This window comes from Arenibacter troitsensis (genome assembly GCF_900177645.1).
Taxonomy (GTDB): domain Bacteria; phylum Bacteroidota; class Bacteroidia; order Flavobacteriales; family Flavobacteriaceae; genus Arenibacter; species Arenibacter troitsensis.
Genome location: NZ_FXAO01000003.1, coordinates 230,687 through 288,357 on the forward strand (window position 1 = coordinate 230,687; position 57,671 = coordinate 288,357).

Genomic DNA, 57,671 nt, shown 5'->3' on the forward strand with positions numbered 1-57,671 from the left:
AGTGCAATTGGGTAGGAATAGCAATTTAAGTTTCGGTACCAATATCACTTATCTGAATGCGGGAATCGACAAAAACAGGATTATAGCATCGGAAAACGACCCTGAAATATTGGATGCCAGAAAAGAGACTAGATTGGCCCTTCAACCTGGGGTCGTACTCTCCATAGGTCAGTTCGATGTTGGCCTGTATGCCCAAGACCTCATTAGTTACAATCAAACTACCAATAGTGTTATCACGGATTTTAGCGATAAAACGCTAAAAGCCTCGCTTCAATATACCCATGAGCTGGATGCTAGACGTGGATTGTTTACCAACGGCAGGATAATGCCTTTGTTACAAGTCCATAGGGATGACGAGGACAAGTTTTCCATTGCAGGATCTGTATTGTTGGACTTGCCGGATTACGGATGGATACAGTCTACCCTTGACGATAGATACGGCTTGTCTGTTGGACTAGGATTTAATCTTGGTAAAAAGATGACCCTGGGGTACGTATTTGAAAAGAATTTTTTAAAATACGGAGCCAGCCTTGGTTGGAACCATGAACTATCCTTGGCCTACACCTTTAAAAACGACTTTGGGGATACTAGAAGACCCATAGTAAACTCCACCTACAGAAAACCCACCTCAACCAAAAAGAAAAAATCGAATCCCGTAGTAAAGAATTACGAGAAAGAGATTAAGAAATTGAAAGCTGAAATTCAGCGAAGGGACAAAAATATAAAATTAAATAATTCTGAAAACTCAGAAGTTACAGATGACTATTCCGTTAACAAGGGCCCTGGCAATGATATGTTAAGATTGGGGGCTAGTAATGACGATGGCGACAATGGCAATGGCAATAGCAATTGCGAATGCCAAAGTACATTGGCATACCAAAATCACTTGCTCTTAAAGGAGCTGTTAAAAAATCAATACGCCAAAAATGACGACTCAAAAGATCATATCATAAATCTCACAGTGAATACCTCCAATGCCGACAAAGTCGATAAAAATGATGGTTGCCAAAATACTCTTGCCTATGAAAACCGTTTAATACTGGATGGACTAATTCTAAGACAAGACTCCTTGGAATCGGCAAATAAAAGGGAGATCGAAAAGAGATTCAATATGTTGGTGGGAATACTGAAAGACGAGATAAAACGGAGTATGAAAACAGACCTTCGGAAATTAAATAGTGAACAATATGAAACTGCAGTGGCAGATGTCCAAGAAAAAACCATATACCGAATAAATAATGCCGAGAAAAAAGATTACGCCAAATTGCCAATAAGAATGGAGCAGCAATCGGGTATAGCCGGGGTAAAAACAGGTTATTATTTGATAGCCAACGTTTATAAGAATAAAGAAAATGTAGATTCCTTTATAAATGACCTAAAACACAAGGGGATTAGTGCCAAGCAATTTTTCAATAAGGAAAATGGTTTGTACTATGTGTATTTGGCAGATTACAATAAGAAAAACGAAGCGGAAATGGCTTATACAACCGATTTGGACGGCAAATATCTGAGTGAAAAATGGATTATGAAGGTGAATAACAACACGGCTACTGCCGAAAACCTATATGAAGACGGAGATGAATTGATGGATCGGTTTGAATAGCGTAATTGCCTATTGGAAGGACGCTTGTTAGCAAGGGTACAATACTAAAGGGGAAATAGTTTTATTATTTTTTGTGTTGTACCAAAATTTTGATATGTAAAAGGCTAGAAACTTACAGTCAGTGTCCATGTCATCGTGACGAATTTTGAAATATTGAAATTTTCTATTTGAATGTATTATCCTATTAAATTGGTTGTGAGCTACATACAGTTGCAATTATAATAATTCAGTTAAACGGACTAATTTTTATCAATAATTCATAATACTAGTTACAATTTTATTTTGTAGGAAAATACATCTATTTTTTAAGGTGGTTGTTGTTTTTATATCTATATTTGAATTTTATTAACATAATTTTAAGGTTTTAAAACAACAGCGAAAAGACAAAGAGCAACGTTTAAGATTTAAGAAGTATCTCTCGTGTTCCATATGACCCAAATAAAGAGTTTAAGAGCAATATAAATATTAATTACGTCCCACATCAGCAAAGCATGAAAACACACCCTTACCTATTCAAAAAACAAAAGCATTATATGTACTGTAACCAACAAAACAGTTCATTACCAGCTTTTACAACAGTAGTTCTTAAAATGGATCCTATGGTGCTCAGATCCAAGGATAACTTTTGATTTTAACGGTAAAAAAATAGAGAAACCCCCCAAATCCCAAATGATATGAAACCTAACGTACTTAAAATTATTGTAATAGACAATGACATTTCGCTCCACGAGACCTACAAATATTATTTCGAAACTTATGAAGAATATTCATTAGTAGGAATATATGTTTCGGTAAAGGAAGCACTGATGGATTATGACAATGTATTACCAGATATTATTGCTTCTGAAGTCACTATGCCTGATGGCTGCGGCATTGAAGCCATAAGGCTCTTTCGCAAAAAAGACCCTGAAGTTAAAATCGTCATGATCAGTGGCCAAAATGATTTTGAAATCGTAAAAAAAGCCTTTAAAAACATGGCAAATGGTTATGTTTCCAAACCTCTTGGTATCAAGAGTTTGTATCATGCCCTAAATGCCATTAAGTACGAAGGCGCTACGATAAGCAACGATATAGCCAAGAAAATAATTGCTATGTTTCAACCAAAATCTTACGCTTCCTTTTCAGAAAGGGAGAATCAGATTATTGATTATTTATGTCAGGGTGCTACCTATAGGATAATCGCTGATAATTTATTTGTAACCCCGAGTACCGTAAATTTTCATATACAGAATATATATCTAAAATTAAACGTAAACTCTAAATCGGAAGCCTTGTCCAAATTGAGGGAAATGGAATATTCTGCCCATTTAATTTAAGACAAATCATATTCTATACGGTAAGATAACTACTCTAAATCTTATTTTTCAAACTTAATTTCTATAGCCACAGGCATGTTGAAAGGTAATTTTATTACAGACCCAGTCCCTTTGCCGGGGTTCCTATTTTAATATGGGGGCACTTGCAGGGCAGTAGTTAATTCTACTTTGTCAGGTTTAAATATATATTGGTCTTTTTTTAGGGTTTCCACAAAAAATAAAGGTGCCATGAGGCACCTTTTTATGGTATCTTATAAAGACTATTTATTACGAATTCATTGCGGAAATAATAAATTCCTTAAACTCCTTGGAAATAGGAATCAGCGTATTGTTAATTAATATATCCTTGGAATTAATGGCATCGATATGGTCCACATTAACAATATAGGATTTATGTGCCCTGTAAAATTTATGCTGTGGCAGCTTTTCCAAATAATCCTTGAGGGGAGATCGAACCAAAAACTTTTTATCTACTGTGTTTACTTCCAAATAAACATTATCTGCTTTGATGAACTGTATGTCCCCGAATTGGATTCGATAATACAAATGTTGCTTTTTAACGAAAATGGAATCCTTTAATACCTTGTTGGACATTAACCTGTCATCTTCTTCTTCCTGACTTTCCGATGCAACATTGTTTTTAACGGAGGTAAAGTTGGATAAGGCTATTTCAATGGAAGTGTATAAATCCTGTTGTTCAAACGGTTTAACCAAATACCCATTGGGTTTAACGGTCTTGGCATTTTCAACAGTGGCCCGATCGGAGTTGGAGGTTACGAATATAAAAGGGATATTGTAATTTTCCCTTATGTGTTTACCCAAATCAATTCCAGTTTTATCGGAGGCTAGGATAATGTCGATCAACACAAGGTCAACTTCCTTGTTTTTTAGGACTTCAACTGCCTGCTCGTAAACAATTACGTTGTCCACGATTTCGTATCCAATCTCTTCCAACATAGATTGCATGTCATCTGCAATTATTACGTTGTCCTCTACAATAAGAATTCTAATTGGTTGTTCCAAGGTGTATTTTTTTGATTGGTTATTATCTCAAAATTACGAAAAATTATTAAAACTAAAATAAAACAGAATCGACAATAAAAAAGTGCTCAAGGCCAACTTTTTCAATTCTGGATCCAGCAATACCGTATTCTTAAGTTTCCACATTTTGTTCAGATGTATAAATATAGGTACAAATGCCACCAAATGGATAGTATTTTTCCAATTATGGTAATGCATAAAGGTAAAGGCTAAAATGCTTAAAAAACTAATTACAATAAGAAAAACATGGTATATTTTTCCATTCTTAATGCCCATCTTTACTACAAGGGTGTTTTTCTTGGAAATTTTATCGGATTCATAGTCCCTTAAATTGTTTAGATTTAATACTCCCGTACTCAAAAGACCTATTGTTACTGCAGGAAAAATGGCCATTGCATTAAGAGCTTTAGTATACAGAAACATGGAACCCATTACACCCAGCAGACCAAAAAAGAGAAACACGAATATATCCCCAAGCCCTTTATATCCATAGGCCGATGATCCAACCGTATATTTTATGGCTGCCCATATACTTAAAATTCCAAGTGCTCCGAAAATTAGGGTCAATATAAGGTTCTCGGTACCAAATGAAAGATATAGAAGGGCAACTGTAAAAAGAATGCATATAATAATCGAAATAATAATCCCTACTTTAAGTTCCTTTCGGGATAATTGTCCGCTTTGCAGAGCGCGCATTGGTCCTACCCTATTTTCATTGTCGGTACCCTTAACACCATCGCCATAATCATTGGCAAAATTTGAAGTAACCTGGAATCCGACGGTTGTTAAAAGAGCCAATACAAAAATATCCCAACGAAACTGGCTGTACATGCTACCAAGTGCGGTACCTACAATTATTCCGGACAACGAAAGAGGGAGTGTCCTCAAACGGGCCGCGCCAATCCAAACTTTAATTTTAGGCAATTTAATACGGGTCTTCTATTTCTAAACGCTTACCTTCTTTGTAGGAAGCAACGAATGCATCCTCAAAACCCATTTTTACCAATTGAAACCTAAAGGATCTAGCCTCTTCCAAGGTTTCAAAATTTCCCAGAGAGTAAGAATAAAAGGGATTGGTTTTAACAAATATTGTATTGTTGAGCGATTCCGAAGCAAGGGTTATGTTATTATCTACAAAGGATTTAACCTGTACGGAATAAATCTTTTCTTTATCCAAAAACTTTTTAGCCAAATAGAACTCCTTCACCAAACTTAGTTCTTCGTTCTGTTCCTTAAGATTATCTATTCTTGCCTTTATCACTTCCAAACTATCTATAGATACCAAGAGGTTATTGCTCATGTTATTCCTGTTCTCATAATTGGAAGACCTAATAAATCCCGCATTGTAGGAGAAAATGGCCAGTGTGCCAATTAAAAAAAGCACCGTTATACTGCCAAATAAATTTCGCTGTATCTTACTGCGCTTTAATTCCTTGTTCTTATATTTTATCTGATCCAACAGGCGTTCATTGATAATTTGAGCCTTGTCTATATCTTTATGCAATTCCAATAAATCACTTTCCTCAATGAATGGCATAGTATTAATTGTTTAGGGGATGAGTTCTAAATTTAGTAAAAATAAATCGACTATTTATGTTTTTAAACTTGGTTGTTGTAAAAGTAATGGTTTTTGTTGCAAAACGGCAAATAATTAAAACTAAAATGCTTAAATAATTGGACGCCATTAGATTAAAGTATGTTATTTAAAGCTGGTAAATTATAGCAACTTTATACTATCTGGCTTAATTTCTATTTTACGTTCCTTATACAGAGCACCTATTCCCTTTTTAAAAGTCTTCTTGCTCATCTGCATTATTCTTTTTATATCCTCCGGGTCGGATTTGTCGTGTAAATTTAGAACCCCACCATTGGCTACAAGTTTATCATAAATTAGGTTCGCCGCAGGTTCCAAACTTTGATACCCTATAGGTTGTAGGCTAACATCTATTTTGTTGTCCGGTCTTATGTTCTTGATATATCCTTTTAGTTTATCCCCAACGGCCACTTTTTTAAAAATCTCATTGGAGTAGACCAATCCTTTGTGCTTATGGTTAATGATTACCTCCCAGCCTAAATCAGTAAGTCTTGTAACTACAAGATCTACCTCGTCCAAGGCTTGTACTGTTAAGTTATCATTGGACAGAAATTTATCCAGTTTGTTGGAAGCTACCAGCCTATCTGTTTTTTCATCCAAATAGCAATACACAACGTACCATTGGCCTTCTTGCATTTTGTTGCGTTGTTCCCTAAAAGGCACCAACAAATGCTTTTCCAGTCCCCAGTCCATAAACGCGCCGTATTCATTTACTTCTGCAACCTGCAGCAATTGAAACTGGTCTACAGTTACAAAGGGCACCAAGGTGGTAGCCACGATTCTTTCTTCATGGTCCAGATAGCAAAATACATCCAGAAAGTCCCCTATCTCAAATTCTTCCGGCACATACTTATTGGGCAATAATACATCATTGCCTTCATCATCGCCCAAAAAGAGACCCACTGTGGTGTCCCTAAGTATTTCTAAGTTATTGTATTTTCCAAGTGCTATCATTGGGCAAAAATACGTTTAAAAAGAATCTCAATAAAAAAAAGCCACTCTTTTTAAGGGCGGCTTAGCTATATTAACTGCAATTAATGATTATTTATAGACGGACTCCTTTTTAAAGTGTTTCGCCAACATGTAATAAACTACCGCCCTGTGCTTACTCTTCACGGAACTACCGTATTTATCCGTTACGCTTTTGATGGCATCCATTAACTGTGGGCTATCTTTTAATCCAAGTTTTTTAATTAGGAAGTTATTTTTAACCGTCTGCAATTCTTTGTCATCAGACCCAGAAACTTTCGAGGCATCCATGTTGTAGATGGAAGGTCCCAATCCGATAGTAACTTTCTTAAGTAAATCCATATTCGGTGTTTCACCAAATTTGTCCTTTATGTCTGCAGCATATTTTTCGATCAACTCATCTCTTTTGCTCATAATATTAAATATTGTTAATGATTAGATTTATATCCTTCTAAGATATGAAATCAAAGTAACTAAGCAAAATATTGTCATTCAATAATCTCGGGGTCTTTATTTCCAGAATTTTTGGTTTTTCGGACTCTTGATAAAAACTATCCAAGGCCTTGTTTAAGTCGTTTTTGTTTGTGACAGATTCAAATTCAAAACTGTACATCTCAGCTAGGGATTGGATTTTGAGATCTTGCGTTGTTTCAAAGAAGGTATTGAAATTGGCTGTTTCCTCTTTGCCCGGTAAAATCCTAAAAATGCCACCCCCACCGTTATTGATTACCATGATCCTGAAGTTGGGCTTTATGTAATTATTCCATAAACCATTGCTGTCATAAAGAAAACTTAAGTCGCCCGTAAGCAGCAGTGTTGGACTGGACTCATAAATTGAAGCCCCTATGGCCGTTGAAGTACTACCATCTATACCACTGGTGCCTCTATTGCAGAAAACACGTATAGAGGGCTCCAAATCGAATAATTGGGCATATCTAACAGTAGAGCTGTTGGACAATTGTAGTTGATAATTACTTGGAATACTTTTCAGGGTCTTATGGTATACCCACATGTCCGAAAATGGTATTTCCAGTAAGTACTGTTCCCTTCTTAATTTGTAATGTTCTTTCCTTTTTGCCCAATAGTCATAATAATCACTATCTTGGGTAGAGGGTTGTGCCAAAAGGTTTTTAAACACTTCGTTGGGACTAGTTTTAAAATGCTTTGTTAGGCAGAAAAAGGTATTGTAAGCCTTTTTGGGGTTTACATGCCAATGCATTAATGGGGTATAGTCCCTTAAGAAGGCCTTTATTTTTTTAGAAACAATGAGTCCCCCAAAAGTTAGGACAATCTCGGGTCGCAACATTTTAAACAATTCATCCTTTATTGCCGATTTCTCAATCGGGGCAATAATACTGTCAATATTGGGGAAAAAGTTGGGGTGAAACAAGTTGGAGGTACATTCCGTCATTACCAGGACCGTTGGGTCTTTTGCCAGAATTTCCAAATACTTTTGTTCAATCGCGTTGGGGGGATTTACACCTACCAACACCATTTTTCGGGAGGCATTATGCCAGTGATGAACATACTCCTGCCATTCTAAAATATCATTTTGCACTTGGTCCTTCAATAAATTAATTTCTGGCAACAGTGCGGATTCCTCCACGGTTTCGTATAAGGGCTCTTCGAACGGAATATTTATATGAACCGGAGTATTGTCGCCGAAGGCTATATTTAATGCCTTGTTAATTAATTTATCATTATACCTTTGAACCTGAATTTGGCTCAGATCAATACTTTCTTCCGTTAATTGCTCAGGGTCATATTTTATAATTTTTTGGGTTGCATGACAAACATCCTGTTTAAGGTTCGCGGAAAAACCAATATGTTTTTCAAACACATTCTCCTGCCTTATAGTTTGCCCGTCCCCAATATCCACTTTATAGGATGGCCTATCCGCTGATATGACGATGATGGGAAAATCGCTGTAGAATGCTTCTGCTATAGCGGGATAATAATTTAACATAGCGCTACCCGAGGTACACAAAATTACCGTGGGTTGCGTCAGTTGCTGTGATATGCCCAGGGCAAAAAATGCAGCGCAGCGCTCGTCAACAATACTATAACAATTAAAATAAGGGTCCTCCGAAAAACTTATGGTCAAAGGTGCATTTCTTGATCCCGGAGAAATAATTATATTTTTTATGCCCCTTGCTTTGCAATGATGAACAAGTGACTGTGCGGAGGGAATATTGGAATATTTCATTATTGCAAAATTACAACGCAGGTATTTGTTAAACCAATTCCATGTTGCCTTTTTGGTTTACATTAAAATTATATTTAACATGGTCCTACTTTTATGCAGTGTCTCCTGCCATTCCTTTTCGGGGACCGACCTACTGGTTATACCGCCCCCAACATAAACTTTGACCCTATTTTCCAATATCTGCATACATCTTAAATTCACAAACAAGGAGGTTTTGTTCTTTATGGTCCTATAGGCCATATTTTCCTGATTTCTTCTTTTGGACTGCCTCCCGATTTCTTCCTTAAAGTTTAGCTCCCCTAAAAAACCGGTATAGAATTGCCGATCATAGTTCTCATTTGACAGGATAAACGCTTTGGCTGCATTTTTTGGCAATCCACAAACGGCTGGCGTTGGGTGTAGGGCATCTATCAAATCTATAAGTCGGGAATTGTTCATATTTCCGGAAACGGATGATTTAATATGCCAAAGATTCCCCGCTTTAATGGACATGGCATCTGAAACATTTAGGGAAGAAACCTTATCTTCCAGAGAGCTATGGATATATTGGGTAACCATTTCCTGCTCTTCAAGTTCTTTTTCTTTCCAAATTGGTGCTTCGCCAACCTTGTACAATTGGGTACCAGCCAAGGACATGGTCTTGAATTTATTGTTTTCAGTCTCCAAAAATATTTCAGGTGTGGCTCCCAACCACATCCCAATTTTTGGGTGGAACCAGATATAGCAAAAGGCCTTTGGGTATTGGTAGAGCAAATCGCGGAACATTACAAAAGGATTCTTGGAGGTCTCTACTTCTATACTTCTGGATAGCACTACCTTTTTTAAATTTCCAGAATCAATGTTTTTGATTGCCCTTTCTATTATTTCAAGGTAAAAATCTTTATCGGAGTCTTCATCCAATGCAGGGAAAATTGGGTTTTCAGTATCTTTGGATCCCAATTCCAAGACCTCTTCAAATATCTTATCTTTTTTTAATAGCACTGCAGGCATTGCCCCATCGAAGGGGGCAAAAACAAAACCACTCTCGGCATAGTCGGATACATAATGTAGTTCCCTGTCATTTTGAAAAATCACCTTTACTTCAAGCGCGTTGGGCTTTCTATAGGCAACAAAAGGCAGCCCTTTTAGGAACTGTTCTTTTATTAAATCCAAAAAACCTTTCGACATTCTATTTTTTTGATAAGGCAATGGTAGTAAGTTTGCAAATTGAAATTAAGTTTCCATCTTTATCGGTGACTTTAATATCCCAAATCTGTGTGGTACGGCCTTTATGTAACACCTGGGCCCTAGCATAAATATCCCCCTCCCTGATGCTCTTCACATGGTTGGCGGATATTTCCAAACCCCGAACAAAAAAATCTTTGGTATCCAAAAAAATATGGGAAGCCATACTACCTACACTTTCGGCCAGCGCCACCGTTGCCCCTCCGTGCAAAACACCGTCTGGTTGATGAACCTGAGGGGTAACAGGCATTTTTGCCACTAAATAATTCTCCCCTACATCAATATATTCTATATTCAAGGTTTCCATTAAAGTAGCCTTGTTGGACTCATTACAAATTTTTAGAATTTTCTCTTTGTATTCGTTCATGAATTATTTTTTTGTAAAATTAAGCAATAGAAATTCAACAATAGAATTACTTTTTCCCTTATCCCAAAATTTATGGAACCAGAAGAAAAACAAATTTCATATACTTCCACAAACACCTATAGTACCATGAATACGCTAAACACAAGCACCAAGAATGTTTGGATAGTTTTTCATGGGATAGGATTTTTGAGTAGATATTTCATTAAATATTTTAGAGAACTGCCCAAAGAAGAAAATTATATTATCGCACCGCAAGCACCCTCTAAATATTATTTAAACAAGGATTTTAAGCATATAGGTGCTAGTTGGCTTACCAAGGAAAATACGATGTTGGAAACTACTAACGTTCTAAACTATTTGGATAGTCTGTTTGCCACTATAAATATACCGGCCCATTGCCAGCTAATTGTATTGGGGTTTTCCCAAGGGGTGTCCATAGCTACCCGTTGGACAGCGAAAAGCAAAATAAATCTTGACCAATTGATTTTATATGCAGGCGGTATTCCGGAAGAACTGACTCCGGAAGATTTTAAATTTTTGCTTGCCAAAAATGCCAAGGTTAAAATGGTGTTGGGCAATAAGGATGAATTTATAACGGAAGCCCGTCTCCAAAAAGAGGAGAAAAAAATGAATTCCCTTTTTAGCGGAAAGGCCGAATTGATTAAATTTGATGGCGGACATGAAATAAAAAAGGACGTACTAATTGGTCTAATTAAATGAAACGCTTTACTCCTTTACTGGAAAACGACTTGGTGAAACTAGCGCCACTATCCTTAAGCAACTACCATTATTTGCTTCCTATTGCCGGTCAGGAAAAACTGATTGAATATTCCCCATCCGATATCGGTACTGCCGAAGCTCTAAAAAAGTATGTGGAACAGGCGCTGGAGAAAGAAAAGAATTTTTCGGCCATGCCCTTCATTATCTATGACAAAAGAAATGGAAAGTTTGCCGGAAGTACGCGATATATGAATATCGACAAAAAAAATAAGGTTCTTGAAATCGGTTCCACGTGGATAGGAAGGGAATTCCAAGGAACTGGTTTAAACGGTCAGGCAAAACTGCTAATGCTCGATTATGCTTTTAATGAAATGCATTTTGAAAAGATTGAATTTAGGATAGACGAGCGAAATATTCGTTCCCGAAAAGCAGTTGAAAAATTGGGAGCGAAATTGGAAGGCATATTGCGGAAAAACGTATACCTATTGGATGGTTTTAAAAGAAATACCTGTTGCTACGGCCTTCTAAAAGAAGAATGGAGTTAATTTTCTGGAATGAAGTATTTACGATTTTACTTCCTGTACTGCTTCCTTTTCATAATATTTAATCTTTCTGGTCTTATAGGTGTTGTCCGGGGTTATGATCTGTTTTATCCAATTACCGGATTCATGGCTATCGTATTGGTAAATAAATTCTTGAACACTTACAGTATTACCTTTCGCTGTTTTTAATGACATTAGCATTCCCTTGTCATTGTATGTATAGGTCATACTCTCTGTGGGGATAAATGTTTTTTTACCATCGTTGTAAACAAATTTTTTTTCCGACACCAATTTATTATTACTGTCATAAGTCTGTTCCAATGCCTTCTGGGGTAGACCTTCCAGAAATTCCTTGGTCAGAATCAATTTGTGTACCGTATTGTCCTTCCCCTTTATTTTTGAGGTCCTGATAGATTTGAATATGATATCGTTTAAATAATAGGTTTCCGTAACCTCACCTTTATACACTTCATATTTTAGTGCAGTTTCGTCAATACCACTATCATTGATACGTTTTATAGTGGAGAGCTTCCCATCTTCCCCATAGTTATATTCATATTGATCCAAAAACTCCTTGTTATACGATATTATTTTTTCGGTAATCCGTTTACCTTCAATGGTGTCCAATTCATAAAAATTGGCTATAGAGGTGTTTTTTACAAATACGCCATCCCTATAATTCTCTAGTCGTTTTTCCAATAGAACGGATCCTTCCAGTTTATAAATTGTTATGTCGTAATCCGTATCGCTATAACGGGTAACTGCCTTTGTTAAAAGTCCGTCCTCATTAAAAGTGTATTCTTCCTTTCCATAGTCGGTCGAAACCAGGCAAAATTTAACGGGTCCATTTAAATCAAAATCTTTAACGGAAAAAATTTTTATTTCCTGGGCCAACATTGCTATAGGAAAGCTTATGCCCAGTATAAAGGAAATACACAAAACTGAATGGAGTAAGTGGTTCTTCATCATCATATGCCAAAATTAGGCTATAAAAAGTCATAATAAAAACAAATTGGAGCTAAACAATAAAAGCGCATGGAGCTATGGTTTTATTGGGTTCCAAATGTATTATGGTTTCAACGACCAAATGTAGTCACTAAGATAGCAAATTAGAAGTCTCAGTTAAAATTGAAGCTGGTTTGCACCTTGGGAATGACCATTGCATTATATGACTTAGGGGCTGTTTTTTTTCTATGGATTCGGGATTTTGTTGCAATCAATCCAAAACCCAAAAGATTTATAATTTAGTTTTTTTCTTTAATTGAAAATTTGCTAAATTCTCCTGCGCCCTAAATTTTACAATTTTCGTGATCAATGCAAATGGTAAGGGTTGGTTTAATGGAAATTGAACCGAGCCTTTCCCCTGCTTGTAAGGAGCCAATTCTTTTTCAAATTCCTTATGGCCCGTTGGAGTGGCATAGAATCCGATATGATTTTTATAGGCAGCGAAGTATACCAACATGCCATAATACCTAAAGGCCGGCATCTTGTAACTGATCGTTTCTTCTGCCTCTGGGGCCGCATTTAGGATGGTAGTGCGCAATTTTTCCAAAACCTCCTGTACCGATAACGGACAGTTGGCAATGTATGCTGCAACATCTTCGGCTCCACTATTCAATTTACGATTAGGCATAATACTTTAAATTAAATTGAAAAATTACACTAGTAGATTTAATTGATTGATATTTATATATTTAAGAAAAATGGGTGTATATGGTCTTAAACCCATTGGATTTAAATTGATCTTAAAATGTTTTCGTTGAAACTGATCATCCATCGGATACCGACCTTATCAATGAAACTTCCAGAACAATCGTTCCAGATCATATAGGGGAAAGATATTATAAAGATAAATCAAAAATGACTTAATCATATATGGTGTGTCTAAAATTCGTTAGAGGTTGGTTTGGTCTTTTTAATTATACCTTTAAGTTGTAATCAATAATGTCTAAAAAATTGGCAAAATGACCTCTTGACAAATTTTAACAAATAAAATTTTATGGACTATTGTATATCTATGGATAATGCACCGTTTTTTAGGTCAATATTTGTTTTTAAAAGCCATAAAAATCCTTTGTCGGGTTGGGGATATTAAGCCTAAAATGGGCTTAGGCCCTATTCTATTTGGGCTGGGCGATTAATAATAATTTAGATTTACTTTTAATATAACATGCTGTATATTTGTTCCTTATAAAATGCCAAACACTAACCATAGGCATTAAAGTTTTTAATATTCCTGTTGCAAAAGTCAATAGGAAGATTTTGGCTATCCCTTTCTTGTGGATTGTAGCCAACTTTAATATTATATGGTGGTTTGTTTAAATTTCGACCATGAAAAAAACTACATTAAAATGCATTTTAATTGACGACTCTAAGGTACAACGCCGTGCAGTGGCCAAAATAATAAAGGAACACTCCAAGCTTGACCTTATAAATGAATACAATAATGGTATAGATGCCAAGAATGACATCGGCAGCACTATTGTTGATTTAATTTTTTTGGATATTGAAATGCCGGGTTTCAATGGATTCGAATTTCTGGAATCCTTGGAAAATAAGCCACAAGTTATAGTTATTTCCGGCAATCCCAGTTATGCCATGAAGGCCTTTGACTATGACGTTACCGATTATTTACAGAAACCGGTGGATAAAACCCGTTTTGATGTTTCTATAAGAAAGGCGATCAACAAATATGAACTGGAAAATGCGGAAGAGATCGAGCTGGAATATATATATGTAAATAGCAACCTTAAAAAGACTAAATTATTCCTGAACGAGATACTATGGATAGAAGCATATGGGGATTATGTGAAGGTTATTTCCACAGATAAAAAGACTTTAATACTCTCTACCATGAAGGCTTTTGCCAAACAATTGCCCAAGGATAAATTTCTTAGAATCCACAAATCCTATACGGTTAATTTGGAAAAGATTGAAAATTTTAACGGTTCCACAGTAGAAATAAACGAACAGGTAATTCCTTTAAGCAGACATAAAAAAGAGGCTTTGATCAAAGCCTTGGTGGTAATAGAATAAGGATTGCCAAAAAGTTGTTTAAGTGTTCCCAATTGGATGACTTATTTTTTATCTTTACCCGAGAAATGAGCAAATTATTTTCCATAGCGTTGTCTGTTTTATTACTCTTCCAAAGTTTTAATTTGGATATGGTAGATGTTACCCAGATCGATGACTTCCTTACCCATGCCGAGTTTCATAAACAGAAATACGGGGATAATTTGTTTGTTTTTATTTCCAAACATTACGGGGAACTTAAAGCACAACATGATTTGGAACACAGTGAAGAAAAGAAGGATCACGAAGAGTTGCCCTTCAATCATCAAACCTGTTCCCATTTTTCCACTGCTTTTGTAATGAACGGTGCAGATTTTATGGTGCCCAAAACCCCTCAAGTGGCGGATACCACTTCAAATTTTTTTTATCAAGAGTCCTATTGCCAAATAGAGAATTCCGATATTTTCCAACCTCCCAAGGCCGCATAATTCAATACTGATTAAAATCATTAATTAACAAGCTGTTATGCAATAGCTTGCAATCTTTTTATTACATGAATTATGTTATCCAATATTATACAATTCAGTATAAAGAACAAATTAATTGTTTTTTTGCTTACATTATTTATTATAGGTTTTGGACTGTATTCCCTAACCCAGATACCTATTGGAGCTGTTCCTGATGTTACCAACAATCAGGTACAGGTAATTACCACCTCCCAGAATTTGTCCACTCAGGATATGGAGCAATTCATAACCTATCCCGTGGAACTGGAAATGGCCAATTTGCCAGGTGTAGTTGAAATTCGTTCGGTATCAAAATTTGGACTTTCAGTCGTCACAATTGTTTTTGAAGACCATATGGGAACTTTTCTTCCCCGGCAATTAATTTCAGAAAAATTAATCTCGGCCTCAGAGAAAATCCCCGCAGGTTTCGGTACACCCCAAATGGGCCCTGTAACCACTGGTTTAGGAGAAATTTACCAATACATTCTGGACACCAAGCCAGGCTATAAGGATAAGTATTCTATAATGGACCTTCGTACCATTCAGGATTGGGTAGTGAAGAGGCAACTTTCGGGAATTCCCGGTGTTGTGGAAGTGAATACTTGGGGTGGCTATCTAAAGCAATATGAAGTAGCCATAAACACCCAGAAATTGCACGCTATGAATATTACCACTGCCGACATTTTTACGTCCTTGGAAAAGAATAATAGCGTTTCGGGAGGCGGTTATATCGAAAAAGTAAACCAGGCCTACTTTATTCGGGGCGAAGGGCTTATATCTTCACTTGAGGATATTGAAAATATTGTAGTTAAATCAACGGACAATCTGCCCATATACATTAAGGATGTAGCCGAAGTTGGTTTTGGCAGTGCTACCCGATTTGGGGCTATTACGGGAAATGGTGAAGGAGAAAAGGTGTTGGGTCAGGTGATGATGCTCAAGGATGCCAATTCCAAAAAGGTTATTGAAGCTGTTCATGAACGTATAGATGCCATTTCCAAGACCTTGCCCGAAGGCGTTTTTATCAATGGATTTTTGGAACGAAGCGAGCTCATCCAAAAAACAACCTTTACGGTGGCAGAGAACCTAGTCCTTGGTTGTTTGATCGTAATTTTTGTGGTAGTGCTCTTGTTGGGGAATCTTCGTTCCGGTTTGGTTGTGGCGTCCGTTATTCCACTCTGCTTACTTTTTGCTCTTTCCCTAATGTATATTTTTGGGGTAGATGCAAACCTTATGAGCCTCGGGGCCATAGACTTTGGGATCATTATAGATGGCGCGGTCATTATTGTTGAGTTCATAGCCTATCAAATAACCGCTAAGAAAGAAGAATTGCAATTGCTTGGAACAAAGGCCCAACAGCAGCTAAAAAATGAAATCACGTTTAAAGGCGCTTCCAAAATGATGAACTCGGCCATTTTTGGGCAGCTTATCATACTCATCGTATTCATCCCAATCCTTTCCTTAAGTGGGGTTGAGGGGAAAATGTTTAAACCCATGGCGCTCACCTTTAGCTTTGCCTTAATGGGTGCCATGATTTTATGCTTTACCTATGTTCCGGTGGCCGCCTCCATATTCATAAGACCATCAACCAAGTCCCCTAAAAACATTTCGGTTCGTTTGATGGAATTTTTAAATAGATCTTATGATCCCATTATTCGTTGGGCACTTACTAAGAAAAAGTTAGTGTTGGCTATCTCATTCCTGCTATTGGGGGGATCCATATACTTATTTACCACAATGGGCGGAGAATTTGTTCCTACCTTGGACGAAGGGGACTTTGTTATTCAACCCGTTTTAAAAACAGGGACCTCGTTGAGCGAAACTGTCAAAATTACAACCAAGATAGAACGGATACTACTTGACAATTTTCCGGAAGTTAAACAGGTAGTCACTAGGATTGGTGCCGCAGAAGTACCTACAGACCCAATGTCTATGGAGGAGAGTGATGTTATCATTATCTTAAAACCTAAAAAGGAATGGGTGTCTGCAGAGAGCAAGGATGAACTTGCTGACAAATTCAAAGAAGCGCTGGGAGTGATTCCAGGTATGGGAGTAGAATTTACACAGCCTATTGAAATGCGTTTTAACGAGCTTATTACGGGAGTCCGCGCAGATATTGCCATCAAGGTTTTTGGTGAGGATCTGGAAATCCTAAACAAAAAAGGGAATGAAATAAGAAACCTTATTCAGAATGTAGAGGGTGCAGCGGACATATCGTTGGAGAAAATTGCAGGACTTCCGCAAATGAACGTAAAATTCAACAGGGCAAAGATTGCTAGATATGGACTTAATATCGCCGATTTAAACAGCCTTATCTCAATGGGGTTTGCCGGTACCAATTTGGGAAGTGTCTTTGAGGGAGAAAAGCGATTTGACCTAACCTTAAGGTTGGATCAGAAAAGTAGACAGGATATTTCCAATTTAAAAAATTTATATGTGGATACACCTAATGCTGGTAAGATTCCCTTAGAAGAATTGGCTCAAATCTCCTATACCACGGGAGCGGCCAAAATATCAAGGGATGATACAAAACGTAGGATCGTAGTGGGTATCAATGTAAGGAACAGGGACCTTCAATCGGTAGTCGATGACGTTCAAAAGCTTATCGAAACAAATATAAAACTACCTACGGGCTACTCCATCACTTATGGGGGCCAGTTCGAAAATTTGCAAAGTGCCAAAGACCGGCTAAAAATAGCAGTGCCGGTAGCATTGGTGCTCATTCTTATATTACTCTATTTTGCCTTTAATTCCATCAGGGAAGCTTTAATTATCTACTCGGCCATACCCCTGGCAGCCGTTGGCGGTATCCTACTTCTATTTGTTAGGGATATGCCGTTCAGTATCTCTGCTGGAGTTGGTTTTATAGCTCTTTTTGGGATTGCCGTTCTTAACGGAATTGTATTGATAGAACATTTTAAGGAGTTAAAACATTCAGGTATGGAAGATTCGGACGAACTCATTATACAGGGATCAAAAGATAGGCTCAGAGCGGTTTTGCTAACCGCATCCGCTGCGGCGCTTGGATTCCTTCCCATGGCTATTTCCACAAATGTTGGCGCAGAGGTACAGCGACCCCTGGCCACAGTGGTAATCGGCGGGCTTATAACCGCTACGATATTAACATTGGTGGTACTGCCTATTCTCTACTCTATTTTTCATTTGAATAATAAAAATGAGACTTTAAAATTAAATGGCAATTCGAAGCTGCTGAGTTTGGCAATGTTATTCATCGTTGGTGTTAGTGGTGTTCGGGCACAGGAGGTTGGGCTCAATTTTGATGAAATACAGGCCTTGGCCATGAATAACAATTCTGGTTTAAACGCATCCAAACTTAAGGTGGATGAATCCAAGGCGCTTATAGGTAGTGCCTTCAATTTTGATAAGACAGATCTATACTATCATTACGATCAGAATAATATAGCCTTTAATAATGAGCCGTTGGAAGTATTCGGCATACAACAGAACTTCCTGTTTCCAACCGTTTATTTTGCAGAAAAAAGTGTCAACAAGGCCAGCTACTTGATGGAGGAAAGCAATTATGAGCGCAAAAAAAGAATCCTGGAGCAGGAACTGGCCTCCAATTATCACGGATTGCAATATGCCAGGCAAAAGGAAAAGACCTACAGTGAATTAAATGAGCTATATCAGCGCTTTTCCTATTCTGCCCAAAGGAGATTTGAACTTGGCGAAAGTAATTATTTGGAAAAAATTACGGCTCAGGCCAAACAAAGGGAGCTTCAAACACTTTATAAAAAAGCAGTTGAAGACGCCCACTTGGCATATCAAGAACTAATTAAAACGGTGCAGCCAGATTCAACCCTCATTATTAAAACGTTGCCTATGGAAAAACTACGGATTAGGGATGTAAATATTGATAATAACGCCGGGATGTTATTTTTTGAAAATAGAACAAAAATGTTCGATGCCAAAAGTACTCTGGAACAGCAACATTTATTTCCGGATTTGAACTTCAATTATTTTCAGGGAACCAATTCCACTTTGGGAGAGAACCTTTATGGTTTTCAAGTGGGGATTAAGATACCTTTATTTTTTAGCGGTAATGCCTCCAAAATTAAGGCGGCCAAAATTGCAAAGGATGTATCCCGGGCTGAAGCCAAGGATTATACTGTTCAGTTAAGGGCCAAATACCAGGCTCTGATGGGGCAATTGAAAAAGTATGAAGAAGTGCTTTCCTATTACGAATCGGAAGGTCAAGGACTTGCTGATGAAATTATAAAAACAGCGACACTAAGTTATCAAAGTGGGGAAATAGACTTTTTTCAGTATATCCAAAGTATGGAAAATGGCTATAATATTACCCTCGGTTATTTGGAGAATCTAAATGCCTATAATCAAACGGTCATTGCCATCAATTATTTAAACTTATAAAAAAAATACTATGTCACGATTACTATATATACTGCCTGTAACAATCCTCTTCCTCAATCTATCGGCTTGCGGGGATTCAGGCCAAAAAAACAAGGATACCAGCAATAGTGGGGACAATATACCTAATGCAAATAGGATAACCATTTCCAAAACCCAATTTGATGGGGAAAGCATGGAGCTGGGAGGTCTAAGTCTACAAAACTTTCCAGTGGAGGTAGAGGTTACGGGGACCATAGACGTTCCTCCGCAAAACAAGGCAATAGTAAGTGCCTTTATTGGCGGTTATATAAAGAGGACCCCTCTTTTGATAGGTAATAAAGTAAAAAAAGGACAGCCCTTGCTTACTCTGGAAAATCCCGAATTTGTGCAAATGCAACAGGAGTATCAGGAAAGCTTTGAACAGCTTAATTATCTTAAATCCGAATTTGAACGCCAAAAAAGTCTGGTGGCAGAGAAGATAACTTCGCAAAAGAATTTCTTAAAGGCAGAGAGCGAATACAAACGGAATCTTGCTACATACAACGGGTTACGAGAAAAATTAAAAATGTTGAACATCTCTCCCGAAAATGTTCAAAAGGGCATTTTGGTGTCGGAGGCAACCATTTTTGCCCCTATAGATGGCAGTATAACCAAAGTGAATATTAGTAAAGGTATGTATGTATCCCCTGCCGATGATATTATGGAAATCGTAAACACAGATCATATTCATTTGGAATTATCTGTCTTTGAGAAGGATATCATGAAAGTCAAAAAAGGCCAAAAAATACGTTTTAAGATTTCGGAGGCTTCACAGGAGTATTACGAGGCCGAGGTATATTTGGTGGGTACTTCAATTGATTCGGATAGTAGAACGGTAAAAGTCCACGGACATCTGCACGATGATGAAAACCACAATTTTGCTGTTGGTATGTTTGTGGAAGCGGCTATTATTACCTCCAATAAGCGTATTAATGCTTTGCCCAACGAGAGCATTGTAAATCAGGATAATAATCAATACGTTTTATCCTTGATCTCGGAAGGGAATGAAGGGTATATTTTTGAGAGCCAAGTTGTCGGCGTGGGGGATAGTTATAATGGGTTTACGGCCATTACCGAAATGGGCGACTTAAAGCTAAGCGATCGGGTTGTTGTTAAAGGAGGATTTAATTTGCTTAGTGAGACTGGAGGAAGCGACCATTAAATAATTTTAATGTTTGTCAGCGCTGATAGGAGTCCAAAACAATAAATTCCAAATCATGAAAAAGAATATGTATATCTGACTTCATGATTTGGAATTTTGTTTTTGTTCTAAGATCTAGAATCGTCTATTCGGGGAAAATCCAGTGATATCCATAGAAGTTTTTCTTTCCGATAATATTTCCGAAACCAATTTTCCGGTCACCGGTCCAAGACTCCAGCCCATCATGGCATGTCCTGTTGCCACGGTTAAATTTTTTAGGTCGCCAATCCTGCCAATATAGGGTAGCCCGTCTGGCGATACGGGGCGCAGGCCACTTTTGGCATCCGCTTTTTCTGCTTCGCTTATTTTTATTTCCGGATAGAATTCGGTGGCAGCATTTGCTATTGCCTCAACCCTTTGTCTTCTAATAACATCGTTGATTCCCGAAAATTCCATGGTACCTGCAAAACGGGTATATTCCGTCATTGGTGTTACCGCCACCTTGGCCTCCATCAAAATGGCCGGAATGGTGATGCCTGTAGGTCTGGGTACATTTATCCGATAACCTTTACCTGCCTGAATGGGAAGTTTTATATTCATTTTCTTGGATAAATTATCGCTCCAAGAACCTGCTGCCAAAACAACCTCTTCTGGGGAATATTCATTTTTGCTGGTAGTTACCTTGCTTATTTGTCCATTTTCCATGGATAGATCAATAACCTCTTCATTGGTCTTAATAGTTACCCCACTTCTCTTTAAATAATCCAGCATTTTTTTCATGAACTCGGTCGGAGTGGTATGACCGTCACATTCATAATGAACAGCTCCCTTAACGTCCATGGTAATGTTCGGTTGAAGTAAATCCAGCTCTTTTTTATTCAATGAGCTAACCTCCAGGCCTAAGAAAAAAGCCTTTTGGGCAACTTGCATTTCGTGTTCGCCTTCCTTTTCGGTTTTATATAACATTAAAAGGCCCTTACGTTCCAATTGAAAATTACCTAGATCCCCTGAATTCTTAATTGAGGTAAAGAGTTCCCTGCTAATTATATTTATCTCCTTGATCAAGGGTATGGCCAGGGCCACTTTTTCTTTAGTGGAAGATTTATGAAAATACCATGACCATTTAAAAAAATCGGTATCCCATCGGGGTTGCATGTAAAAAGGGCTGGACGAATTGAACATCCATTTTATTCCTTTTGAAATCATTCCCGGAGAGGCCAAGGGAATAATGTGGCTTGGGGTAATATACCCAGCGTTGACAAAAGAAGCACCGGATGTAATATCAGATCGGTCCAATACGGTAACCTTATGTCCTTCTTTCTGTAAATAGTAGGCAGAACAGAGTCCTACAATTCCCCCACCAATGATCAAAACATCTTTTTCCATGATATCAAATTACTTGAAAACCGTGGGCATAGGGATCATCATCATCTATTATGATATTGTTATACCCATAAACCTGTGCCCATCCTTTAATACTGGGGATGATGGCCGTCATCCCGGCCAATGTAGTTTCATCCTCCACTTTTCCAACAAACTGGGATCCAATAAAACTTTCATGGATAAATTCATCCCCTACTTTTAGCTTTCCCTTGGCATGCCATTGTGCCATTCGGGCAGAAGTTCCGGTACCGCAGGGAGACCTATCTATGGCCTTATCCCCATAGAAAACGGCATTTCTTGCCGTAGCCTCCGGTGATATGGTATTGCCGGTCCATTCTATATGGCTGACACTATTGATAGTAGGGTTCTCTGGATGGATAAACTTGTTGGGATATTTAAGATTAATTTTCTCCCTTATTTCTTGACTGTATTGTATCAACTTGCTGGCGGAATAATCCTGAATACCCTTAAAATTCTTTTGGGGGTCAATAATAGCATAATAGTTGCCTCCATAGGCGACATCAAAAACAAGTTCCCCTAAATCTGAGCAATTCACAGTAAGTTCGTATGCGGCCAGGTACGATTTAACATTCGTTAATTTTACCCAATCCACCTTTTTGCCGGTTTGTTGGTATTGAATATTTACCAAGCCGGCTGGGGTTTCCATTCTTATTTTTCCAAGCTCCTTGGGAGAAAGTAGTCCTTCCTCTATCCCTATGGTTATAGCACCTATAGTACCATGCCCACACATGGGGAGGCAGCCGCTGGTTTCTATAAACAGGATACCAAAGTCGTTTGCCGGATCTGAAGGCGGATAAAAAATACTTCCGCTCATCATGTCATGGCCACGTGGTTCGAACATTAATCCTTTACGGATCCAATCGAATTCCTTTAAAAAATGCTGGCGTTTTTCGCTCATGTCCACGCCATAAAGATTAGGTCCACCCCCGGCAACAACTCTAACAGGATTCCCACAGGTATGTGCATCCACACAAAAAAAAGTTTTTCTACCCATTGTGCTAGAGCTGCTTTTTCGTGTGCTCACCGTTCACTAGCCGCATAATGTCTAATGGATTGTTGTTCTTAAGGGCATCCGGTAATATTTCTTCCGGCCAACTTTGGAAAGACACTGGTCTTACCCATCGTCTGATGGCCGAAGTTCCAACAGAGGTAAACCTACTATCCGTAGTGGACGGAAATGGCCCTCCATGCATCATGGATGGACAAACTTCCACACCAGTGGGCACGCCATTGAAGATGATACGCCCTACCCTATTTATCAGAGCGTTTACTACCTCTGGACTCTTTTTTATTTCGGTTTCCGTCCCTAAAATAGTTCCTGTCAACTGTCCTTCCAAATGCTGAATTACGGTAATCAATTGCGCTTTGTCCTGGCATTGTACAACAATCGAAAACGGGCCAAAAACTTCCTTATGTAACACGGGATTGTCTAGAAAATCTTGCGCGGCAACGGTCAATATTTTCTGTTCTCCAAAATTAGGGGCAGTTTCACCTTTAAAAGCAGCCACTTCCGCTGTTTTGGGCTGCGAAGACAATTCCTTTTTACCTTTTTCGTAACCTTCATATATGTTTGGATGCAACATGCACGTAGGCTCCAGTTTTTCTATTTCCTTGCCCAAGTCGACTATAAAGCCATCTAAGGCCTGTCCTTTGATGCCTAAAATAAGCCCTGGATTAGTGCAAAATTGTCCCGCTCCCAACACAATGGAACCTGCGTATTGGGCTGCCCATTCGGCCCCTTTTTGCTCCAAGGCAGAAGGTAGGACCACTACTGGGTTAATACTGCCCATCTCAGCAAAAACCGGGATTGGCTCTTTTCTTTGCGAGGCCAATCTATAAAGAGCCATTCCTCCATTGGTACTACCGGTGAAACCTACGCCTTTTACTTTTGGATGCAGGGTCAATAACTGACCTACCTCAGAATCCCTACTATTTAAGTTGGAAAAAACACCATCCGGCATCCCTGTCTTTTTAGCTGCTTTTGCAATTGCCGAGGCTACCAATTCTCCTGTACCGGCATGCATTGGGTGACTTTTCACAATTACGGGACATCCCGCTGCCAAAGCACTGGCGGTATCTCCTCCTGCCGTAGAAAATGCCAATGGGAAATTACTGGCACCAAATACGGCAATGGGACCAATAGGAAGCAACATTTTTCTAATGTCCGCTTTTGGCAAAGGTTCCCTATTAGGCTGTGCGGTATCTATAGTGGCCTCTACCCAAGATCCCTCCTCCAATAAGGTGGCGAAAGCCCTTAGTTGTCCCATAGTTCTTCCCCGCTCTCCTTTTGCCCTACCTTCCGGTAATCCGGATTCCTGAACGTAAACCGAAATCAATTCATCGCCCAAGGCTTCAATTTCACTGGCAATGGCCTTTAAAAATTCGGCTTTTTTGGCGTCTGGGAATTTGCCATAGGTTTCAAATGCTATTGCTGCCTTTTCCACCGCGGCATTTACCTCTTCCTGTGAAGCCTCATGGAAAACCCATTCCGTAGGTTTATTTAATTTTGGATTGAAAGTTGAATATGTTCTACTGTTCTTGGCAGATGTCTCTACACCAATATAGTTTTTACCTGTTATCATTATGATTTTGTTATAATTATACGCTCAAAACAAGCTTGAATTTCCTTGACTAAAGTAACACTTTAGTAGGTTTTTTATGTTATAATTAGGTTAAACCAATGCTGGTTTACATTCTGGAAGGGTTGGTCTTGTCTTCATCCCTTCTTCAATGATCTTCAAGACCCTTTTTCTTTCGTCACCTTGCAAAGGTAACCTAGGGGCCCTTACTTGCTCAGTTCCAATGCCTGTGGCTACTTCGGCCAATTTTATATTTTGTACCAATTGGGGGTTGATGTCCAATTCCAACAATGGTAAAAACCATCTGTAAATGGCTAGTGCTTCCGGAATTCTCCCAGCTTTGGCCAGGCTATATATGGCTACTGTTTCTTTAGGAAAGGCACAGACCAGTCCAGCAACCCAGCCGTCAGCACCCATAAGAATGCTTTCCAATCCTAAAGTATCTACTCCTGTCAACACCTTTAGGCGGTCGCCGAATCTATTTTTAATCCGTGTAATGTTGGAAATATCGCGGGTAGATTCCTTTACTGCTTGTATGTTGGGCATGGTCAGTAATTCCTCAAACATATCCAAGGTTACCTCTATACCATAATCTACAGGATTGTTGTATATCATTATAGGTAAATCCGTACTCTTGGCAACTTCCTTGAAGTAGGTTACCGTCTCAAAATCATTGGCCTTATAGCGCATGGGAGGAAGCATCATTAATCCACTGGCTCCATATTTTTTGGCTTTATTGGCTGCTTCAATGGCACCCTTTGTGGTCTGTTCAGCAATATTTATGATTACGGGAATCTTACCGCTGACAATTCTCACAGTTTCCTGTATCAATATCTTTTTCTCTTCATCTGTTAGAGTACTGGCTTCCCCAAGTGTACCTCCCAGAATAATAGCGCTGACCCCAGCTTCCAGCTGTGCCTGAATATTGGTTTCGAACATTTCGAGGTCCAAGGTGTCCTCTTTTGTGAATTTGGTGGTAACTGCGGGCATTACGCCTTCCCATTTTATATGCATATGAAAGATTTTTAATATGAATTACAAATTTAATACAACCATAAACCCTAAAATAGAGAAATATTAGCCGAATTTGAGAGAATATTAACTTGTTGGGCCTACTTTTGACAAAAACAGGTTAAAAAACGATGTGGCTTTACCCCGTTGAAAATAAACGGAATTCCAACCGGTCTTGGTCATTATACTATATGTTAGGCATTTAGGCTACTTATGAAATATCAACAATATCAGAGGTAGTACTTTTATAAAAATACTAAGATTCTTTCTTAAAGATTTCCCTATTTTTGAAAAATTCTGAATCAATAAAAATAGCTGAATGAAAAAGATACTGTTTGTTGCGTTAGGACTTTCCTTTGCTTGCAACTCATCGCAAAAAACCATTTCCCAACAAATTGAACCGGTAAATACCAGTGTAGACCCCATGGTTTATGCGCAATCCATAACAGAGGCCGAATTAAAGGAGCACCTCTATACATATGCTTCGGATGAATTTGAAGGAAGGGATACCGGAGAACCGGGACAAAAATTGGCAGTGGAATACCTTAAGGCGGAATATGTTGAGCTTGGCATTCCAGCCGCCCAATCTGATGGAAATTATTTTCAAAATGTTCCGTTGGTCATCAGTAAACTACCTAAGGGATCTGTTTCCATTAATGGAAAGGAATACCAAAATGGAGAAGGGTTGCTGACATTTACAACTGCCACGGGTAGCTTTGATAATATAGTATATGTAAGCTATGGTATAGAAGAAGAGAATTACTCGGATTATACCGGTATAGATGTAAAGGGTAAAATAGTCTTGATAAAGGCAGGGGAACCTATGAACGCTGACGGAACCTATAAGATATCGGGCTCCAATGAGGCATCTGTATGGAGCAATATGTCTGAATCTATTGGAAAAAGAATGGAATTGGCCTCGAGCAAAGGCGCCATTGGGGTAATGTATTTTGATGAGGGCAATTACGGTCGCTTTAAAAATAGGTTTAATTTCATGCAGAGCAAGGATAGCGGTAGTATGGGGTTAAAGGATGAAGTCCAAAATGATTTTTACAGCTTTTTCATAGATGCCGATGTAGCAAATGCCATTCTTCCTAATATTAAATCTGAAAACACTTCCAAAAACGTTTCCACTAAATTGGTCCTGAATATTGAAAGTGATAGTAAAGACGTGGAATCTGAGAATGTAGTAGCTGTAATTAAAGGGTCTGAAAAGCCCGATGAGTATGTTATTATTTCAGCCCATCTTGATCATGTTGGCGTAAACAAGGAGGGGGAGATTTTTAACGGTGCTGACGACGATGGTTCTGGAACCGTTGGTCTTTTGGAGATTGCCGAGGCATTCAAAAAAGCGGCGGATGATGGCAATGGTCCAAAACGTTCCATAGTTTTTCTTCATGTTACCGGAGAGGAAAAAGGTCTTTTGGGATCAAAATATTATGCTGATCACGACCCAATTTTTCCTTTGTCCCAAACGGTGGCCGATTTAAATATTGATATGATAGGGAGAATAGACCCAAACCGCACTGGGGATAGGAATTATATTTATTTAATTGGTTCCGATAAGTTGAGTACCGAACTCCATGAACTATCGGAAGAGGTCAACAAAAAATATATGAATATTGAATTGGATTATACATATAACGATGAAAATGATCCCAACCGTTTCTACTATAGAAGTGATCATTACAATTTTGCAAAAAATAATATTCCTATCATATTCTACTTTAATGGAACCCATGCGGACTATCACCAGCCAGGGGATACTCCTGACAAAATAAATTATGATCTATTGGAAAATAGAACCAGACTGGTTTTTCTTACCGCTTGGGAAATAGCCAATAGGGAGGCCCGTTTAAAGGTGGATAAGGCCACAAAGTAATTTATAAAAAGTAAGCTTTTAAAATAGGTGGATGAATTGGATTTGTCCACCTTTTTTGTTCTCAATAATTAGATACTAGGTTACACTTTGTCCATCCCTAAATTATCGTTTCAATATCTTGTGTAAAAAGCTAAATGCCATATCAAAAAAAGAACAGGTTATATTCTAAACATTCAGCAACTTTTATGTTGAACATCGTAATTATTCCTATATTAATTTCAATGATTTCCAAGATAGTCTTAATTTTGCATGCTAGTAAAAAAGTAGGCAGTTTGCCTCTTAAAGAATATTAAATCTAAGATCATAAATCATAACCCTATAAAATGAAGAAAACGTTATTTGATAAAGTATGGGATTCCCATGTTGTTCATAAGATTGAAAATGGGCCGGATGTCCTGTTCATAGACCGTCACATGGTACATGAAGTGACTAGTCCGGTAGCCTTTCTAGGTTTAAAAAGTAGGGGTATTCCAGTAATGTATCCAGGGCGTACTTTTGCTACTGCAGATCATAACACTCCTACCATTAACCAGCATTTACCGGTTAAGGATCCACTTTCGGCCAATCAGCTTAAAGCATTGGAGGAAAATTCCAAGGCCCACGGTATTTCCTATTGGGGTCTTGGGCATGAAAAAAATGGAATTGTGCACGTAGTAGGTCCGGAATACGGAATTACCCAACCGGGCGCTACCATTGTATGTGGTGATTCGCATACTTCTACCCATGGTGCTTTCGGTGCTATTGCATTTGGTATTGGAACCTCCGAGGTGGAAATGGTATTGGCTACCCAATGCATTATGCAGCAGAAGGCTAAATCCATGCGTATCAATGTAAACGGAAAGTTAAGTAAGGGGGTTACACCAAAAGACGTGGCACTGTATATAATTTCCAAATTAACGACCTCCGGTGCAACCGGATATTTTGTGGAATATGCGGGTGATGTTTTTAGGAACATGACCATGGAAGGTAGAATGACCGTTTGTAACCTTAGTATTGAAATGGGTGCCCGTGGAGGAATGATTGCCCCAGACGAAAAGACCTTCGAGTACATCAAAGGACGGGAGTTTACTCCTGTAGGTGCCGATTGGGACAAGGCCATGGAATATTGGCAAACGCTTAAAACGGATGAGGGTGCCACTTTTGACAAAGAAATCACATTTGATGCCGCCGACATAGAACCTATGATTACCTACGGAACCAATCCAGGAATGGGTATCGGAATTTCCAATGGTATCCCGCAGGCCGAATCTGTTGAAGGTGGTGTTGCCACTTATAAAAAATCACTTCAATATATGGCCTTCAACGAGGGCGACAATATGATTGGAAAGCCAATCGATTTTGTGTTTTTGGGAAGTTGTACCAATGGGCGTATTGAAGACTTTAGAGCCTTCGCCTCTATTGTAAAGGGTAGAAAAAAAGCAGATAATGTAACCGCTTGGTTGGTGCCTGGATCCCATAAAGTGGAATCCGCAATAAAGGAGGAAGGAATTTTGGACATCTTGCACGATGCTGGTTTTGAATTACGAGAGCCTGGATGCTCTGCATGTTTGGCCATGAATGATGACAAGGTTCCCGCAGGGAAATATGCCGTTAGTACCTCCAATAGAAATTTTGAAGGTAGGCAAGGCCCTGGTTCCAGAACCCTTTTGGCAAGTCCGTTGGTAGCAGCAGCTGCGGCAGTGACCGGAATGGTAACGGATCCAAGGGAGTTGATGCAAGAGGAATTGGTCTAACTTTTATTACGATTTAAAGCATTCCGCATAAATTATGGCCTCTTGGAATACTATTTTTTGGAAGCAGTGAGCAGTTTCTGGAGAATATTGAGGAAATCAATAATAATTTGGCAATAAAATAAAGTTTAATTTTTGTTTAGTGCTGGTCGCTAAGCATATAAGTTTAAATAACATGGCATACGATAAGTTTAATATACTTAAAACAACAGCAGTTCCCCTTCCTATTGAAAATGTGGATACGGATCAAATAATTCCGGCCCGTTTTCTTAAAGCCACCGAACGCAAGGGCTTTGGGGACAATTTGTTTAGGGATTGGCGCTACAATCCTGATAATACTCCAAAAGAGGATTTTGTTTTGAACAATCCAACCTTCGGAGGTAAAATATTGGTTGGGGGCAAAAATTTTGGATCAGGTTCTTCTAGGGAACATGCTGCTTGGGCTGTTTACGATTACGGATTCAGATGTGTGGTATCCAGTTTTTTTGCGGATATTTTTAAGAATAACTGTTTAAACATCGGTGTATTGCCAGTTCAGGTAAGTGCCCCGTTCTTGGAAAAAATATTTGAGGCAATCTATGCGGATCCTAAAACAGAATTGGTAGTCAATTTACCCGAACAGACCATTACGTTGACATCAACTGGTGAATCTGAAAGTTTTGACATCAACAATTACAAAAAAGATAATATGCTTAACGGCTTCGATGATATTGATTATCTTTTGAATATAAAGGAGAATATAAGGGAATTTGCCGAAGATACTCCATTGTAAAGTATTGGTTTTCAGTAGATGTGCCACATATTGAGACGAGTTTATGCTTGGTCCTGATTGGTTATAAAAGTATTTACTGATTTTAAGTTATTGGACAATAGAGTCACGGTTACTAGTTCTGCATAAATGAAACGAAGAATAATTGAAATAATGGACACCACCCTTCGGGATGGGGAACAGACCTCAGGGGTGTCATTTTCAGCATCCGAAAAGCTTACCTTGGCTAAGTTATTGTTGGATGAGTTGAATGTAGATAGAATTGAAGTGGCCTCCGCCCGAGTATCGGAGGGAGAACTTTCGGCGGTTCAACAGATTACCGAATGGGCCAATTCAAAGGGGTATATCCACCGTGTTGAGGTATTGACCTTTGTTGATGGAGGTGTTTCCATTGATTGGATGAAAAAATCCGGTGCAAAGGTCCAGAATCTCTTAACCAAAGGTTCTATGAACCACCTAACGCACCAGCTTAAGAAAACGCCGCAACAACATTTTAATGAAATAGAAAAAACAATTGCCGAAGGGGCCAAGGAAGGCATTTCTACCAATGTATATTTGGAAGACTGGAGCAATGGGATGCGAAATTCAAAGGAATACGTATTCCAATTTATAGATTTTTTATCCACGCAGCCAGTTAAAAGGGTTTTATTGCCGGACACTTTGGGCATCCTTACCTATACCGAAACATACAAATTTATATCGGAAATTGTTCAGCGGTACCCTAAAATGCATTTTGATTTTCATGGACATAACGATTATGATTTAAGTGTTTCCAATGTGATGGAGGCAATAAAAGCAGGTTGCCACGGACTTCATTTAACTGTGAACGGAATGGGTGAAAGGGCCGGTAATGCCCCAATGGCAAGCGCTATAGCGGTAATCAACGATTTTATGCCCGAAATAGAGGTGGCCGTTAATGAATCCTCCTTGTATAAGGTGAGCAAGTTGGTATCTGCCTTTACTGGATTTGGAATTCCTGCCAACAAACCAATAGTGGGTGATAATGTTTTTACCCAAACTGCAGGAATCCATGCCGATGGGGATAGTAAAAAAAACTTGTACTTCAACGATTTAATGCCGGAGAGATTTGGTAGGAAACGTAAATATGCCTTGGGCAAAACTTCGGGAAAGGCCAACATTCAAAAAAATCTGCAAGAGCTGGGGCTTACGCTGAATGATGATGAATTAAGAAAGGTTACGGCCCGTATTATTGAATTGGGAGATAAAAAGGAAAAGGTAACCAAGGAGGACCTGCCCTATATTATTTCCGATGTTTTGGATAGCGATACCTATCAGCAAAAAGTTTTTGTTAAATCATACGTACTTACACATTCCAAAGGTTTAAAGCCCTCCACTACCCTAGCCCTCGAAATTAATGGAGAACTTATAGAGGAACATGCTCAGGGAGACGGACAATATGATGCATTTATGAATGCCTTGAGAAAAGTATACAAATCCAAAAAATTGGAATTGCCCACTTTGGTGGATTATGCCGTGCGAATTCCTCCGGGCAGTAATTCCGATGCTCTTTGTGAAACCATTATTACTTGGAAAAGAGGTGATAAGGAATTTATAACCAGGGGGTTGGATTCCGACCAAACTGTCTCGGCCATAAAAGCGACCGAGAAAATGTTGAACATAATATAGGAAAATCACAAACAATTATAACCATGCCGGAAGCACAACGTACGGCAAAAAGCAAAATTAAATGAAATTAAATATTGCCCTTTTAGCAGGAGATGGAATAGGTCCTGAAGTAATTGATCAAGCGGTAAAAGTATCCAATGCCATAGCCAAGAAATACAATCACGAGATAAGCTGGACACCTGCCCTCACCGGTGCAGCTGCAATTGATGCGGTTGGAGAACCTTACCCGGATGAAACCCATGCCGTTTGTGAAGCTGCGGATGCTGTTTTATTTGGGGCCATTGGTCACCCAAGATTCGACAACGATCCATCTGCTAAGGTACGTCCGGAACAGGGATTGTTGAAAATGAGACAAAAATTGGGCTTGTTTGCCAATGTTAGGCCTACTTTTACCTTCCCTTCACTGATAGATAAATCCCCATTGAAGCGTGAGCGTATTGAGGGTACGGATTTAATTATTCTAAGGGAATTAACTGGTGGAGTATATTTTGGCGAAAGGGGACGAAAGGACAATGGAAATACCGCCTTTGACACTATGACCTATACCCGTGCAGAAATTCAGCGATTGGCCAAGAAAGGTTTTGAAATGGCCATGGCCAGATCCAAAAAACTTTGTTGCGTAGACAAGGCCAACGTTTTGGAATCCTCAAGATTGTGGAGAGAGACGGTACAGGCAATGGAAAAGGATTACCCAGAAGTAACTGTTTCCTATGAATTTGTTGATGCTGTGGCCATGAGATTGGTACAATGGCCAAAAGGATATGATGTAATTATAACTGAAAATCTTTTTGGGGATATTTTAACGGATGAGGCTTCGGTAATTTCGGGGTCTATGGGATTAATGCCATCGGCTTCCGTAGGAACCAAAACTAGATTGTATGAACCAATTCACGGATCATATCCACAAGCGGCGGGTAAGGACATTGCAAATCCCTTGGCTACCGTGCTTTCAGCTGCCATGATGTTCGAAGATTTTGACTTGAAGGAAGAGGCGCAGGCCATTCGTGATGTTGTAAACAAATCCCTGGCTGAAGGTGTGGTTTCGGAAGATTTGGCAGAAGGCGGAAAAGCCTATAAGACTAGCGAAATTGGAGATTGGTTGGCTAAAAACATCTAGTACACCTGTCATTCCTATCTACACAGAAATCTATAAAAAGAGGGCGTCCAATTATATTTAGACGCCCTCTTTTATGTTGTAACGGATTATATTATATCCAGCGCTTAAGAATTAAATGCCATTTTTCGTTTCGTGTTAACGGCTCTATTTTTAGAAAACACCAAGATCAATACCGCAATGGTTATCCCAATACCGGCCATTAGGGCTCCTACCAAGCTTGCGGAGGTAAATCCAAATCCCATAGCTATGGGTAAACCTGCAAAGTACGCTCCAGAGGCATTGCCCATGTTAAAGGCACTCTGATTCATGGAAGATCCCAGCATTTCAGATCCTTTGGATGCCCTTATTATAGCCAATTGAATTGGTGTACCTACCATAAAGGAAACGATTCCGATTATGAAGGTTAAGATTAATATGGCTACTGGATTAGCGGCAACCAAGAAGTTGATCAGGAGCACCATTACCATTAATGACAAGCTGATAATAACCGCTTTTAAAGGGCTAAATATCTCAGCCATTTTTGCACCAATAAAATTACCAAAAACCATTCCTACCCCTGCCAAAATCATGGCGTAACTTACCATGCTTTCCGAATGTCCGGATACATTTGTCAACAAAGGGGCAATATAGCTATACCAAGCGAAGAATCCGCCCGTCCCAATAGTGGTCAGCAAAATGAGCAACCAAATTTCCACTCTCTTAAAAACCTTCAAATCTGTAAAGAATCCCTCAGAAGAAGATTTTTCCATTTTGGGCATCCAAAAGTAAATGCTTAGTAGTGCTATGACACCTACAATGCCCACCAATAGAAAAGAGAGGTTCCAATTGTAATAATGGCCTAGATAAGTACCTATGGGTACTCCTATTACATTGGCAATGGTTAGGCCGGCAAACATGGTGGCTATGGCCTGGGCTGCTTTGCCCTCTTTCGCCAACTTTCCTGCAACTACGGCACCAATTCCAAAAAATGCTCCATGTGGCAATCCAGACAGGAATCTAGCAATCATTAAAGTGACATAGTTTGTTGAAAACGCCGATAAGGTATTGAAAACCGTAAACCAGATCATTAGATACAGTAGCACTTTATGCGCCGGCCACTTACCGCTCAGAGCTGTTAAAGTGGGAGCACCAATTACTACGCCCAAAGCATAGGCAGATATGAAATGGCCTGCTTGAGGTATACTTATTTGAAGAGAATTGGCCACGTCTGGCAGAATACCCATTATTACAAACTCGGTCATTCCTATACCAAAGCCTCCTACCCCTAGGGAAAGCAGTGCTTTTTTGTTCGATTTGTCCATACTCATAATGTTATTATTTAAGACATTAATACAGCTACAATATTACTACAAGGTATTTTCGTACAGCTATGGATAATTATCCAATTTATATGCATTTATATCCTGTAAAAAAGCGGCAAAAGTAATACTCTTCGTTGAGATAGTAGGTATTTACGGGAGTTTTCGCGTTTTATTGGGAAATTTTTATGACTACATGGGGTAGACTGGCGAATGTTTTTTTCATGCCTATGTTGGTCCATAATTACCAAAGGGACCTTTGCACTAAAAGAAGGGCTAAGTGAATTTAAGGCATGTATATTTAACTTGTCATGGACTAAATCGTGTGCCCAAAAAAATTAGATCTATACGATTTGGAAATATTAAACGTTGATACCATATACGAAGAAGATTTTTCTTACAAATATTTCATCATGAAAATTTATCAGCATAAAATACTTCAATTAGAAGACCTTAACCATTTGGATTTGGATTTTGTTCCTGATGTATTTTTTCTTTTCGCTTCGCCCACCTTTATCAATACGGAAGAATTTGTAAACCAATTGGCACATAAATATGAAAATACAAAGCTAATAGGATGTTCCACTGCGGGAGAAATATTGGGAAATGAAGTTTTGGACTCTACGATAGCCCTAACGGCGGTTAAGTTTGAAAAGACAAAACTGAAAATAGAGGAGGTAGATCTATTATCCTGCAACATAGATAGTTTTGAAGCAGGGAAAACTATTAGTGGCAAATTACACGGGCCGGATTTGAGGCATATTTTCGTACTCAGTGACGGACTCATTGTAAATGGGGCCGAATTGGTAAAGGGATTGCATGCCGATTTGGACAAGTCTGTGAGTATCACAGGTGGTATGGCCGGGGATTGTTCAAATTTCGAGAATACCTTTGTGATATCGGGGAACCAAGTGGCTTCCAAAAAGATTGTTGCCGTAGGTTTATATGGCCCCGAACTAAGTATAGGATTTGCATCCAAGGGAGGTTGGGACAGTTTTGGTATTGAAAGACTGGTAACCAAATCTACCAATAACATACTTTATGAATTGGATGGGCAACCTGCATTGGAGCTATATAAATCATTTCTGGGAGACATGGCAAAAGATTTGCCCGGTTCAGGCCTTTTATTTCCTCTGAGCATGAGGGATGAGGATAATCAAATACCAGTGGTAAGGACTATTTTATCCATTGATGAAAAAAATGGAAGTCTCACTTTTGCGGGAAACATACCCCAAGGTTCCTATGTTAGATTAATGAAGGCAAATATTGATAGAATTATTGGAGGAGCCGAACAATCTGCCTTGACTGCCAAGGGTAGTACGGATGAGCCCCATCAGTTGGCATTCTTGATAAGTTGTGTAGGCCGTAGATTGGTAATGAAACAGTTGGTGGAAGAAGAAGTAGAAGCAGTAAATGAAGTATTTGGCAATAACATTTATACCACGGGCTTCTATTCTTACGGGGAAATTGCTCCCTTTGATAAATTCTCGCCATGTACACTCCATAACCAAACAATGACGATAACTACTTTTTCTGAATGAGCAATAATTACCATAGACTACTCAAAAGACAGTTAAGAAAGATAGATTTGGATGGCGACACTCTAGATCTTATCGCTCCCTTTTTGCATCAAGTAGACGAGGCATACAAGGCCTTTGATTCTGATTTGCAACAGGTAGAGAATGTATTGGAGAAAAGTTCACAAGAATTGTTTCAGGCCAACCAACAGTTAAAAAATAGTGTGGAATCTATTACAGGGCAATTGTCCAAAGTTGCCGGAAACATCAAGGATGTTATTTTTGAGATGGACCTAAATGGTAATTGGTCCTATCTAAACCCCGCCTGGCGAAAGCTAACAGGCTATAAGGTTAACGATTGTTTAGGAAAACCCTACTACCAATTCTTAAAAGATGACCAAGGAAACGCTTTCAAAAGTCTTATCGATCTTAAGAAGCCCAATTTTAAGACGATAAGTAAATCGTTTAGGTCCCAAATTATTACAGGAGAGTATAAATGGTTGGATTTTTCCATCAAGGTCATAATGACAGAAGAAGGACATATTGAGGGATATATTGGTACCATTGTGGATATTACCAAAATTAAGGAAACGGAACTGGCATTAATAAATGCCAAGGAAAAGGAGTCTATGGCCAATAAGGCCAAAGATGAGTTCTTGACCACCATGTCCCATGAGATTAGGACACCCTTAAATGCAGTTATAGGTATTAGCCACCTGCTTCTGTTGGAAAATCCTAAAACGGAGCAGTTAGAGAATCTAAGTACTTTAAAACATTCCTCGGAACATTTACTGTGTTTGGTAAATGATATTTTAGACTTTAATAAAATTGCTTCAGGACAGTTGGAATTGGAAGAAAGGGATTTTAGTTTAAATCAGGTGCTGAACGGTTTGCGGAGTATATTCCATAATACGGCAAAAGAAAAGGATATTAGGTTACTGATCAAAAAAGACACCTCCCTTCCCAAAACATTTATCGGGGATAGTACTAGATTGTCACAAATCCTGACTAACCTGGTTAGTAACGCCATTAAGTTTACAGAAGAGGGCAAGGTTATGGTGGATATAGAAGTGCTAAAAGTAGAAGCGGATTTCTACGTTTTGGAATTTGTAATATCCGATACGGGAATCGGTATTCCTGAAGACAAAAAGGATAAAATATTCCTATCATTCGCCCAGGCCAATTCGGATACCACAAGAAAGTATGGTGGTACCGGCTTGGGTCTGGCCATCTGTAAGCGATTGTTGGAAATTATGGATAGCGATCTTGAACTGGAGAGCGAGGTTGGCAAAGGATCTACCTTTAGTTTTAAGTTGAAACTGCAAAAGAGCGGCATGACAGATTATCAAGAGGATAACAATGCCTTTGATGCCAGGTCTATACATGACCAGGATAATCTTAAAGGAGCAAGAATTTTAGTGGCCGAGGATAATAAGGTGAACATAATGGTGATTGAAAAATTTCTCTCCAAATGGCAGGTAGATTTTGATATTGCCGAAAACGGTCTAATAGCACTGAATAAGGCTTTGGAAAACACCTATGATATGATTTTAATGGACCTTCAGATGCCGGTAATGAATGGGTTTGAAGCCAGCAAGGCCATTAGGGAATCCAATAACCCGCTTAATAAGGTCATGCCCATCTACGCGCTATCGGCATCCACGGGAATGGATATAAAGGACCAGTTAGGGGAATATGGAATAGATGGTCTAATATGCAAGCCTTTCAATCCTACGGAATTATTCAAAACATTGACATCTATCCTGCAGCAAAAGTATATTCAGTAATAAATAATTTTAAAAGTTAGGTGATAATCGTTTTAGAGCGGAAACACTTGTCTTTTAAATCAAAACAATTGAACAAAAAAAAGCCCATCAGTGTTGATGGGCTTTTCATTAAACATGGAAGTATATATTATATAACTTGTACGTTTACTGCGTTTAATCCTTTGTTACCTTCTTTAAGGTCAAAAGATACTTCATCGCCTTCGCGAATTTCATCGATTAAACCTGAAATGTGTACAAAATGATCCTTTTCAACTCCTTCTTCAGTGATAAAACCAAAACCTTTTGTGTCGTTGAAAAATTTTACTGTTCCTTTACTACTCATCGTAATGTAATTAAATTTATTATAATATTATCTTGCAAAGATGGTGCTAATAATTTAAAAAACAGCTATTTACTTCATTTATATTTAAAAACCCATATTTTTCGGGCCTTAATTTTCACATTTCCATTGGATTTGCCCCCTAAATCATAAGACCGATATCCTTACTTTTTTCTTCTTTAAACGGGAATTGTTCAATTTATGCACCAAGTCTTCCGCTATTTCCAGAGGTACGGCAACAAAGGCACAGTCTTGTTTTAACTCTATCTCCCCCAATTGATCTTGATCCATATTTCCCTGTTTAAAAAACAGGCCGGCAATATCCCCTTTGGATATTTTGTCCTTTCTGCCTCCAGAAATAAACAAAGTTTCCCAAAATTGAGGTTTTCGAACCGTCCGCTTTGAAATATCCACTAACTCTGTATCCTTTATAAATATAGGAAGGCTTTCTTTTTCCCATTGTAACACATAGGCGGTACCCTTGGCATTTACCCTTGCGGTTCGCCCATTTCTATGGGTAAACTCTTCCAAGGAATGTGGAAGTTCATAATGAACTATATATTTTAATTCAGGGATATCTATTCCCCGTGCTGCCAGATCCGTAGCTATCAAGATCTGGCTCGTTCCATTTCTAAACTTAATAAGGGAACGCTCCCTATCCTTTTGTTCCATTACCCCTGAAAAACAACTATGGGGAATCCTGTTTTTCTTTAAAAAAATACTCACTTCCTCTATACTGTCCCTAAAATTGCAGAAGATTATTCCTGGATCGTTTCCCAGATGCAATAACAAATCCAATAGACTTGGCAACTTATCCCTGTCAGTGGAAACCACAGTTTTGATCGCTAACTGTGATTCCTTTTTTTTCTGTAAATAATTAATAACCACAGGCTTTTCCATTTTCACAAAATCTGGAATCCCGACCCCCTGGGTGGCTGAGGTCAATATGCGCTTTTTAATATTCGGCAAGTCATTGAGAATTGCACCCATTTCAATTTCGAATCCTATCTCTAAAGCCTTGTCATACTCGTCCAGCACCAAGGTTTCAATACTTTCCCTAGAGAATCGGTCACTGTCAAAATGGTCCAAGATACGCCCTGGGGTTCCAATTAAAATAGAGGGATTATGTTTAATTTCAATCTTATCCTTAGACATAGGACGACCTCCATATACGGCATTCACTTTATAACCTGTCCCCATATTCCTAACCACCTGCTCAATTTGTATGGCCAATTCTCGGGTTGGCACCAAAATAAGGGCCTGTACCTTGTCAATATTAGGGTCCAAAGTTTCCAACAAAGGCAAAAGGAACGCCAAGGTTTTACCGGTTCCCGTGGGGGACAAAAGTATGGTATTGGCAGTTTTTTCAATCACCGCCACAGCCTCTTCCTGCATAGGGTTCAATTGTTGGATATTTAGTTTAGATAAGATATCCTCCTGCCGTTTTATATTGTTGGCCATAGTTTCCGTTTATTTTTTTGGGGCAATTTCAAAAATGATTCATTTAGAAGCACTTATTTGCATTACAACTTTATAGAAAGGCTACTTTGTGAAATCATATTTCTCGTCAAAGATAGCCACAGTTTTTCCAGCAATATCATAAATTTGGCTATATTCCAATTTGGAAAATGCCCAGAACTTTTTATAGTTGCACACACCCCCACTTTATAACTTTAAAATTAATTAGGTCTAAGGCTTAAGACCATTTTCCTTCTTTTTAATCATATCCAATAAAACAAAAAAAGTCCAGCCATTAAATGGGCCGGACTTCTTTTATCTTGAATAAAAATGTTTTCCTGTTTAGAATTCTTTTTTGCCAAACTCACTTTCTATAAATTTGGCCTTATTTTTTATGGCATTGAAAGTGTAGGATAAGTTAATGGATATCATATCTACTTCATACCTGTAATTGGTAGTGGTGTAAAATTCATTGGCTTTATAGGTAGTAATTCGCTGTTCATTGGTGTCCAACAAGCCCATATCAATATTCTGCCATTGCAGTGTTGCCGTTAATTTATTGTCTATAAACGACTTTCGGAAACTAAGATTGGGGGTGTAAAACCTAGAATCCTCTCCTTGGGCGGTATTTGTTTCGGACAAATAATTGAAAGTAAATTGTAAGGAGGCATTTTCCCAGAAAGAATAGGTAGAATTAAGGTTGAAAGAGTAAATGGTGGCACTACTATTTACGTCGTAACTTCTGGTAATACCATCTCTATGTCTAAATACAAAGGCCCCATCAATATCATAGGAATAAATGTTAGCTCCTATGTAATTGCTCCAATTTTGGCTTGGCTTCAGTTGAACCCCTAATTCAAGTCCAACCGCATTGCTTTTGCCTACATTGGAATAGACCCTGTTAATGATACTGTCCAAAACAGCCCCATTGGCTTCATAGGCTAAGGTATTCACGCGGTTTATAACATTGTCCACATGTCTGTAATAAGCAGTGGCGCTGACCGAATTACCTCCGCTGAAATTTTTGATGACTCCCAATTCTACCAAATCTATGAACTCCGGTCTCAATTGATTGTCCCCTTGTTCAAAAACCTCAGAGTGCTCCCTTTCCGCAAAACTGTTCATTTTTAAGGTAGTTGTACGTTCTACCCTTTTGCTATAGGCCGCCTTAAATTTGGTAACATCGTTAACAGTATATTGCAAGGAGGCCGATGGAAACAACTTAACAAAATCATAGGTATAGGTTTGCTCGGGATCGGCCGTCCTTAAATCCTCGGAATAAGTTCTATCCATGGATTCCAAGCGCAAACCGGCCGCGTAGTCCCATTTATGGCTTGCTCCCGTTAGTTGGGTATATCCGGAATGAATGGTGCGCTGCAGGTTGATATTACTTGAAAATTCAGGTACCAGAACACCATCGCGCTCATATACAAACTCACCTGTGTGGTCAATATCCCTAAATTGATAACCCGTTTCCAAGGTGCCAAAGGAAAAGGGCTTGAATTGGTAATCCACATTCACCCTATACCCATTTAACGGATTGTCATTGGTGTTATACTCCTGCTGATAAACGATATTACGATCGGTGAGGCCTAGATTATCATTATAAGTAGGGCCTCCCAAAAAAGTGTATTCATACAATAGGGAGGTAGACAATTTGGAATCATTGTTGAATTTATGGCCAAAATCAAAACTTCCAAGGGCGAAATCGCCTTTCCTGGTCCTTAAATTGTGATTATAATACTGAAAAGTATATTCCCTATTGCCACTGCCTATAGGTGAAATGGCATGGTTATCGTAATAATCGATATCCGCCAAACGATCTACGGTATGCTTTCCCGCATAGAAACCCAAGGAATAGGTATCGGCCTCATTAGGCGTAAAATCCACACTAAAACGTCCATTATAGCTGATATCATCAAAACTCCTCTCTCCATCGGAAGGCAAAAAGGTTTGTTTGTCCTCGGCTTGATTGACCACAAAAACCTCGCCTTCCCTCCTACCTGTTTTATCATTGCGCTGGTAACTTGTTCCAAAGGAAAGGTTCCATTTATCGGTTCGCCTGTTCAAAGTTGCATCAATACCATATCGTTGGGCGGCCTCCTTGGTATCATAGGGTTCTATGGAAGGTAATCCGCCACGAACATTAATTTGTGCATAAATTCCATTGGTCGCTCCTTTTTTTGTTATAATATTTAAAATACCTCCTTTACCTTCAGGGTCATATTTGGCCGAAGGTGCGGTAATCAATTCCACGGATTCCAAGGCATTTGCCGGTAATTGGGATAATATGGCACTGGCATCCCCTTGGGTAGGTTTCCCGTTAATCAGGACGGCAAATCCAGAACTACCCCTAACACTAATACCACCTTGGGCATCAAGGGTGACCGACGGCAAGTTTCTTACCACATCAATGGCATTTCCCCCCTGACTGCTTTGGAATTTTTTGGTATCGAAAACCTGACGATCTATCTTGTGAAGAACCGTTGCCCGTTCTCCCTGTATGATCACTTCATCCAATTGGTTTCCAATGGACAAGCCAATAATGCCAAGATCTTTTACAAATTGTCTTTTATCTATGGCTATGTCTGTAATGGTTTTAGTATCGTACCCCATAAAAGAAGCTTCCATATAATAAGTTCCAGGCTTTACCCCATCTATAACAAAGGTACCATCTTGGGAAGTTACCACGCCAGTAATCAGGGAACCATCTGACTGATCATACAAGGCTGCCGTAGCATATTCCAATGGCGAATTATCAGAGGCATCAATAATTTTTCCTGAAATTTGGGCTATAGTCGCCTGCATACCCACCATTAGGGCAACCAACATAAAAAAGCTTTTACAATTCATAAATATCAATTCTAATTAAAAATTTTGACAAAAATAGAGTAGCCTTCCAACTTAAAATGGTGTATTTGAAAAAGGAATGGTACTAATACTTAAATCAATTTTTTTCTGAACTGTAAAGGGGTAAGTTGTGTATATCGTTTAAAATATTTGGTAAAATGTGAAGTGTCCTTAAATTCCAAATCATAGGCAATATCACTGATTGATTTGTTAGTATAGGCCAATTGTCTCTTCACCTCCATAATAATATATTCGGCAATGACATCGGAGGCCGTTTTATTGAACACTTTATGACATATAGCATTGAGGTTCTGTGAAGTAGTATTTAAAGTCTCCGCATAGAAGGAAACATTATTTTTTAAATTTTCGGACAATAAATTTACAAATTGCACGGTCATATCGGTATTTCCCCCCCCTTGCAAAGTGGCATACTTTACCATTTTTGCCAATATGGCCTTTAATCCCCCCTCCAGGGCTTCTTGGTTCAAATTAACTTGTTCCATCTCCCAACACAGGGACTTGAATAAAAAGTTTAATGATTTATCGTCTTCTGCTACCTTTATTTTTTGACAGTTGTTCAGTTTTATCAACTGAGTATTGATGTATTTGTCCAGCGTTTTTTCTAAAAACGATTCCTTGATAATGATCACATATCCCTTGGGTTTTGTGGTAATCTCCCAATGATGAACCTCATCCTTTTTAACAATAAACAGCAAGGGTGGTTCTATACTATGGCTTTGCATATCTAAATGATGGAAACCACTACCTTTTATAAAATAGATTATTTCAAGGTATTTATTGTGCTTGTGGGGCTTGGTATACCTTTTAGTGGCATCGAATGGTTCTATTTTTATACCAACTTCAGCGTTAATTTTGTTGTATGTGCTAATGGAATCGTTCAAAATGGCCCGTAGTTATCTTGATATAGCTGTAAATGTAAATATTACGTTTTAAAGTCGATTTTAATCAACTCAACTTTATGATAAATTTATAATAAATTTAAATTAACCTTTCCTTTCCCATTGGCGGTCGCTTATCGTATTTTCAGGACTTACGGATTGGAAGACCCCTATTTTTGGCCGTCCATATTTCGTTTACAATGTGTTAAAATGGTCTGATCGTATTTTTACCACTTTCCCCCTATTACCCAAAAATAACATCCAATATCAAGCCGATATTGGTTTTCCAAATTCTCCAAAACTGTAAACTTATGTTAAAGTCAGTCAAAAAAAGAATGAACGTTCATTTTAAGGCTATCTTTGTACTCGTATTGTTATCAACATTGAACTACAGAGGTTAAAATTCCCATTTAGAACATTATGGCCAAACTTCAAAAAAGTATTGAAAAGCGAAATGCTTTAGTAAAAGCTACCATTAACTTGGTTAATAATAATGGGTTCCACGCTACCCCTATGTCCAAGATTGCAAAAATGGCGAACGTTTCCCCTGCTACTATTTACCTGTATTTTGAAAATAAGCAGGACTTGGTAAATAAGGTTTACTTAGAAGTGAAGTCGGCCTATACCGCTTATGCATTCAAAAACTATAGTAATGACATTTCCGTAGTTAAAGGTTTTGAAACCATTTGGAAACGCATTGCCGATTTTAAACTTAAGGAAGTGGAGGAAGCCATGTTTCTGGCCCAGTGCGACAATACCCCAATCATAGATGAAGCCAGTAGACAGGAAGGACTAAAACACCTTCAACCCTTACTGGACCTTTGGGAAAGAGGAAAAAAGGAAGGTATTATAAAACCTTTGTCGCCCTACCTATTGTACGCATACTCCATAAATCCCCTCTCTTTTTTAATGGTAATGCAACAACGGGGAGTCTTTCAATTAAACCAGGATCACTTGGAGGATGCCTTTCAGGCGGCCTGGAACAGTATTAAAAAATAAAACTCAATTCACTTAAAACAACATTATGATTCAGACAATTTTATTAAAAAATCGACCTAAAGGAAAACCTACTTTATCGGATTTCCAATTCGTGGAGGAAAAAAAGGATCTAAACCTCCAAGAAGGAGAAATACTTTTGGAGACTACTTACATCTCCGTTGACCCGTATTTAAGGGGAAGAATGAGCGATGCCAAATCATATGTCCCTCCCTTTGAAGTAGGTAAACCTATAACTTCTGGCATAGTTGCCAAAGTTATTACTTCCAAGAACGATAAATTTAAACAAGGTGATTATGTTTCGGGGATGATGGACTGGAAAACCCAACAGGTTTCCAAAGGCGAAGGGCTTTTAAAAATAAACAAGGACCTAGCTCCGCTCAGTGCCTATTTGGGCATTTTGGGTATGACCGGCTTAACCGCCTATTGTGGGCTCACCCAAATTGGCAAACCTAAGGCTGGGGAAACTTTAGTAGTTTCGGGTGCTGCAGGTGCCGTGGGAAGTGTAGTAGGTCAGATTGGAAAAATATTGGGACTCTATGTGGTGGGTATTGCAGGAACAGATGAAAAAGTAGCGATGCTTACCTCAGATTTTGGCTTTGACCATGCCATTAACTATAACACTACGGAGGATATGGGAACAGCCCTTAAAACTGCCTGTCCAGATGGTATAGATATTTATTTTGACAATGTAGGCGGCCCTATTTCAGATGCTGTTTTATTTAATATCAACAAATTTGCCAGAATGATCATTTGCGGAGCTATTTCGGTGTATAACAACACTGAAATCCCAAAAAGTATCAGTGTTCAGCCCTTTTTGGTAAAAAATAGCGCATTAATGCAAGGTTTTATAGTTTCCAATTATTCGGAGAAGTTCCCGGAGGCCATGAAGCAATTATCCACTTGGTTGAAGGAAGGTAAATTAACCTACAAAGAAACCGTGGTAGAAGGTTTCGAAAATACCCCGCAGGCATTTTTGGATTTGTTTGAGGGTAAAAACAAAGGGAAAATGATCGTGAAAGTCTAAGGCTTGGATTAGTACCTAAATTAAAAATATTAAAAAAACGAAAATGAACATATTATTTGTACTTACCTCCCATGATAAGTTGGGGGATACCGGAAAGAAAACGGGATTTTGGATCGAAGAATTTGCCAACCCATATTATACTTTGTTGGACAAAGGGGCCGATATTACCTTGGCTACCCCAAAAGGCGGGGTGGCCCCGATAGATCCCAGCAGTGACACTCCTGATGCCAGCACTAAGGATACGCAGCGATTTAAAAATGATGCCGTGGCACAGGAAAAAATTAAGAATACATTAGCATTGTCAGAAATTGATCCCAATGATTACGACGCGATTTTTTATCCAGGAGGCCACGGGCCACTATGGGATTTGGCGAACGATGCCACATCCATTAGCCTCATTGAAGCCTTTAATAGACAGAAAAAACCCGTTGGCTTTGTATGCCACGCCCCGGCCGCATTAAAAGGCGTTAAGAATGACGATGGCTCACCTTTGGTAAAAGGAAAAAAAGTAACCGGGTTTACCAATACCGAAGAAGAAGCCGTGCAACTCACCAAGGTTGTACCCTTTCTTGTGGAAGACATGCTCAAAGAAAATGGCGGTATTTACTCCAAAAAATCTGACTGGGCCCCTTATGCCGTTCAGGATGGCAATTTGATTACAGGACAAAATCCGGCATCTTCGGAACTGGTTGCTCAAAAATTATTGGTATCCCTAAATTAAGGAATCGTCTTTAAGCTTTAAAAGCCGAACATCTTTCAATAGTTGTTCGGCTATCTTTTTGCAATCGGATCATGTTCGCTTTGTATTAAAATTGGGGACAAATATTCTTGACTTTTGTTATGGACTGGGTTCCCCGTAGCCATGAAAATTCAGCAAATTTTAACCTTATACAAAAAAGGTGGGCTATAACACCCACCTTTTTTATTTCTTAGAAAATTGTGTTATTCCCCAGCAACCAAAATAAAATCTTGGGAGGTGGTATTTCCAGCAACTATTTCTATATCGGTAACTGATTCCTTTTGGTAGGTTGATAATTCTACCTCAACATCATAACTTCCGGCCATTAATCCCATAACCATGTATTTTCCGTCAGCATCCGTAAAAGTTGTGGTATTCAAAGTGTCGGCTGCAAAAACGGCCACTTGCGCACCTTCCAATCCTACGGCAACTTCTTCCTGAAGTGTTGTCACCTTACCGGACAAAGTGCCAGCGGTAGACATATTACAGGCTTTAATGACTGGTTTAAAATTAAAGCCGGTTATATTTTCAAATGTACTGCCTTCACCTTTGGCTACAAAAGATTTGCTTACATCAAAATCCAACAATAAATCGGCACTTAGTCCACCTTCAACCACAAGACCGGGTTTAATAAAGATCTTTATACCCGTTTGTTCCCCGCTAGGTACTTTTAAATCAAATGTGGAGCCATCCGTTAGTACAACATTTACACCTTTAACATATACCCGTACAAGGTCGTAAATTCCAACAGGCACATCAAGATCCACCAAATTCTTGGTAACTCCATTGGTAAGCTCCAAAAGGTTGACCTCCATTTCATCTTCCATCAGAACAACAAAGGAAGATTTATCTTCCTTTGTCATTGAGGCATCTGAATTATCCTCAACTTCAGAATTAATATCCATTTCCCCTTTGTAACGGGCATCTATCTTAAAAATAGTAACGTTGGCCTCTGCTACCAGATCATGTGGAAAAGGTGCGTCCGTTAAGTTAACGGAAAGCCTGCCATAATCACTATTCTTGTCATCATTGTCCGTACAAGAGACTAAAACAGTTACAACAAACAATGCAATTGTAAATAGTTTAATTTTCATAGTTATAAATTTTAGTAATTATTGGAATACCTCCTTATGTAAAGGCTATATATAACAACAACCAAAGATGGTATGTACCCTACCACTATCTCACTATTTTTTATTTTTTTCGATGAAATGCATTCATCATTTATTTTCTGGGAGACAGCACAATTCCATAAACGGACAGGCTACTATTTAAGAAATTTATTCCTTGGGGGATCTATGGTCATAGCTCAATACCCGTTTTAACTGCCACATACCTTCCTGTAGTATAAAAACATGGGAAAATTTGGCTATACCTGTTATGTACAGTTCTTTATTGGCCTCCTTTATATAAAATTCATGGATCCCGTTCTGTATCGCCCCGTACAAAACGCCGTTATTATATAAAGGATACACTTCCATACTGTTAGCCACCAATTTACGAATGGGCTTCTTATCTCCCTTACCGCAAATGTTTTGTTTTATAGCCTTAAAAAAATCTTCCTTGGAGGTACTTATCCCGGATTGATCGTGATAAAATTCCAAATCAGGTGCAATTAAGTGCTCCATCTCCTTAAGCTCACAATTATTGAACCCATTTACGAATAAGATACTATCCAATCCCATTATGTTTCTATACAGTTCGGAGGAGGATTCCACTTGGGCGTGCCCCATGTTGAAAAATAACAATATGTGGATTAAAACTCCCACTATCTTAAAAGATGAAACGGTTGTCATAGCGATCAATGTTTAGTATTACCCTACTAAAGATAATACCCTTATAGCTTTGTTACAATATTTCCCTTGCCGTGAATCATGGCATATACGTACTTCCAATTTCATAAAAGCGATAAACCAGACACCACAATGGGCAAAAATTAAAAAGAGGCCACAACAGCCCCCTTTAAATTTGAAATACCACGATAATACAAGGCAACATTTACTGTAAACCCCTTGCTTTTAGCATAGGTTCAATTTTTGGATCCCCGCCGCGCCAATCCTTGTACATTTTTTCCAGGGGCAAAGTATTGCCACGAGAAAGAATCATATCCCGCAATCGCTGACCATTCTCCCTGGTAAGTCCACCATGGGTCTCAAACCAATTGTAGGCGTCATGGTGCAGCATCTCCGTCCATAGATAAGAATAGTAACCTGCCGCATATCCACTGCCAAATATATGGGCGAAATAAGTAGATCTATAACGTGGCGGTACGGCAGAAACCACATCCAATTTCGTTGCATGTAAGGCTTCCTTTTCAAAAGCATTTGCATCCTCTATTTTAGTGTCCGATCCAATGGTATGCCATTGCATGTCCAAGTTGGAAGCCGCTAAATTTTCGGTTAGGCTATACCCCTGGTTAAAAGTGCCCGATTTCTTTATCTTATCTATAAGCTCTTGCGGAATTTGTTCCCCTGTTTTGTAATGCAGGGCATAGTTTTTTAGGATTTCAGGGTAAAGCGCCCAGTTTTCATTGAACTGGGAAGGAAACTCAACAAAATCCCTGGCCACTGAAGTGCCCGACAAGGAAGGATACTGCTGGTCGGCAAAAAAGCCGTGGAGCGCATGTCCAAATTCATGGAACATGGTCTCTACCTCATCATAGGTAAGCAATGCCGGTTCACCTGCTACAGGTTTCGGATAATTACAAACATTGTAGATCACAGGTTTCTTATTGTAGAGTTTGGATTGATCTACAAAATTGCTCATCCAAGCCCCTCCCCGCTTACTTGGGCGGGAAAAGAAATCGCCATAGAACAATCCCAATGGATCTCCGTTCTCCTCAAAAAGCTCATATACCAATACATCTTCGTGATAGGTAGGGATATCTGTTCTGGCCTTATAGGTAATTCCATATAATTTTTCAGCGGCATAGAAAACCCCTTTTTCCAATACAGTCTTCAACTCAAAATAAGGTTTAATCTGGTTTTCATCCAAATCGTATTTGGCCTTTCGTACCATTTCGGCGTAGTGGTTCCAATCCCAAGGGGCAAGGGCAAAATCCCCTCCCGTTTTCTGGATCATTTCTTGAATTTCCTTGGCTTCTTGCCCCGCCTTGGCCGTAGCAGAAGGAACAAGTCCCTCAAAAAGTTCAAATATGTTTTCCGGCACTTTGGCCATGGTATTCTGCAAGCTCCATTCTGCATAATTTAAAAATCCCAACAAGGCCCCTTTTTTGGCTCTTAATTCGGCAATTTCCGTAATAACGGCCTTGGTATCCTGGGCAGTGCCATCGGCACGCAACCAAGCAGCCTTGAACAATTTCTCCCTTGTCTCCCTTTTTTTCAAGGATTGCAATAAAGGTTGTTGTGTGGTATTTTGAAGTGCAATTTTCCAGCCTTGCCCATCTTTGTTCTCCAATGATTTCAATTCGGTATCCGAGAGTCCTTCTAGGTCGGACTTATCTGTAAATATAACTGCACCCGCATTATTGGCCTCCAACAAGGTTTTATTGAAGGTATTGCTCAAAGTGGCCAATCTGGAGTTGTACGACTTTAAAATTTCCTTGTTTTCAGGAGAAAGGTTGGCACCGGCGATTTCAAAATCCTCAAAATAATTCTCCAACAATCTTAAGGATTCCCCATCCAAATTAAGACTTACCCTTTTTTCATACAGTGTTTTTACCCGCTGAAATAAGGTGTCATTGAGATAAATTGCATCCCGAAGTTCCGAAAATTTAGGTGCCATTTCTTCTTGGACGGCTTGTAGGGTATCATTGGTGTGGGCACCGGTAAGTGCCGAAAATACATTTCTCACCCGATCTAAAAGTACACCACTCTTTTCCAGCGCCAATATGGTATTTTCAAAAGTCGCCGCTTCAGTACTATTTGCAATATTTTCAATGATTTCTCTTTTCTCGTCCATTCCTTGCAATAATGCTTCCCTGAAATGATCGTTATTAATTTTGGTGAAATCGGGAGCGCCATATGGCAAGGTACTTTCGGCGATTAATGGATTATGATTGGTGTTCATGGAATTTTGGGAGATTATATTATTCTTTTTATTTGAGTCCTTACAAGCGGAAAACATAAGCGTTAATAACAACACGGAAAAAACTTTTTTCATTCACTGATCATTTTAAGGATTAAGTGCAAAAATACTGAAACCAAAGGAAAGGAGAATGCGCACCACCAGCAATTGGGCAAAATTCCCACTCCTAAAAATTCATTATCTTTTTCGGAAACTAAGCATTTCCCCTGATGGATGAATTATTATTGAGGTTAGCAAATACTTTTTTCTATGTCTTCCATACGGTGCTCATTATTTTTAATTTGTTCGGATGGATACCGGTCCGTACGCGAAAACTTAATCTGATTACCTTACTTTTAACCTTTGGCTCCTGGGTTTTGTTAGGAATTTGGATGGGATGGGGCTATTGTTTTTTAACCGATTGGCATTATGAGGTCCTTGAACGCTTGGGTGAACACAATTTACCAAACAGCTATATTGATTTTTTGACAGAAAGAATAACGGGCTGGTTGCCAAGTACGGCTCTAAGCAATACATTGACCCTTTCCTTGGCAATTTTGGCATTATTATGCTCGCTTTGCGTAAACCTCATTTCCCCAGGAAGAAAAAGAAAACCCCTTTAAATGCTACAAGAAATATTTTTTTGACAATTATATCGTATCTTTTTTAGCTTAAAATCATATTGTTAATTTACTTAAGCATGCTCACAAAAGAGGAAATTGAAATATTGGAAAGTCAGGGTTATTTATCCTTGGGCAAACTATTGACAGATGCACAGGTAAAAGCCATAAACGACAGGATTGATGCCCTAATGCTCAATGAAGGTGGGTCGGCCGGATCGGAATTGGCCGAATCCAAATATATAAGGCATCCTAAGGAGGAGGGCGCCGATCGCTTGGCTGATCTAGTCAACAAAGGTGAGGTGTTTGATATTTTTTACACACATCCAAGAGTTCTGGCCGGTATTGCTGCTGTACTTGGCGCATCCTTTAAATTATCCTCCCTAAACTACAGAGCTGCGAAACCCGGCCTTGGACATCAAAATTTACATGTAGATTGGGGCAATAAAATGGTGGAAGGTGTGTACAAAGTCTGTAATTCCATTTGGTTATTGGATGACTTTACAGAAAATAATGGAGCTACACGTATAGTGCCCGGCACCCATAAACTTGGCATAGCGCCCCAAGAAAAAATGGAGGACCCCAGCCTTCCCCATCCTGATGAAATCATCATCACCGCACCTGCAGGATCGGTTTTTATCTTTAACTCCCACGCCTGGCATGGAGGAACTACCAACCGAACCGATAAGCCTAGAAGAAGTATACATAGTTATTTTTGCACCTCTGACCAGCCGCAACAGATAGATCAAAAAAAATATATTACCGAGGAAACCAAACAACGCGTAGGTAAAGAAGCCCTAAAAATTTTGGATGTTTAGTAGACTTATAAAACTAAAAGATGTCTATCCTTTTGAGGCAAGCCTGTTGGATGGCTTGCCCAAATTGTGTCCTACCCCCTAGTTACTAGGAAGAATATTCTGGTTGACCCTAAATAAGTTATTAGGGTCATAATGTTTTTTTATACGGGCCAATCGCTGGTAGTTATGCTTATAACTTGCTTTTACCCGTTCCTGACCTTCATCCATCATAAAATTGGAATAGGCACCTCCAGAGGAATGTGGATGCAATTCATTGTAATAATCCTTGCACCAATTGGTGATTTTGTCGGCATTTGCCGGATCCGGATCCACCCCTACAATTACACCTGCATATTTGGCATCCCTATATGCCCATGGTGTATCTTTGTCTCCAACCCTAGCTGCAGCTCCACTAATAGGATATAGATGCATTTGTGAAAGTGGGGTCGGGATTTTAGATCCGTATTTTAAATGCCCAGCCCTAACTTCTGGACCTAATTTATTGAAAAAGTCGGCCCTCCAATACCATTGCAATCCTGGGGGCATAAGCCCATCAAACATAGTTTGAATGGAAGGATAAGGCATTTCGCCCACATGTTGGAACAAGGGTTTCTTGGCCAAAACGGGTTTGAAAATTTCTTCAAATTTGTCTGGATGACCCGTATAGCACCATACAACTCCACAGAATTGCTTATGGTGCAAATGTTCGGGAAATGGTGGGCCTGGAATAACCATAGTTGCAATAAAACCATTTAGGTCTTCCGGGGCTTTATGAATAAATTCATCATACCAAGCCATTATTTTCTCAGTTTGCTCTATTGGCCATAAGGTAGGACCTCCAATTACATTTTTTAAAGGATGGGCTTGAAATTTAAAGGAAGTTACGATTCCAAAATTTCCACCACCACCACGAATGGCCCAAAAAAGATCAGGATGCTGTTTGGCGTTAACGGTAACAAAAGAACCATCGGACAATACCATATCGGCCTCCAACAAATTGTCTATGGTAAGTCCGTATTTCCTGGAAAGATAACCCACGCCACCTCCCAGTGTTAAACCGCCTACACCTGTTGTTGAAATCATTCCACTCGGAATTGCCAATCCAAAGGCATGGGTGGCATGATCAACTTCACCCCAAATGTTACCTCCTCCAACACGTACCGTATTATTGGAAGTATCCACATGTACAAATTTGATTCCGGATAGATCAATGACCATACCGTCATCGCACAGGCCCAAACCCCCTCCATTATGTCCACCTCCCCTAACAGCGATCAACAAATCGTTTTCCCTGCCAAAGTTTACCGAAGCCATTACATCGGCCACATCCACACACATGACGATCATACCGGGATGCTTATCGATCATACCATTATAAACTTTGCGGCTACTATTGTATTTGCCATCGGAAGGCATCACTACTTCTCCCCTTATTTCTTTTTTAAAGGATGCAATACGATCTGCATCCATGTCTATTACCATTTCCATATTTCTAAATTTTAATGTTCGTTTATATTATTATTCAAAACTTTGCATTATTTTTTAAGCACTATTGGAAATGCATCCAAAGGTTCTTCAAAGGCAATAAATAAAACACAAGGGTCTTTATCGCCACATTTTGCGGTATGAGGTTTGGTAGACGGACCAAAGGCATAGGAGCCCACTTTCATTATCTGCTCTGTTTCCCCTTCATAAGTAACATGAAGTTCCCCAGAAACAAGGATCATGCGCTCAGCAGAGGTATGCCAGTGCTCCGGTATTTCATAGTTGGCGGGCACCTTAAAAAAAACATCCACATTTTTTTTGGAAGGGTCTCCGTGCAATACCGATATTGTGCAACCCTTGGGCATAAACGAGGGGCAAGGGCCCCATTGTAAATCCTTATCCTTATGCGTTTTTACCAAGGAGATTTCCGAACCTTTCTCTAGGCTGCCCTGTCCAAAAAAGGAAAAACTTACAAAAAGTGTCAATATCAAAATGATAACTTTCAATTGGGAATACTTTAGAGTGTTGTTCATTTCTAAAATGTTTAAGATTAATAATTATTACTATTATGAGAGGCAACCCTCCTAGAAATAGATGATTGGAGGTTTTACCGTTTCTTTTTCCTTTTTTCGCCTTGCCCCATATCAAACGGGAAGGATGGAAATGGAAAAATAATTCGCCATTGGTTATTTTATTTTTAAAACAGGGGGAATACGGCAAAAACTACACCGCTGCAAATGGGGGATTACAATTCTGTATATCGCTACCATTTTATTTGTGCACGATAACATCGTTGACTTGAAGTAAAATTAAACGAAGTTTACAACGATGACCTCCATAATTAATTCAAATAGTTACAAAATTCGATCATAGCAAACTTACGATCAAAACTTATTCGGCATAATTTTGGACATATTTGGAGGGAAGGATTCCAAAATTATCCATAAAACATTTCGAAAAATAGGCTGGACTGTTGAATCCTGTACCGAAGGCAATTTCGGAAATATTATTTACCTTTTTATCCAATAGGTCCAAGGCCTTTGTCAGCCGGTAGTCCCTTATAAAACTATTGGGCGACTTCCCGGTAAGACCAATCATTTTTCTGTATAATTGGGATTTGCTGTAGCCTAAATTTTTACTAAAATGATCTGAATTGAAGGCTGCATTGGTCCATTCCTTCTCGGTGTAATCCATTAATTGGTTTACAAATTTTTCCTCTCCAACACTCAGAGTTTTTATGTTCTTATGGCTTAATTTAACGTTCAAATTTTCACTCTCGTACAATTCCTTGACCTCTTGGGATAAAACAATTTTCCCATGGGCCATAGTACAAAACCGTTCTGCCAATTTGATGGTATCTTCAAAAATACCATCCTTCTCGGTTACGGGCACTCCTACGTGCAAACCTATACTCAATTGAATATCCGGACTTTTATCCTCAGTTACCCCTCCAAGCTTGGAAAAGACCTCTTGGGAGCAGAGCACGGCATTGGTCACCGAGTTGAAGGACAATAAAAAATTACCCGATTTTTGTCTTACCACCCTGCCCAAAAATTTATCTATGGATTGCAGAATAGTTTTATTATACTTTATTAACTCCCCAATCATACGATTGGGGTCCATAATCTTAAATGATGATTTTCTTAATCCAACGACCATTATGGTCCTAAAAGCTGGGTCGTTGATAATGTTTAATTCCGTCTTTTGGGATTTTTCCGGATCTTCTATTCTACCTAAAAACGATTCCACTATAGAAGCCTCAACTTCTATAATTCTATGGGGCACCTCGCCATGGGCATGATTGTGCATATCCTGAATGGCCTTCTTATTTGGGGCCTGGATAAGACAAAAGGCCGTACGCCTTTTTTCATCGCACCAATAGGTCATACCCTTGCATCCATAAAGATGCTCTATTTTTAAATCCTCCCTATGCATTTGCGCAACATGCACCGCGGTAATCTCCTCAGGAATATCGTGACGATCCATGTAAATAGGCATAACAGAAATTTTTACTCAAGTTAGTGATTTTAATTCAGTTAGCTCAGAGTTTGCCTATTTCGTTTTATCATTATTAAAAGAACATTTAAGAATAGAATAGTTCCCCTTTACTCGTTTAATTCGAGGTCGGGAATTTTATTTAAGAGCGATAATGAGGTGTAGAATTTACGCAAGTAATCTCCAAATCTGTGCTACCAAAAATGTCACCACAAATCCTAATATAACCGGTAATACCGAAGCCACTGTAGTCCATTTTACACTTTTGGTCTCCTTATAAATAGTATATATTGTAGTGCTACATGGATTGTGCAACAAACTGAACAACATTAGGTTAATAGCCGTTAAGAGCGTCCACCCCCCTGCTCTCAGAATATCCCCAGTGGCAGTTGCGGAATCCAATTCGAACATTACACCAGCCCCTTCTCCTGCAGAAATTCCTGTAACCAGAACGGTCAACATCAAAATAGTGGGTATCACAATTTCGTTGGCAGGAATAGCTACAATATAGGCCACCAAAATAACACCGTTGAGGCCCAAAAGGAATCCAAAGCCGTCCAAAGAATCAATCAGCCAAGTGGCAATACTGGCATCTCCCAAATAAATATTGGATATAAGCCAAATTACGGCCCCTGCAGGGGCAGCAAAAACAATGGCACGCCATAGCACAATCAAGGTCCTATCTATAATGGAAGTATAGATGGTTTTCCAAAATCGCGGAGGACGGTAGGGCGGTAATTCCAAATTAAAGGTAGAAACTTCTCCTTTCAAGACCGTCTTGGACAAGCCCCAAGAAACCAAAAACATAAACACCATGCCCAAAACAGCTATGCCTATAACGGCCGCCAATGACATAATCCCCGAATAGCTAGCCGGTACCAGGGCCCCCACAAATATGGTTGCGATCAGAATCTGTGTGGGCCAGCGCCCATTACAAAGTGAAAAATTATTGGTGATAATGGCAATCAATCTTTCCCTAGGGCTGTCTATTATCCGGGTAGCCACAATACCTGCAGCGTTACATCCGAAGCCCATGCTCATTGTCAAGGCCTGTTTACCGTGTGCTCCGGATAATTTAAATAAATGATCCAAATTAAAGGCTACCCTTGGTAGATATCCAAAATCTTCCAACAAGGTAAATAAGGGAAAAAATATCGCCATAGGAGGCAACATTACAGCAATGACCCAGGCTACCGCCAAGTACACCCCATCAATCAAAAAACCGTCCAGCCACCATGGCATGCCAATGTTGGAGGCGAATCCCTTTAAAGCAGGATGAATCGTATCCAACAACAATCCGGACAACATTGCGGACGGGTAATTGGCGCCAACTATGGTCATCCAAAGCACTACAGCCAATATTATGAACATAAGAGGGAAACCCCAGACCTTGCTCGTAATGATTTTATCTATTTTGGTGTCTATCCTGAAAGTTCCCTTTTCATCCTTTTTACGCACAGCGCCCTTTACTATTTCAGCGGCATCAGCATAAATTCCTTCCGCCAGATTATCATGGAATTCATCTCCAATTTGCCAACGAAGGTCATTGGAAAGAGCAATAATATGATCTATTTTGTTAGTATTCATTGAGATCCAATTAAACGAATTCACCGGTTTTAAGGGTTTCAATAATATTTCTGTCCCCTTCCAGCAAGCGCAAGGCTATCCACCTACTATTGGGAATGTCCGGATAGACTTCTTTTATTTCCGCGCTTAATTTTTCCAAGGCCTGCTCTATATTCTTAGGTATATTTTTAATGCGGTGGGGCTTACAAACAATTTTACCGTTGGCCAGTTCACTAATAGTCTGGATCAGTTCCGGAATTCCCCTATTATACCTAGCGCTAGTAGGGACCACAGGGATACCCAGGTCTTTGGCCAAAGTACGGGTATTTATTTCCAGATTATTTCTTTGCGCCTCATCCATTAAATTTAAACACAGGACTGCGTTATTGGTAATTTCCAAAATCTGTAATACCAAATTCAGATTTCTTTCCAGCCTACTGGCATCAACTACGATTACCGTTACCGAGGGCTTTCCAAAAAGAATAAAATTCCTGGCAACTTCCTCATCTTCAGAGGTAGAAAGCAAAGAATAGGTGCCCGGTAGGTCTACCAGTTTAAATTTTTCCTTATTGTATTCAAAAGCACCTTCCGCCCTGGTTACCGTTTTGCCAGGCCAATTACCGGTATGTTGGCGTAAACCGGTCATGGCGTTAAAAACAGTACTTTTTCCGGTATTCGGATTACCTGCCAAGGCTACCACAAAGTCAAAATCGGAGGTGTTTACCCCTAACTTCTTCAATCCGTCAGCATTGAATTGGACACAGGTCTCACACGCACTTTTTGGTTTAACTTCCATGATTTAATCTTTTTGTATTAGAATTTTCGATGCTTGATTTTGACGCAGGGCAATACTGGTTCCCTTGATCAAAAAGGCCCTTGGATCGCCCAAAGGATTCAAAAGGTCTAGTTTGACTTCTGCTCCTTTCACAAAACCCAAATCCAATAGTCTTCTTCTACTATCTCCCCTAATTTCCTTGGATATCCCTATAATCTTGGCAGTTTCATTTTCCTTCAAAATGGACAGCCTCGCTAAATTTTCTTCAAATACCACGTCCTTTTCCAAAACTGAAACCGTTATATTACCTGCCATTATGGGCGCCAATACAAAGGCCTCCCCCTCCGAATGAAATTCAATACGGGCTGGCGTCTTTTCCATGATCCGTATCACAGATCCGATATGAATGTTTTCTGCCAGGATCTGCTTGTAAATTATTTCGGGCTTATCCTTGATATGGACAATTCTTCCAATAGTGCCAATGGACAGTTCCGAAACCGGTATTCCTTTCACTTTGGCAATCTTTCCCGTATTGGTTGGTATGGGATCACCATGTGGGTCAAACTGGGGATTACCCAACTGGGAAGACAGAATATCCGCCTCCACCTTGGACAATTCATGTTCCATTCTTTCTGCCCTTTCGTGCCATTCCGATTCCTTAAACCCGGTCTTTTCGGCTAAAAATTTCTCCCATAACCTATGGGCCCTAACTATACGAAGCGCATAA

Annotated in this window: 46 protein-coding genes and 1 pseudogene (2 of these 47 running past the window's edge); 20 read left to right on the forward strand and 27 right to left on the reverse strand. The window is 39.1% G+C overall.

The window, feature by feature from the left end:
* Together B9Y87_RS08140 and B9Y87_RS08145 are read left to right on the forward strand one after the other, a co-directional pair.
* Window positions 1-1,603: the 3' portion of a PorP/SprF family type IX secretion system membrane protein gene (locus B9Y87_RS08140; protein ID WP_085497949.1), read on the forward strand. It extends 365 nt beyond the left edge of the window; the window shows 1,603 of its 1,968 coding nt (coding positions 366-1,968); its start codon lies beyond the left edge, outside the window; the stop codon is at window positions 1,601-1,603.
* Window positions 1,604-2,277: 674 nt separating this feature from the next.
* The gene (locus B9Y87_RS08145) at window positions 2,278-2,919 is read left to right on the forward strand and encodes a response regulator transcription factor (RefSeq protein WP_085497951.1); all 642 of its coding nucleotides are present in this window, start codon (window positions 2,278-2,280) and stop codon (window positions 2,917-2,919) included.
* 267 nt (window positions 2,920-3,186) lie between these two features.
* Here B9Y87_RS08145 and B9Y87_RS08150 read toward each other — a convergent pair whose 3' ends face one another.
* The 8 genes from B9Y87_RS08150 to B9Y87_RS08185 all read right to left on the reverse strand — a co-directional run bounded on the left by B9Y87_RS08150 (window position 3,187) and on the right by B9Y87_RS08185 (window position 10,320).
* Window positions 3,187-3,942: a LytR/AlgR family response regulator transcription factor gene (locus B9Y87_RS08150; protein WP_085497953.1), complete on the reverse strand. Its 756-nt coding sequence runs from the start codon at window positions 3,940-3,942 to the stop codon at window positions 3,187-3,189.
* 33 nt (window positions 3,943-3,975) lie between these two features.
* Window positions 3,976-4,884 (reverse strand): 1,4-dihydroxy-2-naphthoate octaprenyltransferase, encoded by a 909-nt coding sequence (gene menA, locus B9Y87_RS08155; RefSeq protein ID WP_085497955.1) that lies wholly within the window; start codon window positions 4,882-4,884, stop codon window positions 3,976-3,978.
* Between the two features lies 1 nt (window position 4,885).
* On the reverse strand, window positions 4,886-5,497 hold the full coding sequence (locus B9Y87_RS08160; protein ID WP_031444097.1) for an SPOR domain-containing protein: 612 nt from the start codon (window positions 5,495-5,497) through the stop codon (window positions 4,886-4,888).
* Between the two features lie 180 nt (window positions 5,498-5,677).
* On the reverse strand, window positions 5,678-6,508 hold the full coding sequence (locus tag B9Y87_RS08165) for a CvfB family protein (protein ID WP_085497956.1): 831 nt from the start codon (window positions 6,506-6,508) through the stop codon (window positions 5,678-5,680).
* Window positions 6,509-6,595: 87 nt separating this feature from the next.
* On the reverse strand, window positions 6,596-6,937 hold the full coding sequence (locus tag B9Y87_RS08170; RefSeq protein ID WP_072861289.1) for a DUF2853 family protein: 342 nt from the start codon (window positions 6,935-6,937) through the stop codon (window positions 6,596-6,598).
* Window positions 6,938-6,974: 37 nt separating this feature from the next.
* Window positions 6,975-8,729 carry a 2-succinyl-5-enolpyruvyl-6-hydroxy-3-cyclohexene-1-carboxylic-acid synthase gene (gene menD, locus B9Y87_RS08175; protein WP_085497958.1) on the reverse strand — a complete coding sequence of 585 codons (1,755 nt, stop codon included), beginning with the start codon at window positions 8,727-8,729 and terminating at the stop codon, window positions 6,975-6,977.
* 57 nt (window positions 8,730-8,786) lie between these two features.
* On the reverse strand, window positions 8,787-9,896 hold the full coding sequence (locus B9Y87_RS08180) for a chorismate-binding protein (RefSeq protein ID WP_085497960.1): 1,110 nt from the start codon (window positions 9,894-9,896) through the stop codon (window positions 8,787-8,789).
* A 1-nt stretch (window position 9,897) separates the two neighbouring features.
* A complete protein-coding gene (locus tag B9Y87_RS08185; RefSeq protein WP_085497962.1) occupies window positions 9,898-10,320 on the reverse strand; it encodes a PaaI family thioesterase in 423 nt (140 codons plus the stop codon).
* A gap of 72 nt (window positions 10,321-10,392) precedes the next feature.
* On the opposite strand from B9Y87_RS08185, the gene B9Y87_RS08190 reads away from it, so the two are divergent.
* Entirely contained in the window at window positions 10,393-11,040 is a 648-nt protein-coding gene (locus tag B9Y87_RS08190; RefSeq protein ID WP_085497963.1) for an alpha/beta hydrolase, read from the forward strand.
* A complete protein-coding gene (locus tag B9Y87_RS08195; RefSeq protein ID WP_085497965.1) occupies window positions 11,037-11,585 on the forward strand; it encodes a GNAT family N-acetyltransferase in 549 nt (182 codons plus the stop codon). Before B9Y87_RS08190 ends, B9Y87_RS08195 begins: the two co-directional genes overlap by 4 nt.
* Window positions 11,586-11,603: 18 nt before the next feature.
* Here the strand turns inward: B9Y87_RS08195 and B9Y87_RS08200 are convergent, their stop codons facing one another.
* Window positions 11,604-12,554: a hypothetical protein gene (locus B9Y87_RS08200; protein ID WP_245808680.1), complete on the reverse strand. Its 951-nt coding sequence runs from the start codon at window positions 12,552-12,554 to the stop codon at window positions 11,604-11,606.
* A 265-nt stretch (window positions 12,555-12,819) separates the two neighbouring features.
* Window positions 12,820-13,215 (reverse strand): iron chaperone, encoded by a 396-nt coding sequence (locus B9Y87_RS08205; protein WP_085497966.1) that lies wholly within the window; start codon window positions 13,213-13,215, stop codon window positions 12,820-12,822.
* Window positions 13,216-13,913: 698 nt separating this feature from the next.
* On the opposite strand from B9Y87_RS08205, the gene B9Y87_RS08210 reads away from it, so the two are divergent.
* From B9Y87_RS08210 to B9Y87_RS08225, 4 genes are all read left to right on the forward strand, one after another.
* Window positions 13,914-14,618 (forward strand): LytR/AlgR family response regulator transcription factor, encoded by a 705-nt coding sequence (locus tag B9Y87_RS08210; RefSeq protein ID WP_085497968.1) that lies wholly within the window; start codon window positions 13,914-13,916, stop codon window positions 14,616-14,618.
* A gap of 65 nt (window positions 14,619-14,683) precedes the next feature.
* Window positions 14,684-15,082 carry a hypothetical protein gene (locus tag B9Y87_RS08215; protein ID WP_085497969.1) on the forward strand — a complete coding sequence of 133 codons (399 nt, stop codon included), beginning with the start codon at window positions 14,684-14,686 and terminating at the stop codon, window positions 15,080-15,082.
* A 72-nt stretch (window positions 15,083-15,154) separates the two neighbouring features.
* Complete coding sequence (locus B9Y87_RS08220) at window positions 15,155-19,492, forward strand: CusA/CzcA family heavy metal efflux RND transporter (RefSeq protein ID WP_085497971.1); 4,338 nt, start codon at window positions 15,155-15,157, stop codon at window positions 19,490-19,492.
* Between the two features lie 10 nt (window positions 19,493-19,502).
* Window positions 19,503-20,672, forward strand: a complete 1,170-nt coding sequence (locus B9Y87_RS08225; protein WP_085497973.1) for an efflux RND transporter periplasmic adaptor subunit — start codon at window positions 19,503-19,505, stop codon at window positions 20,670-20,672.
* Between the two features lie 114 nt (window positions 20,673-20,786).
* Here the strand turns inward: B9Y87_RS08225 and B9Y87_RS08230 are convergent, their stop codons facing one another.
* From B9Y87_RS08230 to B9Y87_RS08245, 4 genes are all read right to left on the reverse strand, one after another.
* Window positions 20,787-22,037: an NAD(P)/FAD-dependent oxidoreductase gene (locus tag B9Y87_RS08230; RefSeq protein WP_085497975.1), complete on the reverse strand. Its 1,251-nt coding sequence runs from the start codon at window positions 22,035-22,037 to the stop codon at window positions 20,787-20,789.
* Between the two features lie 4 nt (window positions 22,038-22,041).
* Window positions 22,042-23,049 (reverse strand): 4-hydroxyproline epimerase, encoded by a 1,008-nt coding sequence (locus B9Y87_RS08235; RefSeq protein WP_085497976.1) that lies wholly within the window; start codon window positions 23,047-23,049, stop codon window positions 22,042-22,044.
* A gap of 4 nt (window positions 23,050-23,053) precedes the next feature.
* Window positions 23,054-24,637, reverse strand: coding sequence for an aldehyde dehydrogenase (NADP(+)) (locus B9Y87_RS08240; RefSeq protein ID WP_085497978.1), 1,584 nt, complete (start codon window positions 24,635-24,637; stop codon window positions 23,054-23,056).
* 90 nt (window positions 24,638-24,727) lie between these two features.
* Window positions 24,728-25,648: a dihydrodipicolinate synthase family protein gene (locus B9Y87_RS08245; protein WP_085497980.1), complete on the reverse strand. Its 921-nt coding sequence runs from the start codon at window positions 25,646-25,648 to the stop codon at window positions 24,728-24,730.
* A gap of 316 nt (window positions 25,649-25,964) precedes the next feature.
* Here B9Y87_RS08245 and B9Y87_RS08250 point away from each other — a divergent pair, with 316 nt between their 5' ends.
* The 5 genes from B9Y87_RS08250 to leuB all read left to right on the forward strand — a co-directional run bounded on the left by B9Y87_RS08250 (window position 25,965) and on the right by leuB (window position 32,790).
* Window positions 25,965-27,527, forward strand: coding sequence for a M28 family peptidase (locus B9Y87_RS08250; RefSeq protein WP_085497981.1), 1,563 nt, complete (start codon window positions 25,965-25,967; stop codon window positions 27,525-27,527).
* A gap of 323 nt (window positions 27,528-27,850) precedes the next feature.
* Window positions 27,851-29,260 (forward strand): 3-isopropylmalate dehydratase large subunit, encoded by a 1,410-nt coding sequence (gene leuC / locus B9Y87_RS08255; RefSeq protein WP_085497983.1) that lies wholly within the window; start codon window positions 27,851-27,853, stop codon window positions 29,258-29,260.
* Window positions 29,261-29,432: 172 nt separating this feature from the next.
* The gene (leuD, locus tag B9Y87_RS08260) at window positions 29,433-30,029 is read left to right on the forward strand and encodes a 3-isopropylmalate dehydratase small subunit (protein WP_072861271.1); all 597 of its coding nucleotides are present in this window, start codon (window positions 29,433-29,435) and stop codon (window positions 30,027-30,029) included.
* Window positions 30,030-30,155: 126 nt separating this feature from the next.
* Window positions 30,156-31,673 (forward strand): alpha-isopropylmalate synthase regulatory domain-containing protein, encoded by a 1,518-nt coding sequence (locus tag B9Y87_RS08265; protein ID WP_085497985.1) that lies wholly within the window; start codon window positions 30,156-30,158, stop codon window positions 31,671-31,673.
* Window positions 31,674-31,734: 61 nt separating this feature from the next.
* The gene (gene leuB / locus B9Y87_RS08270; protein WP_085497987.1) at window positions 31,735-32,790 is read left to right on the forward strand and encodes a 3-isopropylmalate dehydrogenase; all 1,056 of its coding nucleotides are present in this window, start codon (window positions 31,735-31,737) and stop codon (window positions 32,788-32,790) included.
* A gap of 104 nt (window positions 32,791-32,894) precedes the next feature.
* On the opposite strand, the gene B9Y87_RS08275 is transcribed toward leuB, so the two are convergent.
* Window positions 32,895-34,091, reverse strand: a complete 1,197-nt coding sequence (locus tag B9Y87_RS08275) for an MFS transporter (protein ID WP_139827200.1) — start codon at window positions 34,089-34,091, stop codon at window positions 32,895-32,897.
* 410 nt (window positions 34,092-34,501) lie between these two features.
* Here B9Y87_RS08275 and B9Y87_RS08280 point away from each other — a divergent pair, with 410 nt between their 5' ends.
* The gene (locus tag B9Y87_RS08280; RefSeq protein WP_139827191.1) at window positions 34,502-35,629 is read left to right on the forward strand and encodes an FIST signal transduction protein; all 1,128 of its coding nucleotides are present in this window, start codon (window positions 34,502-34,504) and stop codon (window positions 35,627-35,629) included.
* Window positions 35,626-37,392 (forward strand): PAS domain-containing hybrid sensor histidine kinase/response regulator, encoded by a 1,767-nt coding sequence (locus B9Y87_RS08285; RefSeq protein ID WP_085497994.1) that lies wholly within the window; start codon window positions 35,626-35,628, stop codon window positions 37,390-37,392. Before B9Y87_RS08280 ends, B9Y87_RS08285 begins: the two co-directional genes overlap by 4 nt.
* A gap of 127 nt (window positions 37,393-37,519) precedes the next feature.
* Here B9Y87_RS08285 and B9Y87_RS08290 read toward each other — a convergent pair whose 3' ends face one another.
* From B9Y87_RS08290 to B9Y87_RS08305, 4 genes are all read right to left on the reverse strand, one after another.
* On the reverse strand, window positions 37,520-37,714 hold the full coding sequence (locus B9Y87_RS08290; protein ID WP_031444295.1) for a cold-shock protein: 195 nt from the start codon (window positions 37,712-37,714) through the stop codon (window positions 37,520-37,522).
* Between the two features lie 144 nt (window positions 37,715-37,858).
* Window positions 37,859-39,172, reverse strand: a complete 1,314-nt coding sequence (locus B9Y87_RS08295) for a DEAD/DEAH box helicase (protein ID WP_085497996.1) — start codon at window positions 39,170-39,172, stop codon at window positions 37,859-37,861.
* A 339-nt stretch (window positions 39,173-39,511) separates the two neighbouring features.
* Window positions 39,512-42,022: a TonB-dependent receptor gene (locus tag B9Y87_RS08300; RefSeq protein WP_085497998.1), complete on the reverse strand. Its 2,511-nt coding sequence runs from the start codon at window positions 42,020-42,022 to the stop codon at window positions 39,512-39,514.
* Between the two features lie 89 nt (window positions 42,023-42,111).
* Window positions 42,112-42,921 (reverse strand): AraC family transcriptional regulator, encoded by an 810-nt coding sequence (locus B9Y87_RS08305; RefSeq protein WP_085497999.1) that lies wholly within the window; start codon window positions 42,919-42,921, stop codon window positions 42,112-42,114.
* Between the two features lie 417 nt (window positions 42,922-43,338).
* Here B9Y87_RS08305 and B9Y87_RS08310 point away from each other — a divergent pair, with 417 nt between their 5' ends.
* The 3 genes from B9Y87_RS08310 to B9Y87_RS08320 are packed head-to-tail and all read left to right on the forward strand — an operon-like array spanning window position 43,339 to window position 45,662.
* Window positions 43,339-43,917 carry a TetR/AcrR family transcriptional regulator gene (locus B9Y87_RS08310; RefSeq protein WP_085498001.1) on the forward strand — a complete coding sequence of 193 codons (579 nt, stop codon included), beginning with the start codon at window positions 43,339-43,341 and terminating at the stop codon, window positions 43,915-43,917.
* A gap of 25 nt (window positions 43,918-43,942) precedes the next feature.
* The gene (locus B9Y87_RS08315) at window positions 43,943-44,941 is read left to right on the forward strand and encodes an NADP-dependent oxidoreductase (RefSeq protein WP_085498004.1); all 999 of its coding nucleotides are present in this window, start codon (window positions 43,943-43,945) and stop codon (window positions 44,939-44,941) included.
* A 43-nt stretch (window positions 44,942-44,984) separates the two neighbouring features.
* A complete protein-coding gene (locus B9Y87_RS08320) occupies window positions 44,985-45,662 on the forward strand; it encodes a type 1 glutamine amidotransferase domain-containing protein (RefSeq protein WP_085498006.1) in 678 nt (225 codons plus the stop codon).
* Window positions 45,663-45,883: 221 nt separating this feature from the next.
* On the opposite strand, the gene B9Y87_RS08325 is transcribed toward B9Y87_RS08320, so the two are convergent.
* The 3 genes from B9Y87_RS08325 to B9Y87_RS08335 form a co-directional block, all read right to left on the reverse strand.
* The gene (locus tag B9Y87_RS08325) at window positions 45,884-46,774 is read right to left on the reverse strand and encodes a DUF4382 domain-containing protein (protein WP_085498008.1); all 891 of its coding nucleotides are present in this window, start codon (window positions 46,772-46,774) and stop codon (window positions 45,884-45,886) included.
* A gap of 186 nt (window positions 46,775-46,960) precedes the next feature.
* Entirely contained in the window at window positions 46,961-47,476 is a 516-nt protein-coding gene (locus B9Y87_RS08330) for a DUF4440 domain-containing protein (protein ID WP_085498010.1), read from the reverse strand.
* Window positions 47,477-47,678: 202 nt separating this feature from the next.
* Window positions 47,679-49,802: a M3 family metallopeptidase gene (locus tag B9Y87_RS08335; protein ID WP_085498012.1), complete on the reverse strand. Its 2,124-nt coding sequence runs from the start codon at window positions 49,800-49,802 to the stop codon at window positions 47,679-47,681.
* Between the two features lie 134 nt (window positions 49,803-49,936).
* Between B9Y87_RS08335 and B9Y87_RS08340 the strand changes: the two genes are divergently transcribed.
* Window positions 49,937-50,329 (forward strand): DUF2784 domain-containing protein, encoded by a 393-nt coding sequence (locus tag B9Y87_RS08340; RefSeq protein ID WP_085498013.1) that lies wholly within the window; start codon window positions 49,937-49,939, stop codon window positions 50,327-50,329.
* A 77-nt stretch (window positions 50,330-50,406) separates the two neighbouring features.
* Entirely contained in the window at window positions 50,407-51,144 is a 738-nt protein-coding gene (locus B9Y87_RS08345) for a phytanoyl-CoA dioxygenase family protein (protein WP_085498016.1), read from the forward strand.
* 78 nt (window positions 51,145-51,222) lie between these two features.
* On the opposite strand, the gene B9Y87_RS08350 is transcribed toward B9Y87_RS08345, so the two are convergent.
* The 5 genes and pseudogenes from B9Y87_RS08350 to B9Y87_RS08370 all read right to left on the reverse strand — a co-directional run.
* Window positions 51,223-52,611 carry an FAD-binding oxidoreductase gene (locus B9Y87_RS08350; protein ID WP_317045124.1) on the reverse strand — a complete coding sequence of 463 codons (1,389 nt, stop codon included), beginning with the start codon at window positions 52,609-52,611 and terminating at the stop codon, window positions 51,223-51,225.
* A gap of 47 nt (window positions 52,612-52,658) precedes the next feature.
* A complete protein-coding gene (locus tag B9Y87_RS08355; RefSeq protein WP_085498018.1) occupies window positions 52,659-53,141 on the reverse strand; it encodes a cupin domain-containing protein in 483 nt (160 codons plus the stop codon).
* A gap of 358 nt (window positions 53,142-53,499) precedes the next feature.
* On the reverse strand, window positions 53,500-54,606 hold the full coding sequence (locus B9Y87_RS08360) for a nickel-binding protein (RefSeq protein ID WP_085498020.1): 1,107 nt from the start codon (window positions 54,604-54,606) through the stop codon (window positions 53,500-53,502).
* Between the two features lie 165 nt (window positions 54,607-54,771).
* Window positions 54,772-56,965, reverse strand: a pseudogene (feoB, locus tag B9Y87_RS08365) (ferrous iron transport protein B).
* A gap of 3 nt (window positions 56,966-56,968) precedes the next feature.
* Window positions 56,969-57,671 carry the 3' portion of a metal-dependent transcriptional regulator gene (locus tag B9Y87_RS08370; protein WP_085498022.1) on the reverse strand. It continues 320 nt past the right edge of the window, so the window shows 703 of its 1,023 coding nt (coding positions 321-1,023); its start codon lies off the right edge, out of view; its stop codon occupies window positions 56,969-56,971.

What these genes read in the sequence shown, in the direction of transcription:
- B9Y87_RS08145 (WP_085497951.1), top strand. Translation starts at nt 2,278, where the DNA reads ATGAAACCTAACGTACTTAAAATTATTGTAATAGACAATGACATTTCG.
- B9Y87_RS08160 (WP_031444097.1), bottom strand. Translation starts at nt 5,497, where the DNA reads ATGCCATTCATTGAGGAAAGTGATTTATTGGAATTGCATAAAGATATA.
- B9Y87_RS08165 (WP_085497956.1), bottom strand. Translation starts at nt 6,508, where the DNA reads ATGATAGCACTTGGAAAATACAATAACTTAGAAATACTTAGGGACACC.
- B9Y87_RS08170 (WP_072861289.1), bottom strand. Translation starts at nt 6,937, where the DNA reads ATGAGCAAAAGAGATGAGTTGATCGAAAAATATGCTGCAGACATAAAG.
- menD (WP_085497958.1), bottom strand. Translation starts at nt 8,729, where the DNA reads ATGAAATATTCCAATATTCCCTCCGCACAGTCACTTGTTCATCATTGC.
- B9Y87_RS08180 (WP_085497960.1), bottom strand. Translation starts at nt 9,896, where the DNA reads ATGTCGAAAGGTTTTTTGGATTTAATAAAAGAACAGTTCCTAAAAGGG.
- B9Y87_RS08185 (WP_085497962.1), bottom strand. Translation starts at nt 10,320, where the DNA reads ATGAACGAATACAAAGAGAAAATTCTAAAAATTTGTAATGAGTCCAAC.
- B9Y87_RS08190 (WP_085497963.1), top strand. Translation starts at nt 10,393, where the DNA reads ATGGAACCAGAAGAAAAACAAATTTCATATACTTCCACAAACACCTAT.
- B9Y87_RS08195 (WP_085497965.1), top strand. Translation starts at nt 11,037, where the DNA reads ATGAAACGCTTTACTCCTTTACTGGAAAACGACTTGGTGAAACTAGCG.
- B9Y87_RS08200 (WP_245808680.1), bottom strand. Translation starts at nt 12,554, where the DNA reads ATGATGATGAAGAACCACTTACTCCATTCAGTTTTGTGTATTTCCTTT.
- B9Y87_RS08205 (WP_085497966.1), bottom strand. Translation starts at nt 13,215, where the DNA reads ATGCCTAATCGTAAATTGAATAGTGGAGCCGAAGATGTTGCAGCATAC.
- B9Y87_RS08210 (WP_085497968.1), top strand. Translation starts at nt 13,914, where the DNA reads ATGAAAAAAACTACATTAAAATGCATTTTAATTGACGACTCTAAGGTA.
- B9Y87_RS08215 (WP_085497969.1), top strand. Translation starts at nt 14,684, where the DNA reads ATGAGCAAATTATTTTCCATAGCGTTGTCTGTTTTATTACTCTTCCAA.
- B9Y87_RS08220 (WP_085497971.1), top strand. Translation starts at nt 15,155, where the DNA reads ATGTTATCCAATATTATACAATTCAGTATAAAGAACAAATTAATTGTT.
- B9Y87_RS08225 (WP_085497973.1), top strand. Translation starts at nt 19,503, where the DNA reads ATGTCACGATTACTATATATACTGCCTGTAACAATCCTCTTCCTCAAT.
- B9Y87_RS08230 (WP_085497975.1), bottom strand. Translation starts at nt 22,037, where the DNA reads ATGGAAAAAGATGTTTTGATCATTGGTGGGGGAATTGTAGGACTCTGT.
- B9Y87_RS08235 (WP_085497976.1), bottom strand. Translation starts at nt 23,049, where the DNA reads ATGGGTAGAAAAACTTTTTTTTGTGTGGATGCACATACCTGTGGGAAT.
- B9Y87_RS08240 (WP_085497978.1), bottom strand. Translation starts at nt 24,637, where the DNA reads ATGATAACAGGTAAAAACTATATTGGTGTAGAGACATCTGCCAAGAAC.
- B9Y87_RS08245 (WP_085497980.1), bottom strand. Translation starts at nt 25,648, where the DNA reads ATGCATATAAAATGGGAAGGCGTAATGCCCGCAGTTACCACCAAATTC.
- B9Y87_RS08250 (WP_085497981.1), top strand. Translation starts at nt 25,965, where the DNA reads ATGAAAAAGATACTGTTTGTTGCGTTAGGACTTTCCTTTGCTTGCAAC.
- leuC (WP_085497983.1), top strand. Translation starts at nt 27,851, where the DNA reads ATGAAGAAAACGTTATTTGATAAAGTATGGGATTCCCATGTTGTTCAT.
- leuD (WP_072861271.1), top strand. Translation starts at nt 29,433, where the DNA reads ATGGCATACGATAAGTTTAATATACTTAAAACAACAGCAGTTCCCCTT.
- B9Y87_RS08265 (WP_085497985.1), top strand. Translation starts at nt 30,156, where the DNA reads ATGAAACGAAGAATAATTGAAATAATGGACACCACCCTTCGGGATGGG.
- leuB (WP_085497987.1), top strand. Translation starts at nt 31,735, where the DNA reads ATGAAATTAAATATTGCCCTTTTAGCAGGAGATGGAATAGGTCCTGAA.
- B9Y87_RS08275 (WP_139827200.1), bottom strand. Translation starts at nt 34,091, where the DNA reads ATGGACAAATCGAACAAAAAAGCACTGCTTTCCCTAGGGGTAGGAGGC.
- B9Y87_RS08280 (WP_139827191.1), top strand. Translation starts at nt 34,502, where the DNA reads ATGAAAATTTATCAGCATAAAATACTTCAATTAGAAGACCTTAACCAT.
- B9Y87_RS08285 (WP_085497994.1), top strand. Translation starts at nt 35,626, where the DNA reads ATGAGCAATAATTACCATAGACTACTCAAAAGACAGTTAAGAAAGATA.
- B9Y87_RS08290 (WP_031444295.1), bottom strand. Translation starts at nt 37,714, where the DNA reads ATGAGTAGTAAAGGAACAGTAAAATTTTTCAACGACACAAAAGGTTTT.
- B9Y87_RS08295 (WP_085497996.1), bottom strand. Translation starts at nt 39,172, where the DNA reads ATGGCCAACAATATAAAACGGCAGGAGGATATCTTATCTAAACTAAAT.
- B9Y87_RS08300 (WP_085497998.1), bottom strand. Translation starts at nt 42,022, where the DNA reads ATGAATTGTAAAAGCTTTTTTATGTTGGTTGCCCTAATGGTGGGTATG.
- B9Y87_RS08310 (WP_085498001.1), top strand. Translation starts at nt 43,339, where the DNA reads ATGGCCAAACTTCAAAAAAGTATTGAAAAGCGAAATGCTTTAGTAAAA.
- B9Y87_RS08315 (WP_085498004.1), top strand. Translation starts at nt 43,943, where the DNA reads ATGATTCAGACAATTTTATTAAAAAATCGACCTAAAGGAAAACCTACT.
- B9Y87_RS08320 (WP_085498006.1), top strand. Translation starts at nt 44,985, where the DNA reads ATGAACATATTATTTGTACTTACCTCCCATGATAAGTTGGGGGATACC.
- B9Y87_RS08325 (WP_085498008.1), bottom strand. Translation starts at nt 46,774, where the DNA reads ATGAAAATTAAACTATTTACAATTGCATTGTTTGTTGTAACTGTTTTA.
- B9Y87_RS08330 (WP_085498010.1), bottom strand. Translation starts at nt 47,476, where the DNA reads ATGACAACCGTTTCATCTTTTAAGATAGTGGGAGTTTTAATCCACATA.
- B9Y87_RS08335 (WP_085498012.1), bottom strand. Translation starts at nt 49,802, where the DNA reads ATGAAAAAAGTTTTTTCCGTGTTGTTATTAACGCTTATGTTTTCCGCT.
- B9Y87_RS08340 (WP_085498013.1), top strand. Translation starts at nt 49,937, where the DNA reads ATGGATGAATTATTATTGAGGTTAGCAAATACTTTTTTCTATGTCTTC.
- B9Y87_RS08345 (WP_085498016.1), top strand. Translation starts at nt 50,407, where the DNA reads ATGCTCACAAAAGAGGAAATTGAAATATTGGAAAGTCAGGGTTATTTA.
- B9Y87_RS08350 (WP_317045124.1), bottom strand. Translation starts at nt 52,611, where the DNA reads ATGGAAATGGTAATAGACATGGATGCAGATCGTATTGCATCCTTTAAA.
- B9Y87_RS08355 (WP_085498018.1), bottom strand. Translation starts at nt 53,141, where the DNA reads ATGAACAACACTCTAAAGTATTCCCAATTGAAAGTTATCATTTTGATA.
- B9Y87_RS08360 (WP_085498020.1), bottom strand. Translation starts at nt 54,606, where the DNA reads ATGCCTATTTACATGGATCGTCACGATATTCCTGAGGAGATTACCGCG.